General features: G+C 41.5%; 54 protein-coding genes and 1 tRNA gene (2 of these 55 cut by a window edge). 22 read left to right on the top strand and 33 right to left on the bottom strand.

Annotated features, from left to right (window positions below; translation table 11 throughout):
• From EV695_RS11505 to EV695_RS11520, 4 genes are all read right to left on the bottom strand, one after another.
• A protein-coding gene (locus tag EV695_RS11505) for an alpha/beta hydrolase family protein (protein ID WP_131906058.1) crosses the window boundary here: on the bottom strand, positions 1 to 222 show its start. The gene continues 936 nt to the left of window position 1, outside the view; only the first 222 of its 1,158 coding nucleotides appear in the window; the start codon lies at positions 220 to 222; its stop codon lies beyond the left edge, outside the window.
• 109 nt (positions 223 to 331) lie between these two features.
• Positions 332 to 559, bottom strand: coding sequence for a DUF1653 domain-containing protein (locus tag EV695_RS11510; protein ID WP_131906059.1), 228 nt, complete (start codon positions 557 to 559; stop codon positions 332 to 334).
• Positions 560 to 659: 100 nt separating this feature from the next.
• A complete protein-coding gene (locus EV695_RS11515; protein ID WP_165874693.1) occupies positions 660 to 1,847 on the bottom strand; it encodes a vWA domain-containing protein in 1,188 nt (395 codons plus the stop codon).
• 121 nt (positions 1,848 to 1,968) lie between these two features.
• On the bottom strand, positions 1,969 to 2,562 hold the full coding sequence (locus EV695_RS11520) for a TetR/AcrR family transcriptional regulator (protein ID WP_131906061.1): 594 nt from the start codon (positions 2,560 to 2,562) through the stop codon (positions 1,969 to 1,971).
• A gap of 101 nt (positions 2,563 to 2,663) precedes the next feature.
• Between EV695_RS11520 and EV695_RS11525 the strand changes: the two genes are divergently transcribed.
• Positions 2,664 to 3,089: an MAPEG family protein gene (locus tag EV695_RS11525; protein ID WP_131906062.1), complete on the top strand. Its 426-nt coding sequence runs from the start codon at positions 2,664 to 2,666 to the stop codon at positions 3,087 to 3,089.
• 103 nt (positions 3,090 to 3,192) lie between these two features.
• Here the strand turns inward: EV695_RS11525 and EV695_RS11530 are convergent, their stop codons facing one another.
• On the bottom strand, positions 3,193 to 3,444 hold the full coding sequence (locus EV695_RS11530) for a PA3496 family putative envelope integrity protein (RefSeq protein ID WP_131906063.1): 252 nt from the start codon (positions 3,442 to 3,444) through the stop codon (positions 3,193 to 3,195).
• A 269-nt stretch (positions 3,445 to 3,713) separates the two neighbouring features.
• Here EV695_RS11530 and EV695_RS11535 point away from each other — a divergent pair, with 269 nt between their 5' ends.
• Positions 3,714 to 4,514 carry a hypothetical protein gene (locus EV695_RS11535; RefSeq protein WP_131906064.1) on the top strand — a complete coding sequence of 267 codons (801 nt, stop codon included), beginning with the start codon at positions 3,714 to 3,716 and terminating at the stop codon, positions 4,512 to 4,514.
• Positions 4,515 to 4,750: 236 nt separating this feature from the next.
• On the opposite strand, the gene EV695_RS11540 is transcribed toward EV695_RS11535, so the two are convergent.
• The 4 genes from EV695_RS11540 to EV695_RS11555 all read right to left on the bottom strand — a co-directional run bounded on the left by EV695_RS11540 (position 4,751) and on the right by EV695_RS11555 (position 9,228).
• Positions 4,751 to 5,353: a pathogenesis-related family 1 protein gene (locus tag EV695_RS11540; RefSeq protein ID WP_131906065.1), complete on the bottom strand. Its 603-nt coding sequence runs from the start codon at positions 5,351 to 5,353 to the stop codon at positions 4,751 to 4,753.
• Positions 5,354 to 5,474: 121 nt separating this feature from the next.
• Entirely contained in the window at positions 5,475 to 6,152 is a 678-nt protein-coding gene (locus EV695_RS11545; protein WP_131906066.1) for a hypothetical protein, read from the bottom strand.
• Positions 6,153 to 6,346: 194 nt separating this feature from the next.
• Positions 6,347 to 7,048, bottom strand: a complete 702-nt coding sequence (locus tag EV695_RS11550; RefSeq protein ID WP_131906067.1) for a ParA family protein — start codon at positions 7,046 to 7,048, stop codon at positions 6,347 to 6,349.
• Positions 7,049 to 7,392: 344 nt separating this feature from the next.
• Positions 7,393 to 9,228, bottom strand: coding sequence for a TPR end-of-group domain-containing protein (locus EV695_RS11555; RefSeq protein ID WP_131906068.1), 1,836 nt, complete (start codon positions 9,226 to 9,228; stop codon positions 7,393 to 7,395).
• Positions 9,229 to 9,661: 433 nt separating this feature from the next.
• On the opposite strand from EV695_RS11555, the gene EV695_RS11560 reads away from it, so the two are divergent.
• Positions 9,662 to 10,531: a PhzF family phenazine biosynthesis protein gene (locus EV695_RS11560; protein WP_131906069.1), complete on the top strand. Its 870-nt coding sequence runs from the start codon at positions 9,662 to 9,664 to the stop codon at positions 10,529 to 10,531.
• 388 nt (positions 10,532 to 10,919) lie between these two features.
• Here the strand turns inward: EV695_RS11560 and EV695_RS11565 are convergent, their stop codons facing one another.
• The gene (locus EV695_RS11565; RefSeq protein WP_207907055.1) at positions 10,920 to 11,678 is read right to left on the bottom strand and encodes a DsbA family oxidoreductase; all 759 of its coding nucleotides are present in this window, start codon (positions 11,676 to 11,678) and stop codon (positions 10,920 to 10,922) included.
• Positions 11,679 to 12,088: 410 nt separating this feature from the next.
• On the opposite strand from EV695_RS11565, the gene EV695_RS11570 reads away from it, so the two are divergent.
• Positions 12,089 to 12,652: a PhnA domain-containing protein gene (locus EV695_RS11570; RefSeq protein WP_131906070.1), complete on the top strand. Its 564-nt coding sequence runs from the start codon at positions 12,089 to 12,091 to the stop codon at positions 12,650 to 12,652.
• A 751-nt stretch (positions 12,653 to 13,403) separates the two neighbouring features.
• Here the strand turns inward: EV695_RS11570 and EV695_RS11575 are convergent.
• The 5 genes from EV695_RS11575 to EV695_RS11595 all read right to left on the bottom strand — a co-directional run bounded on the left by EV695_RS11575 (position 13,404) and on the right by EV695_RS11595 (position 17,351).
• Positions 13,404 to 13,967, bottom strand: a complete 564-nt coding sequence (locus tag EV695_RS11575) for an ImmA/IrrE family metallo-endopeptidase (RefSeq protein ID WP_131906071.1) — start codon at positions 13,965 to 13,967, stop codon at positions 13,404 to 13,406.
• Between the two features lie 26 nt (positions 13,968 to 13,993).
• A complete protein-coding gene (locus tag EV695_RS11580; RefSeq protein WP_131906072.1) occupies positions 13,994 to 14,344 on the bottom strand; it encodes a helix-turn-helix domain-containing protein in 351 nt (116 codons plus the stop codon).
• 330 nt (positions 14,345 to 14,674) lie between these two features.
• Entirely contained in the window at positions 14,675 to 16,315 is a 1,641-nt protein-coding gene (groL, locus tag EV695_RS11585; RefSeq protein WP_131906073.1) for a chaperonin GroEL, read from the bottom strand.
• A 58-nt stretch (positions 16,316 to 16,373) separates the two neighbouring features.
• Entirely contained in the window at positions 16,374 to 16,664 is a 291-nt protein-coding gene (locus EV695_RS11590; RefSeq protein WP_131906074.1) for a co-chaperone GroES, read from the bottom strand.
• A gap of 144 nt (positions 16,665 to 16,808) precedes the next feature.
• Positions 16,809 to 17,351, bottom strand: a complete 543-nt coding sequence (locus tag EV695_RS11595) for an FxsA family protein (protein WP_131906075.1) — start codon at positions 17,349 to 17,351, stop codon at positions 16,809 to 16,811.
• Between the two features lie 132 nt (positions 17,352 to 17,483).
• On the opposite strand from EV695_RS11595, the gene EV695_RS11600 reads away from it, so the two are divergent.
• From EV695_RS11600 to EV695_RS11670, 15 genes are all read left to right on the top strand, one after another.
• Positions 17,484 to 17,807, top strand: a complete 324-nt coding sequence (locus EV695_RS11600) for an H-NS histone family protein (RefSeq protein WP_131906076.1) — start codon at positions 17,484 to 17,486, stop codon at positions 17,805 to 17,807.
• 856 nt (positions 17,808 to 18,663) lie between these two features.
• Positions 18,664 to 21,123, top strand: coding sequence for a protein-disulfide reductase DsbD (locus tag EV695_RS11605; RefSeq protein ID WP_131906077.1), 2,460 nt, complete (start codon positions 18,664 to 18,666; stop codon positions 21,121 to 21,123).
• A 22-nt stretch (positions 21,124 to 21,145) separates the two neighbouring features.
• Positions 21,146 to 21,730 (top strand): TlpA family protein disulfide reductase, encoded by a 585-nt coding sequence (locus EV695_RS11610; protein ID WP_131906078.1) that lies wholly within the window; start codon positions 21,146 to 21,148, stop codon positions 21,728 to 21,730.
• Positions 21,731 to 21,870: 140 nt separating this feature from the next.
• Positions 21,871 to 21,947 (top strand) — tRNA-Met (locus EV695_RS11615).
• 147 nt (positions 21,948 to 22,094) lie between these two features.
• On the top strand, positions 22,095 to 22,538 hold the full coding sequence (gene rimP / locus EV695_RS11620) for a ribosome maturation factor RimP (RefSeq protein ID WP_131906079.1): 444 nt from the start codon (positions 22,095 to 22,097) through the stop codon (positions 22,536 to 22,538).
• Between the two features lie 17 nt (positions 22,539 to 22,555).
• On the top strand, positions 22,556 to 24,088 hold the full coding sequence (nusA, locus tag EV695_RS11625) for a transcription termination factor NusA (RefSeq protein ID WP_131906080.1): 1,533 nt from the start codon (positions 22,556 to 22,558) through the stop codon (positions 24,086 to 24,088).
• Positions 24,089 to 24,108: 20 nt separating this feature from the next.
• A complete protein-coding gene (infB, locus tag EV695_RS11630) occupies positions 24,109 to 26,922 on the top strand; it encodes a translation initiation factor IF-2 (RefSeq protein WP_131906081.1) in 2,814 nt (937 codons plus the stop codon).
• A gap of 18 nt (positions 26,923 to 26,940) precedes the next feature.
• Positions 26,941 to 27,330, top strand: coding sequence for a 30S ribosome-binding factor RbfA (gene rbfA, locus EV695_RS11635; protein ID WP_131906082.1), 390 nt, complete (start codon positions 26,941 to 26,943; stop codon positions 27,328 to 27,330).
• 2 nt (positions 27,331 to 27,332) lie between these two features.
• Positions 27,333 to 28,265 (top strand): tRNA pseudouridine(55) synthase TruB, encoded by a 933-nt coding sequence (truB, locus tag EV695_RS11640; RefSeq protein ID WP_131906083.1) that lies wholly within the window; start codon positions 27,333 to 27,335, stop codon positions 28,263 to 28,265.
• A 317-nt stretch (positions 28,266 to 28,582) separates the two neighbouring features.
• Positions 28,583 to 28,852 carry a 30S ribosomal protein S15 gene (rpsO, locus tag EV695_RS11645; RefSeq protein WP_131906084.1) on the top strand — a complete coding sequence of 90 codons (270 nt, stop codon included), beginning with the start codon at positions 28,583 to 28,585 and terminating at the stop codon, positions 28,850 to 28,852.
• A 205-nt stretch (positions 28,853 to 29,057) separates the two neighbouring features.
• Positions 29,058 to 31,148, top strand: coding sequence for a polyribonucleotide nucleotidyltransferase (pnp, locus tag EV695_RS11650; protein ID WP_131906085.1), 2,091 nt, complete (start codon positions 29,058 to 29,060; stop codon positions 31,146 to 31,148).
• Between the two features lie 158 nt (positions 31,149 to 31,306).
• Positions 31,307 to 31,849, top strand: a complete 543-nt coding sequence (locus EV695_RS11655; protein ID WP_131906086.1) for an RNA polymerase sigma factor — start codon at positions 31,307 to 31,309, stop codon at positions 31,847 to 31,849.
• The gene (locus EV695_RS11660; RefSeq protein WP_131906087.1) at positions 31,837 to 32,571 is read left to right on the top strand and encodes an anti-sigma factor; all 735 of its coding nucleotides are present in this window, start codon (positions 31,837 to 31,839) and stop codon (positions 32,569 to 32,571) included. The genes EV695_RS11655 and EV695_RS11660 overlap by 13 nt, the downstream gene beginning before the upstream one ends.
• Before the next feature lie 18 nt (positions 32,572 to 32,589).
• A complete protein-coding gene (locus EV695_RS11665; protein ID WP_131906088.1) occupies positions 32,590 to 33,690 on the top strand; it encodes an esterase-like activity of phytase family protein in 1,101 nt (366 codons plus the stop codon).
• Between the two features lie 62 nt (positions 33,691 to 33,752).
• Positions 33,753 to 34,166 carry a rhodanese-like domain-containing protein gene (locus EV695_RS11670; protein WP_131906089.1) on the top strand — a complete coding sequence of 138 codons (414 nt, stop codon included), beginning with the start codon at positions 33,753 to 33,755 and terminating at the stop codon, positions 34,164 to 34,166.
• A gap of 31 nt (positions 34,167 to 34,197) precedes the next feature.
• Here the strand turns inward: EV695_RS11670 and EV695_RS11675 are convergent, their stop codons facing one another.
• From EV695_RS11675 to EV695_RS11740, 14 genes are all read right to left on the bottom strand, one after another.
• On the bottom strand, positions 34,198 to 34,935 hold the full coding sequence (locus EV695_RS11675) for a HesA/MoeB/ThiF family protein (protein ID WP_131906090.1): 738 nt from the start codon (positions 34,933 to 34,935) through the stop codon (positions 34,198 to 34,200).
• A 136-nt stretch (positions 34,936 to 35,071) separates the two neighbouring features.
• A complete protein-coding gene (locus EV695_RS11680; RefSeq protein WP_131906091.1) occupies positions 35,072 to 35,377 on the bottom strand; it encodes a hypothetical protein in 306 nt (101 codons plus the stop codon).
• Positions 35,378 to 35,470: 93 nt separating this feature from the next.
• Positions 35,471 to 35,734, bottom strand: a complete 264-nt coding sequence (locus EV695_RS11685) for a MoaD/ThiS family protein (RefSeq protein ID WP_207907056.1) — start codon at positions 35,732 to 35,734, stop codon at positions 35,471 to 35,473.
• Positions 35,735 to 35,859: 125 nt separating this feature from the next.
• A complete protein-coding gene (locus EV695_RS11690) occupies positions 35,860 to 37,122 on the bottom strand; it encodes an NAD(P)/FAD-dependent oxidoreductase (RefSeq protein WP_131906092.1) in 1,263 nt (420 codons plus the stop codon).
• Positions 37,123 to 37,385: 263 nt separating this feature from the next.
• Positions 37,386 to 39,239: an aldehyde ferredoxin oxidoreductase family protein gene (locus tag EV695_RS11695; protein WP_131906093.1), complete on the bottom strand. Its 1,854-nt coding sequence runs from the start codon at positions 39,237 to 39,239 to the stop codon at positions 37,386 to 37,388.
• Between the two features lie 12 nt (positions 39,240 to 39,251).
• Positions 39,252 to 39,731, bottom strand: coding sequence for a 4Fe-4S dicluster domain-containing protein (locus tag EV695_RS11700; RefSeq protein ID WP_131906094.1), 480 nt, complete (start codon positions 39,729 to 39,731; stop codon positions 39,252 to 39,254).
• Between the two features lie 106 nt (positions 39,732 to 39,837).
• Entirely contained in the window at positions 39,838 to 41,346 is a 1,509-nt protein-coding gene (locus tag EV695_RS11705; protein WP_131906095.1) for a formate dehydrogenase subunit gamma, read from the bottom strand.
• 358 nt (positions 41,347 to 41,704) lie between these two features.
• Positions 41,705 to 42,325, bottom strand: coding sequence for a formate dehydrogenase FDH3 subunit beta (gene fdh3B / locus EV695_RS11710; RefSeq protein WP_131906096.1), 621 nt, complete (start codon positions 42,323 to 42,325; stop codon positions 41,705 to 41,707).
• Positions 42,326 to 42,337: 12 nt separating this feature from the next.
• Entirely contained in the window at positions 42,338 to 45,253 is a 2,916-nt protein-coding gene (locus EV695_RS11715) for a formate dehydrogenase subunit alpha (RefSeq protein WP_131906097.1), read from the bottom strand.
• A gap of 12 nt (positions 45,254 to 45,265) precedes the next feature.
• Positions 45,266 to 45,472 (bottom strand): transcriptional initiation protein Tat, encoded by a 207-nt coding sequence (locus EV695_RS11720; protein ID WP_131906098.1) that lies wholly within the window; start codon positions 45,470 to 45,472, stop codon positions 45,266 to 45,268.
• 55 nt (positions 45,473 to 45,527) lie between these two features.
• On the bottom strand, positions 45,528 to 46,163 hold the full coding sequence (locus EV695_RS11725) for a TorD/DmsD family molecular chaperone (RefSeq protein ID WP_131906099.1): 636 nt from the start codon (positions 46,161 to 46,163) through the stop codon (positions 45,528 to 45,530).
• A 388-nt stretch (positions 46,164 to 46,551) separates the two neighbouring features.
• Complete coding sequence (locus EV695_RS11730) at positions 46,552 to 48,093, bottom strand: 4Fe-4S binding protein (protein ID WP_131906100.1); 1,542 nt, start codon at positions 48,091 to 48,093, stop codon at positions 46,552 to 46,554.
• Complete coding sequence (locus EV695_RS11735; protein WP_131906101.1) at positions 48,090 to 48,824, bottom strand: DUF3306 domain-containing protein; 735 nt, start codon at positions 48,822 to 48,824, stop codon at positions 48,090 to 48,092. The genes EV695_RS11730 and EV695_RS11735 overlap by 4 nt, the downstream gene beginning before the upstream one ends.
• A gap of 3 nt (positions 48,825 to 48,827) precedes the next feature.
• Positions 48,828 to 49,451, bottom strand: a complete 624-nt coding sequence (locus EV695_RS11740) for a DUF3305 domain-containing protein (RefSeq protein WP_131906102.1) — start codon at positions 49,449 to 49,451, stop codon at positions 48,828 to 48,830.
• A gap of 513 nt (positions 49,452 to 49,964) precedes the next feature.
• On the opposite strand from EV695_RS11740, the gene moaA reads away from it, so the two are divergent.
• Genes moaA through EV695_RS11755 form a run of 3 tightly spaced genes read left to right on the top strand, consistent with a single transcriptional unit; the run spans position 49,965 to position 52,827 of the window.
• Positions 49,965 to 51,020, top strand: a complete 1,056-nt coding sequence (moaA, locus tag EV695_RS11745; protein ID WP_131906103.1) for a GTP 3',8-cyclase MoaA — start codon at positions 49,965 to 49,967, stop codon at positions 51,018 to 51,020.
• A 4-nt stretch (positions 51,021 to 51,024) separates the two neighbouring features.
• Positions 51,025 to 51,900 carry a formate dehydrogenase accessory sulfurtransferase FdhD gene (locus EV695_RS11750; RefSeq protein ID WP_131906104.1) on the top strand — a complete coding sequence of 292 codons (876 nt, stop codon included), beginning with the start codon at positions 51,025 to 51,027 and terminating at the stop codon, positions 51,898 to 51,900.
• 9 nt (positions 51,901 to 51,909) lie between these two features.
• Positions 51,910 to 52,827, top strand: coding sequence for a helix-turn-helix transcriptional regulator (locus EV695_RS11755; protein WP_131906105.1), 918 nt, complete (start codon positions 51,910 to 51,912; stop codon positions 52,825 to 52,827).
• Between the two features lie 71 nt (positions 52,828 to 52,898).
• Here the strand turns inward: EV695_RS11755 and lipA are convergent, their stop codons facing one another.
• The 4 genes in view from lipA to aceE are tightly spaced (at most 15 nt apart) and all read right to left on the bottom strand, a layout consistent with a single transcriptional unit that may run on beyond the window.
• The gene (lipA, locus tag EV695_RS11760; RefSeq protein ID WP_207907057.1) at positions 52,899 to 53,861 is read right to left on the bottom strand and encodes a lipoyl synthase; all 963 of its coding nucleotides are present in this window, start codon (positions 53,859 to 53,861) and stop codon (positions 52,899 to 52,901) included.
• Between the two features lie 7 nt (positions 53,862 to 53,868).
• Positions 53,869 to 55,653: a dihydrolipoyl dehydrogenase gene (lpdA, locus tag EV695_RS11765; protein WP_131906106.1), complete on the bottom strand. Its 1,785-nt coding sequence runs from the start codon at positions 55,651 to 55,653 to the stop codon at positions 53,869 to 53,871.
• 14 nt (positions 55,654 to 55,667) lie between these two features.
• On the bottom strand, positions 55,668 to 57,302 hold the full coding sequence (locus EV695_RS11770; protein ID WP_131906107.1) for a dihydrolipoyllysine-residue acetyltransferase: 1,635 nt from the start codon (positions 57,300 to 57,302) through the stop codon (positions 55,668 to 55,670).
• 15 nt (positions 57,303 to 57,317) lie between these two features.
• Positions 57,318 to 57,671: the end of a pyruvate dehydrogenase (acetyl-transferring), homodimeric type gene (gene aceE / locus EV695_RS11775; RefSeq protein ID WP_131906108.1), read on the bottom strand. Its footprint extends 2,331 nt past the window's final position; only the last 354 of its 2,685 coding nucleotides appear in the window; its start codon lies beyond the right edge, outside the window; it ends in the stop codon at positions 57,318 to 57,320.

Genomic DNA, 57,671 nt, shown 5'->3' on the forward strand with positions numbered 1-57,671 from the left:
AATCGCAGTCTGAATATCCGTTATAGAATTGGCCGTTTTACTGCTAATTGATTTAAATTCACCACGGGCTGGATCAGTCGGTATCTCTTGATCATCATCATTTGAACTAGAACTTCCGCCACCACAGGCCACTAAAAACAGACTGGAAACCATGATAAAAATGAGTCTGTTCATTACAGAAAACAAACTACTCTTCGATTCGTTTCTTATTCCCTTAATCACGACCACTCCTTTTAATAATGTGAATAATTAGCCATTTACTATTCATTACAGTATAGGCGTTTTTATCGGTTAAATTTGAAAGATATAACAAAATCAAACAATTAAAAAACTAATCACCCATAAATGTAAAACGTAACACAGTTTCCCCTTGCAACTCTATCTCATCATAAAACATCTCCACGGGCCTTACCCAGGTCTCCAGTTCACCCTCTTCCAGAGGATAGAGTGGTTTATAAATGGCCATCACTTCCATCGTTTCGGAATGCCTTGCAAGGCTTATTACTTCGTATTCACCACCTTTATAGTGTTTATATTTTCCAGGTTTTAGATGCTTCATGTTATAGATGTTTCATATTTAATTGATTTTGATTTCATTATTTTATACTGATGACACCCCCCTACTTTGGGGCACTTTTTTATTTCCTGTTTCTATTGCGTTATTTAATTGATTTCCAGATAGAACCCTTCTCCATTTTCTCTAACGCTTTTTCCTGATGTGCGCGAATTTCTCTGTTTTTATCTAGAAGCCAACGGCCATCTTCTAAATTCTGTTTATAAGCAAGAAGTTTAGTTTGGCTGGCGCATTCCTTATCAATTGCACCCTCGGCAACCAAAGTCTTTAATTTCTTTTGTAGCTCTCTATGTGGATTGGTAATTTCACGAGTCTGGCATTTAATCGCATCAAGCAAGGCATTATTATGGACGCCAACAGTATGTGACAGATTAAAGAATAAACAACGCTCATATTGCAATAAGGACATTTCAGTATCGTGCGCTGCGGTAAGTTGTTTACGCAATGCTTTGGCATCTTTTGCAGGAAAATACTTGCCACCACCCGCTTCAGAAATTTCTTCCAGCTGCTTGCGTGTCTCTTTGCCCACATCAAATCCGATAACATTCACCACCGCACGAACACCCGACTCATGCAACGCTTTTGCAGATGCGACAGGATCACCGCCACAGGTTTCTTTACCATCGGATAATAAATAAACAATCGGAATCGAATCTTTCTTCTTTTTAGGGATTCGCACCTTTTGTAATTCAGCCAAGGTGAAATCCAGCGCATCCCCCATAGGTGTATAACCAACGGGCTTCAAAGCATTGATGCTATTTTTTAGTTTAGATTTTATCGCGCCAGGTCTGTGTAACCATTCGACCGAATCGCACGATTCAGCTTTACCCTTTTTGGTGTTATCGCCTTTGTGCCCATAAACGATCATTCCCACCGGTACATCTTTTTGCAGAGCTCCGAGAAAACGTAACGACTCACGTTTTGCAATCGACATCTTCGATTTACCACCCAGCTTACCCGCCATCGAGCCAGACGCATCCATCAATAACACGACATGAGAAGCTGGCCGTTCCCCACCACTAAACGTCTTGGGTAATGGGCATTCTTTGATTTTAGGCGCTTTGATCTGAATATCACAACGCGAGATATCACCGCTGGTTTCAGCATCGAGTTTCTCGTAAAGCGCTTGAGCATCACAGGTTTCATCGGCATTAAGAGGTACTACAAAAGCAACACTAAATATCAGAGTGCATAAAGTTACTGCCATTTGTTGCCTAGCCGTTTGTTGCTTAGCCATCTGTTGCTTAGCTTTCTGTTTCTTAACGGCTTTCATGAGCTCTCCTGCGGTTTTCATTAAAACATAAGACTACTCACTCAATAATAGTATAAAAAACACACCCCCCTACTTATAGGGGGTTTTATGTATTTTTTATTAACTTTTTATTAACCCTTAATCAAAGCTTTAGTAACTCAAAAACACTTTGACGGCTACTCTTTAAAAGGTCTGAGGTTAACGATTCATCGTTTAAGGCTCTTCCAATGGCTACGCTACCAATCATCATTGCTGTTGCGGCGTAGATATCTTCTTTACTGACTTCGGGCTTTTTCGTGTCTTCTGTCACTTTTGAAATACGTTTATGCATCGCAGTATTGAGCCCTCTGAATACCTTCGTATAGGCCTCTTTTACTTCACTTTCGCCGTTCGCGATATCTGTCACTAAAAATGCCAATGGGCATGGAGAATGTTCCTGATTGATATGTTCCAGACTCAAATAGTCATTTACCAGATACTTAATCCATTGCTGATCATCAAAATCATCTGGTTTCACTCTAGATATTTCAGTGCGTTTAGCACCCGCAACAACTGCTTTTGCGTAGACCGCTTGCTTACTCTCAAAATGTGCGTAAAACGCCCCACGCGTCAGACCTGCATGATTCATTAATTCATCGATAGACACTTGATCAAACCCTTTGGTCGAAAAGAGTGTAATTGCACTACTGAGGATTTTATCGTGACTCGTTTGTTTATGTTGTTTTGATAAAGGCATAAATCGATTCTAATGAAAACTATAATATGTTGTTTAACATATCATAATTAACTTTAAGATGATGAACTCCCAAGAACCTCAACATAACAAGGAAAACCCCGATGACTCAGCAAGCCGCTATGCTATTACCAATGATAGTAATGATCTTTCTAACTTTTGGCGTGATGCTATGGATGCTAAAGCTACGCTATAAAGCGGTATTGAAAGATGGTCTAGATCCACGTTATTTCAGGCTCTATAACCATGTTGAACTCCCTGAGTATCTGCTCAAAGTTACCCAACACTTTCATAATCTATTAGAAATACCGCCGTTGTATTACACCGCGATGATTCTGTTAGTCGCGCTGAATACTAGCGATACATTCTATGTATTATTATCATGGGCATTTCTCCTTTCACGTTTAGCACATAGCTATATTCACACTACCTCGAATAAACTAAAGTGGCGAAAAAATGTATTTATTATCAGCATGTTAATACTAATGATACTCTGGGTCAGAGTAGCAATTACAGTATTATATTTGTAGTACCTTATTTCTAACCACGTATTTGTACGTTTTTTACTTATAGTTTTTTGACTTGTAGTGATTAGAACAAAGACACCCCCTACTTATAGGGGGGGGATTCGCTTCAAAAATCAAAGCCGTTATCCCAATCTTTCATCTTTTCCTTGAATGCTTTACGCTCCATATAATCCTCTACCTGACGACGTGCATGTTTACGTGATTTAGCTTTTTGCTTTTTATTGATTGCTTTTGAATTTTTAAAAATCAGATCAAAACCGTCATCCAAACTCGCGTTTATATCACTCTCTTTATATATATCATCATTTTCAAAATCGTAATCATCGCCGTAGTTTTCATTGTTTTGCTTAATAGACATTTCCTGTACTCCATATTTTTTAACCTCAAGATTTTTATCTCCTAGGCTTTTATCGTTTAAGTAGCTATCGTAATTCTTCAGATAACAGGGACAGGATATTCTGTTAATGTGACAATAAAATTAAATCTATGTGACAGTAATGTTTCAAGATTGATTAAATATCTAAAACGAATAATCTTTTTAAGAGAAAATGTCACCCCCCTACTTATAGAGGTTTTTTTATAAAGGTGTTTCATTCTAAAATACTTAAAACTAAAAGAGCTCGCTCAATGCACGTATTAACAACAGAACAACAAAAATTACTTTCCATTGTTCTGATGGAATATTTCAATGTCCGCGATTGGAAAGATCTGTTTCAACAAACCGATAGCGAAACATATGCGCAACAGCACACGCATTTTTACGATGAAGAGAGTTGGGATAATGGTAGTTACGAAGACAACTTAGAAAAGGATTGTGCCAAAGCTGTGGCATTTATCTTAAATAAAGACGGCGATAATCTGAAAGTGATCTGGGAAATGCCGGGTGTAAAAACCATGAGCCTCAGAAAAGATGAAAACTTCCATGCGGAAATTGAAGCAATTATCGAGGATGCATTAGAAAAAAGTACAGACAAGCAAACTGCAGAGAATCCCGAAAAAGATACGGATTCCTACGCTAACCTTCCTGATGAAAATCAAAACCCCTATGAAACCTTAGATGCTGCTCAAGAACTTTTAGATTCAAATAGCACAGCGCAATCGATACGCTTAATCCATGCGGCTTTAAAAAACTTTCTACAACAAACATGCAAGAAATTAGCAATCACTACGGATGATAATGACTCCATTTCTATTTTGCAGGCTAAGGTTAATGAGCATTTAAAACAACAAAATAGCATCAGCCAAAAAATTGTTAATCTAAATGATTCATCACTCTCAATGTTGCGAACTACAACTCTGCTGACAGAAACGATAGATGATTTAAGTTATCAGAACAAAAATGAAAACCACGTCACTAACTCCGAGGTGAAATATGCGATTAATATAACCCGCTCAGTTATGATTTATATTGATGAGTTAGTGGCTTAAACAAACGAATAAATAGTAATAGGACAATGCAACTGGGTGGTTATATTTTTATAAGTGCTCCCCCCTACTTTGGGGCGTTTTTTACAGGCATCTTATTCTCAAACTTTAATTCGAGAGCAAAGTTAAGCCACAAAAGAGTTTAACGCAGTGGTATCCGACTTAAACATCTGCAATTCGCAACAGATTTCGGACGACATTCCTTATTTAACCTAGCGGGCTTATAACCAAAAAATCTTTTAAAACGGACGTTGTCCTGGATAATTCCCTGGCGGATTATAATTACACACCCAAACCTGTGATTTATTGTCACATACAGAAACTGCACAACCCACAGCCGTGGAATTCTTCCACATCACCTGCGTATAATGTCCACACATTTCACCAGCATTACAGCTATTCGTTTTGTTATTATAATTAGCTTTCTCAGATACCCAGTCACTCACAACTTTAGATGAAGTAATATTCTGGATTTGTTTTTTGCCACTACTCCAATTTAAAGCACTCGCATAATACAAATTCTCGCCATACAACTGTTTAAACTTTCCAGACCTGGGACGATGAACAATGTCACAACTCTTAGTCCGGTTAAGTTCTTCAGCCCATTGCTTCGAATAACGTGCAAGGTCCTCAGACCAAACCAACGCTGGTACACCCTCAGCGGCTCGCGCCCTATTATGAGCGGCCAAAAATTCTTCAGAATTAACTCGCTTTGGGGCGCTCTTCATACCTTTGGCCTTAGAGCTTGCAACACTGCCTGCATCAGAATCCTTCACTTCGCTAGTATTACAAGCAAATAACAACACCGAGCTGGCTACCAATATTACAAAACGTTTTAGCATAATTAACTCACTCCTTTAAAAGCAACTTTATTAATACTTAAAATCAACATATATAGAAATACTATAGACTAAATATCACCCCCCTACTTTGGGGGCGTTTTTTTTATTATTGACTTGTCTATTACTGATTTCTTTTCTTCATTAAAGTGATTGAGAACAATCCTAAAATCAGAAGCAGTAAAGCTAAAGGGTTATTAACAGGGATATTTTCTGCTACTGGAGCAGGTAATGCCGCAGGTGTAAAAGCAACGTTAACTTGAATATCACCTACCGTTGGAGTATTGGTGCTATTTCCTACTAAAATATAATATGTACCTGCTGGCACCAACGCAGTCACCGTTGGATTTATAATGCTTTGTGTGATATCTACCATTGTGTAACCCGGATCACTTGGATCAGGCACACGAACAAATGATCCTTCGCAGGCTAATTCAGTAAGGGGATGAGTGGTTCCAGAATAAATTGCCACATTCACAGCAGTTTGGTTACTCATATCAGTGGGTAATATTAACGCAGGATTTAATGACATAGCATCAGCAGTAAGCTCACCACTTTCACTCAAAGTCACAGAATACCACCAAGTGCCATTATAAAAACCGCTAGAACATTCTAGCTCATCAGCTTCACTGGTAGCGTCATCAGAATCTGCCGCTGAAACGGTATCAGTAAATGGGAAAGCACCGATAATAGTCGCATTGCCTAACTCATCGTTAACGGGAACTGCTGCTGAAATCGAAGTTACAGCCAATAACTGTAAAATAAAGAAAATAAATACAGTTTTAAAAACTTGCTTACTCATATACCCAGCCCTTATTGATTATTGATTAGTGATTTGTGAGTTGCATATTAAGCACAAACAAAGATCTCAAATGTGAATATTTCACAAAACTCTTGAATTTCCATCAAAATAGAAAATTAGATTGGTAGGCACTGAGATTAACTATGTCACCCCCCTACTTTGGGGCGTTTTTTTTAACGGGGTCTATCGTTTAATTAAAAATTACCAGCCTGTTTATTCATATCAGAATGTTCCAAGGCTTTAGTATCAAGCCAGTTGAGTAACTCAGCCCACTGCTCCTGATCTTTTACATTACGGCTTTTGTTGAGTTCGTGTACGCCTAATCCCTGGTCATGTGCAAAGACATAATTCTGTGCATCATTCAGGCTGGCGACAAAGGGAATCCCTAATCGGTCTAAAAATTTATGAAGTTTGCGATAGGCAACCGTATTGGTCTTCACTCTATTTGCGATAATACCAATATTACTCATTTTTAATCCGTTCTGTTTCGCTCCACCTTGAATCAATAATTTCTCAATGAAGTGAGCGCAGGCATGGATATCAATCGGCGATGGTAAAACCGGCATCAAAAGCGTATCAGTATTTTTAACCAATGCCTGTAGCATTGCATCATCTAACGCGACACCCGCGGGTGAATCGATAATAGCAATCTCCGAATCAGCGGGTGCTTGTTGCTCAGAATTAACCGGGGACATTTTATTATCGCTAGCAGCAAACCCGTATATTGACGGCCTACTCTCGCTGCGGCGGCTTAACCAATGCACGCTTGAACCCTGCGGGTCAAAATCAAACAAACAGGTGGAATAGCCCTTAGTCGCATAATATGCGGCTAAATTAGTAGCGATAGTCGTTTTACCGCAACCACCTTTTGAATTCATTAAAGTGATCTTATGCATCTCTCTCGCGCTCAACTGGTATGGTTTATTTAATCACTCAGGTGATTTTTAATTATTATGTCGGTGATAGTCTAAACATCACCTTGGGGTTTGGGTGCTTGGAATTCTATAGGATGTTGTGAAATGAAGAAACACTTTGAGGTAAATACGATCAACATTCAATCATAATCAGGAAATCATTTAAAACGACACCCCCCTACTTTGGCGCACTTTTTTATCAAATGGGGTCTTTATGCTTCAAACACTAAAGCTCTGTAGATCAGATAAAGGCAATGCAATCCAACCTACTACGCTACTTGATAAGGTGAGAACGTAACGTTTTAGGATTACTCAATTACAAAAATTCAGGCTTCAAGCATTTGTGATATTTCAATGAATTTCGGGTGGTCGCGAATCAGGTCCAGATCAGAATCATTTTCTATCCATTCTTTTGAAACGTATCCTGCGCCAATGGCGAATTCAAAGTGTTTGATGGCATCTTCAATATTACCCATTAATGCGCTGAGACAAGCGGCATTGTAATATACAGATGGCTCGTCCGGATCGATCGTCATTGACTTTTCCATCCATTTTACAGCCTCATCCTTTTCGCCAGCCCTGATGAGCACTTGTGCCCCAAGATACAGCGCACGCGAATCACCAGGGTTTAATGCAAGGTGATTATTCACCACCTTGATGCAACGCTTAATTTCTTTATCACGTTTTTCTGTTTCGTTTAAATCATCATAAGCGGCGACTAAAAAAACCGACGATTCATAGTCATCAGGTCGTGTTTTAGATGCTGCTTCAAACAAATGGACGGCTTTCGATAGTTTGCCTTGTGCGCGACTGGCACGTGCATACTGATAATTGGCAACAAATAGATTAGGGTTGATTTGCAGCGCTTTTTCAAATTCCTGTTCCGCTTCCTGATAATCACCATTCTGCGACAATGCGATCCCGCGTGAAGAATGTGATTCTGCCAGATCGGGGTCGAGCTGGAGGGCTTTCTGGCTTAAATCGAGTGCTTTTTGTAGCGTCGATTTTTTCCTCTCAAAATACATATAATACTGCGCATAACTATCTGCAAGACCCGAGTAAGCCAAGGCATAGCTCTTATCAATATCAATCGCCTGAGTAAACAATTGAATCGCGTAATTAGTGGTATTCCTGTGAATGCGATGTAAATAAGATCGACCTTTGATGTAATGATCGTAAGCCTTAACATTCTGGGTTTTGGCTTTTTCTATTTTGCGACGATCCTTGGTACTGAGCTCAATTTCCAGAGATTCAACGATACTTTTTGAAATTTCATTTTGAATCGCAAATACATCTTCTAGCTCACGGTCATAACGGTCTGACCAAAGATGAAAACCATCCGCCACATTAATCAGCTGTGCCGTGATACGCAATTGATTGCCTGCTTTCCTGACACTACCTTCGACGATGGTATCTACGCTCAATTGCAAACCGATATCACGAATATCCTGATTCTTGTCTTTGTAGGCAAAACTTGAAGTTCGTGCAACCACCCGAATATCTTTCAATTGGGTAAGGTCATTGAGGATATCTTCCGTAATGCCATCGCAAAAATATTCCTGCTCGGGATCATTGCTCATATTCACAAACGGAAGCACCGCAACAGACGGTCTCATGTCTTTTGTATAAGATTGTGACTGGGCTGGCCTGTTCAGCTCAGGCAGACTGAGATCGCACCTAGCCTTGTATACTTTGATTGGCTCAACGACATTTTTAAATGATTTCTCGCCGAGATACTCAACCTCAATGCCTGTTTTGTTTTTGATATCATTGTAGACCGCACCAGAGATATTGATACTGCCTTTTTCAGCCAGATCCTGCAGTCGTGACGCCACATTTACGCCATCGCCAAGGACAGCACTGTTTTCAAAAATGACTTCGCCTTGGTGGATGCCGACACGCAGCCCGATACCGGCATTTATTGCTTCTCTCTGGATTTCGCACGCGCAGCGAACCGCATCGGTAGGGGTAGAGAAACTGGAAAGAATTCCATCTCCCATTTCATTGAGCCATTCTCCACGGTACTTATTGACAAAAGAACGATGAAATTCCCGGTTTTTATCCAGAATTTTTATAGCATTATCTTCATCGGCACCCATAAGAGAGGTAAACCCGACAATGTCGGTGAACATAATTGCAGCTAGTCTTCGAATTTTGGCCATATGCTAATTATCTAAATGAAAACAAAGATGTTATTCCTAATATAAACGAATATTGTTTTAATTGTTGTTAAATCGATTATATGCGGAAATTGCCAGTACCCTTATTAAGAAACCTCTGATCAAGTCCAATAATACTTAATTATATATGCAAAGCGGATTAGTTGAAGCACTAACAATAAACATTGTGGATAAAACAAAACCTTAGAATTGAATCATTCATTGGTTGATAGTCTTACTATCCAAATCAGGCTAATAGATGATTAATAGGTCACTCCCCTACTTTTAGGCACTTTTTCTATTTATGTTAACACTAACCTACTTATTTCCATCTTATATCTGAATATCTGATAGTGGATCTTGGATATAGTGATTAGCTAAACTCGTAATATAATAATAAGGTTCGTAGAAATAAATTAATCAAACGAGTCTTAGTATGAGTTTAATCAGAATTGCAGCATTTTCAGATGGTGATATCGGAGGCAACCCAGCTGGTGTCCATATCAGTGATGAACACCCTTCAACTGCGGAAATGCAAAAAATTGCAGCTGAAGTGGGTTACTCCGAAACTGTTTTCGCCAAACCACTATCAAAAGATAGTTCTGAAGGCTGGCGAGTTCGTTATTTTTCACCTGAATCTGAAGTACCCTTTTGTGGACATGCAACCATCGCACTCGGTGCGGCATTAGCAATGCAACATGGCGCAGGTGTATATCCGCTACAACTCAATGAAACCAATATCACTGTCGAAGGGTTCGCGGACGGTGACACTAATTCCGTTGTAGACACTTATTCAGCCGCATTGCAATCGCCAAATACACGTTCTGAACCCGCTGATCCAGCAATGATAAATGAAGCTTTAGCATTATTTGGTTACACCCAAGAAGACCTTGATTCAAAGATACCACCGGCATTTGCCAATGGCGGGGCAAACCATTTAATTATCGGATTAAATTCCAGAGAAGCGTTAAGTGCAATGGATTATGATTTGGATGCTGGACGAAGCTTTATGAACAAAGCAGGTTTAGTGACGGTAATGTTTGCGTATGCAGAAACACCTCAAATATTTCATACACGAAATCCATTTGCATCAGGTGGTGTCTTTGAAGATCCCGCCACAGGTGCAGCAACCGCAGCGTTTGCAGGTTACTTACGAGATTTAGAGTGGCCAAACTATATTGAAAACAAGGGCGAAATTAATATTATCCAAGGTGAAGATATGGGCGCTCGTTCCTTAATTCACGCCGAGTTTACAGAACAGATTGGATCTTCCATTCGAGTATCGGGTGCAACCAGAATAATTTAGATCAAATTCACACCCCCCTACTTTTATGTGGTTTTTCACTCAATAATAATGAAAACCACACCCTTCGGGCCGTCGTCGCAGAACTCCAACGTTGTCTATCAAGTAAATCCATGTACTTGACCTCATTTGAGGCAGTTCCGTTTAACTCACTGTTCTAATTCATTCCCGATGAATTAGTCGACTGCGTTCGGCTAGGGTGGTTTTTGTTGTTTATTATCATTTTTCTAATATTGGTAGTTGTAGCCTAGATAAGCGATAGCGTCATCTGGGTTTCGAGAGTTTATAATCAATAGTAAAGGTTTAATTAAGTGTCAATAATCATGCGTTAGATGGCGCAAGCTTATCTAACCTACGTATGCGGGTTAACGCGTTAAGGAGACTTACTTTTCTACTTCTTCTCATTGAGTAAGGCTACCAACAAGGCTTTATAAGCTTCAACCGGATTAGCTCCTCGACGAGCTACCCGCTTATCAAAAACCATCGTTGGAATACTGTGAACGCCTAAATCTTTCCAATATTTTTCATCATTTTTAACACGCTTTATTGCTTCAGCATCATCAAGCCTTGCTATTCCTTCTTCTGCATCTAATCCCACTTCTTTCAGAATTGAAGATAAAACTTCCCTATTACCAATATTTTTTTTCTCGCTAAAATAGGATTCCTGCAGTCTTACTTTCAGTTCCGTTTGCTTATTAAAGGCTTTCGCATAATCAAGTAAAACATGAGCATGAAACGTATTAGGTTTTTTCATTTCATCGTAGTAATTAAATGTAAAACCAGAATCTTTACCTGTTTTTGCAACCGATTTTCTTGTTTGTTTTAGCTTTTCGGGAGAGAGTCTATATTTGTTCATTAAATATTGATCTGCATTAATTCCTTCTTGCGGCATATCAGGGTTAAGCTGAAACGGATGCCAATGAATATCGACTTTATCCTGAACTTCTAACTCATCAATAGCCTGGCTAAGTCTCTTATAGCCAACCGCACACCAAGGGCACACAACATCAGAGACAATATCAATTCTTATTTTATCTTCAGATTTAATCTCAACTACATTTTCTGTTTGAGCCGCCAAGGCATTAGCACTGATAAAACTTATTTTTAAAATCATTATTAATATCAGTCGTTTATTTATTTTTCTTAACATTTATATTTCCCTGTAAATTCGCTGTATTCAATACCCTATAAAGCTTCATAGACTTCATAAAACATCTATGACCCAATTGTATGCTTAGTATAAGCGGTTCAGATTGAATACTTTTAATCTTTACAAAATCTTTACATAAGTGCCACTTGAAATGGTCTAGATACAAAAGAAGTTGAAGCAACGTGCTGAGTCTTCTCGCCACCTGAAAATAACTTCTTATAGGTCACCCCCCTACTTTGGGGCGTTTTTTTTACTATTAATTTTATTCGTGTTGTCGAATCGCGTTCCTTATCTGACCTAATGCGCTTGTACACACTTTTTAATCGAGTAAGCAATTATTATCATCTCGATTACTGAAGAAATATGTAAAATATTCTAGAATCATTTTTTCTGTGATCTACGAGTTAAACATGTCAATTGACCCTCTTTTACTAAAACGTGCCCATTCCAAATGCGAATTCTGTGGCTCTGATGAAGAGTTAGCTACTTATGACATCCCACCAATTACGTTAAAGAGCCTGGATAAATCTCTGTTAGTTTGCTCAACCTGTTTAGATCAAATCGAACACCCTGAAAAAATGCAGCCAAATCACTGGCGTTGTTTGAATGACACTATGTGGTCTGAAATACCCGCGATTCAAGCGATGAGTTGGCGCATGCTAGACCGCCTTAGAGATGAAGGCTGGCCAAATGATTTATTAGAAATGCTCTATATCGAAGATGATGTAAAGAAATGGGCAATGGCTGGTCTTAGAGCAGTCGATGGACCGACCCTAGACAGCAATGGAGTGGCATTTGCCCTAGGCGACTCCGCCATTATGATCAAAGATGTTTTTATCACTGGCGCTAATTTCACCGCGAAACGAGGAATGGTCGTAAAGAATATCGCATTAACAGATACCAATCGAAGCATCGAAGGAAACCTCAACGGCACACGAGTCGTTCTAGGCGCTAAAACGCTAAAGAAAGTATAAACCACTACACCCCCCTACTTTGGGGCACTTTTTCTAGTTAAATATGTAGCCTAGATAAGCGATAGCGTCATCTGGGTTTCGAGAGTTAAGTATTAAGAGCATTAGAGGTTAACCAAGTGCCAATAATCATGCGTTAGATGGCGCAAGCTTATCTAACCTACGTATGCGGGTTAGCGCGTTGGGGATTCAGGCGATATCTGATCGTTTTGACAGATAACTTAGTTAGGTAAAAGTCACCCCCCTACTTATGGGCACTTTTTTATTAAATGGAGTTTTAATTCAAAAATGACCTGTAGCTCGGATAAACGTAGTGCCATCCGACATGAGCATGTTCAATTGGAAAGAAATGTGGGATGACGTTCCTTATCCGACCTAGCCCTGGTTACCGCGTTTTGACATCAATTATTCACGTGAAATAATGTAAACAAACATAACTTTTTTGATCAAAATAAAGGAGCCTAACAATAGACTCCTTTATTTCTACTTATCGAAATAAGCTTAGCTGACCAGGATATGTTCTGCAGTGTTCACACACTCGTTCCCATCTACCTAATCGAAACCTTAGATACGAAGAAACATGTACAGCCCTGGGAAATCTACAAATTTTCATTGCAAAGTCCTCTTCTCGTAGAACGAATTAGACAAACCAACCGTACATGCTATATACTTTAAAGCGCCAACTAAGAAAGTAATATGTTTGGAATGGTGGATTTTGGTACGTTCTGTTTACCTTTTCACTTTCCTATTCTCTTTACTTCCTATAAATGCCCCTTTTATGAAGGGGCATTTTTATAAGTCCCTCTCTTCCTAATGCGTCTCGTGCTATTTTCGAAGAAGCTCCTGAGACCCCAAACTTTTGTTCTATTTCATACATAGATATCTCTGAACTTATTTCCCTGATGTCTATCAATAACTCTTGAGCAAACTTATTAGCCTGCCACTCAGAATCTTCAAAAGTTTTATGATCCCGTGTTGAGCTTCTAGCATATGCAGTTTCTTTTCTATGCAGCATAAAATGTCCCATTTCATGAGCAATGGTAAAACGACCGAAACCATCACCTTTCACTGCTTTATCATATACATCTTCCCTTATTTTTATTAAGCCTTTTTTAGGGTAAGAAAGTCCATACTCATTAGCCATTTCCTCAACTGCCACTATTTCCAACTCAATAATCCCTTTCTGATGTAAAAGTTCAACTACCTTAACAATAGGAAAGTAACTCTTTTTTATTTTTAGTACATCCTTGAAACCTTGAGATATAGCTCTTATATTCTTAGTAGTTCTAGGTTTTACTTTAAAGCCTTTATTAGCCATATAACTTCCTTATCGATTCAACTTCCTTATCGATTCAATATTTCCCAAAAATCAGACTTATCATCCTCTGATAAATCACCTATTTTCCTTGCAAAAGCACCGACTAAAGCTCTCTCATCATCAACAGAATTACTGAGATCTATCTTGACTGAGACAGGTGAATCTAATGCAGCCTGCTTTAGCTCTTCAATCTTTTCGTTACTAAGAGAAAAGTACTCAGTTACCTTATAAATCAAATCATCAGTGATTTTCTTTTTTCCATTTTCAACGGAAGAAAGATAAGCACTAGAAAAACCTATACTTTGAGCCATTTCACCTAAAACTACATCTTTATCAATTCTTAACTTACGAAGCATTTTTCCAAATAAAGTAATCATTATTATCTCCTTGCTACTCTCCCCTCATTTTTGCTGTCTTTGAACAAACAACAAAACTCATCTTATTATTATGGTTATATATTAACACCTAAATATAGGTCTGTCAATAAACCTATTATTGGTTAATAAACTAAAAAAGACTAAAAAAAAGGGACACAAATTGCGTCCCTTTTTAGGTAGATACTAAAATGTATCCGACAGATATTTCAAGCAGGATTTTTGCTCAAGATCAAGGCGGGGATTTGACTACAAGACCGAAGCGTACTTGAGTACGTGAGGGTTTGTAGTCAAATGCCCAACGCAGAGATTGAGCAAAAAGACTATTGAAATTTACATCATGCCGCCCATTCCACCCATTCCACCCATATCCGGCATACCGCCGCCAGCTCCGCCTTCTTCTGGCTTATCCGCTACCATTGCTTCGGTAGTGATGATTAGGCCAGATACAGATGCTGCGTTTTGTAGCGCTGTACGAGTTACTTTAGTTGGATCCAGGATACCCATTTCGATCATGTCGCCGTACTCGCTAGTACGTGCATTGTAGCCGAAGCTTCCTGCGCCGTTCTTTACTGCGTTAAGTACTACTGAAGACTCGTCACCTGCGTTTTGACAGATTTGACGTAGTGGCTCTTCCATTGCACGAAGTAGGATTTTGATACCCATGTCTTGGTCGTGGTTGTCGCCTGAAAGGTCAGAGATGTCTTGAAGTGCGCGAACTAATGCAACTCCGCCACCTGGTACCACACCTTCTTCTACTGCTGCGCGTGTTGCGTGAAGTGCATCTTCTACGCGAGCTTTCTTTTCTTTCATTTCAACTTCTGTTGCTGCGCCAACTTTGATTACTGCAACGCCGCCAGCTAGTTTAGCTACACGCTCTTGAAGTTTCTCACGATCGTAGTCTGATGTTGTTGTTTCCATCTGTGCGCGGATTTGGTCAACACGCGCTTTGATGTCTTCGCCTGTTCCTGATCCGTCTACGATTGTTGTGTTTTCTTTGTCTACTACGATACGCTTAGCAGAACCTAGATCTTCAACTGTGATGCCTTCTAGTGATAGGCCAACTTCTTCTGAGATTACTTTGCCGCCGGTTAGGATTGCAAGGTCTTCTAGCATTGCTTTACGACGATCGCCGAAACCAGGTGCTTTAACAGCTGTTACTTTTACGATGCCGCGCATATTGTTTACAACTAATGTTGCTAATGCTTCGCCTTCGATGTCTTCTGCTACGATAAGTAGTGGACGACCTGCTTTTGCAGCGCCTTCTAGTGTAGGAAGTAAGTCACGGATGTTTGTGATTTTCTTGTCATGTAGAAGAACTAATGGCTCTTCTAACTCAGCAGACATGTTTTGCTGGTTTGTCACGAAGTAAGGAGATAGGTAACCGCGATCGAACTGCATACCTTCTACAACGTCTAGTTCGTTTTCTAGTGCTGTGCCTTCTTCTACTGTGATTACGCCTTCTTTGCCAACTTTGTCCATTGACTCAGCGATGATGCCACCGATGTTTTCATCAGAGTTTGCAGAGATTGTTCCAACCTGTGCGATTGCATCGTTGTCTGCACATGGTTTTGACATTTCTTGTAGCTTTGCTACTGCTGCCTTAGTTGCCTGGTCGATACCACGCTTAAGGTCCATTGGGTTCATGCCTGCAGCTACTGACTTCATGCCTTCGCGAACGATTGCTTGTGCCAATACTGTTGCTGTAGTTGTTCCGTCACCAGCGATGTCAGATGTTTGTGAAGATACTTCTTTCACCATCTGTGCGCCCATGTTTTCGAATTTGTCTTCTAATTCGATTTCTTTTGCTACTGATACACCATCTTTAGTGATCGTTGGAGCACCAAATGATTTATCTAATACTACGTTACGGCCTTTAGGACCTAGCGTTACTTTTACTGCGTTAGCTAGAACGTTTACACCTTCAACCATACGTGAACGTGCGTCATCTCCAAATCGTACTTCTTTAGCCATTTTTATTTACCTCTAAATTTGTTTTTTAATCAATGAAAGTTTTTAGCGTTGTGAGTGATTACTCTACTACTGCTAAAATGTCTTCTTCTTTCATCATTAGTAAGTCTTCACCTTCAACTTTCACAGCTTGACCTGAGTATTGGCCGAATAGGACTTTGTCGCCTATTTTTACGTCCATTGCGCGTACGTCACCAGAATCTGTGATTCTGCCGTTGCCTGCTGCAATGATTTCGCCTGTGTTTGGTTTTTCTCCGCTTGCGCTATCTGGAATGATAATTCCACCAGCTGACACTTTTTCTTCTTCAGTCGGACGTACTAGAACTCGGTCGTGTAGAGGACGAATCGCCATGTGTAACTCCTTATAATGTAAATTTTAATTAAATTTATGTAATGTTTAATTTGGCTCATCAAGAGTGGATTAGCACTCTCGATCAGGGACTGCTAATGATAGGGTCAGATTTTAGTATTTCAAGTGAATTTTTTATTTAATTGCTCAAAGATCGCTATCTGACTTATTTTTATTGCTGATTACTATGGTTTCCTGGTGGACTTCTCCGTCTTTTACGACGGTGTATTCACCTTCTACGATATCGGCATCAGCGCCATCTGAGTTGAACGGGGAACCAGCTTGCCCATTGAAGCCTGCACCGAATCCACCCATACCCCCGGTTACTTTCATTGCTGATCGTTTGATTATATTACTCGCAATATATTGACGACTAAATGGCAACAAACATAAGAAACCAATGGTGTCAGTGACAAAACCCGGTGTCATTAAGAGTGCACCACCAACCGCGAGGATGATGCCTTCGACCATTTCCTGTGCAGGAATTTTACCTTGAGACATGTTCTGCTGAAATCGTGCTAGTGTGGATAAACCCTGTTGGCGCAGCAGCCCTGCACCAATTACAGCGGTTAATACCACCAGTATGATGGTTGGTAGTGCGCCGATAACTTCGCCGACTTTTATTAGAAAGTAGATCTCTGTGATGGGGATGATCAAAAATAGAACGGCAAAGATGGCGGTCGAACGCATAGATATACTCCACAATATTGAAGGGTAATTTTAATTAATACATTTGTTTCAATATAGTTATAAAAGGTGTTACTTCAATAGTAATATCATTTTAACCTTTTCGGGCCTTTTAAGAGCGTTTGGACATAAGTTATGAAAACCATTGATTTGAGTGAGTTAAATCTTGAAGAACTGATTTTTCTTCATGGCGAATTACCCAAATATATTAACAAGGCGAGAAAGGCTGAAAAGCTTGCATTAAAGGAACAAATGGAAGCGATGGCGGCTGAGGCCGGCTTTAGTCTGGATGAAATCGTGAATAATAAAAACAAAACCCAGATAGGATTTGTGAAAGCAAAATACAGAAACCCGGATGATTTCAATAAAACCTGGAGTGGCCGTGGCAAAAAACCCAAATGGGTTCAGGATTACATTGGAGATAAGGGCACTCTGGACGATTTATTGATTATTCTTTGATATATGATTTTCTAATCGTTTTTTAGCGACGATTCCTTACGGAATCTACGATGGACTTTAGTGAGCTTACCGTTTTGTTTTTTAAAACGAGTAACTCAATTATTTGACTTGTCATTTCTGGCTTTTGGTAAGCGTTAAACTGATAAACCATCGAACTCCAAAATTAGTCGGCCTTGAATTTGATCATTGTACATCGACGATTCCTTACGGAATCTACGATGGACTTTAGTGAGCTTATCGTTTTGTTGTTAAAACGAGTAACTCAATTATTTGACTTGTCATTTCTGGCTTTTGGTAAGCGTTAAACTGATAAACCATCGAACTCCAAATTAGTCAGCCTTGAATTTGATCATTGTACATCGACGATTCCTTACGGAATCTACGATGGACTTTTCTGGCTTTTGGTAAGCCTAGAAAAGCCACCCCCCTACTTTGAGCCGTTTTTTTTAGCTTGTTTTCTATTTAACTTGCATACAGCTTACTTACGTTATTATGAGCTTACTTACATTAATTATTAGTAACGTTGGGCTTTTTGATTTTATTGATGATTATGATTGGCGTTATAATGCAGGTTTTCCTTAAGTGGTGTTACTAGTTCGCATACTTTTCTTGCATCCATGACTCTGTTATAAAACGTATTAAGCTGTGATTTTTGCCTGTACGTATTGCACGTACTGTTGATTTGCAAACGATTTGAGACAGCTACTGCTAGAGAACCGGACTTTTTAAACGTTATACATAAACGACGCAGATAAAGTTGAGATAACGGTTATTGACCCTTTTAAACAATAAATTAGATTTTACGAGAGCGCGTAACGCCTTCGAAAGAGTCTTAAATAAATAAGATAACGCTTTTATGTTAAAGAAACTTTTACATAGTGCATTTTCCCTAAAGTCACTAACATCACTTATTTTGCTGTTTGTATCATTGAATACATTTGCAGCAAACCCTGACGATTTATTACCGCCAGATGAAGCCTTCAGCCCTTCATTATCGAGCAGTTCACCAGAGAGTTTAACCGCTACCTGGAATATCGCTGATGGTTATTATATGTACCGCAAGCGTTTCTCCTTCGAAAGTGAAACACCGGGCATCACACTAGGCGAAGCCACATTCCCTAAGGGTAAGATTAAAGACGACCCGGGTTTTGGCAAAGTAGAAACGTATCGCAACAAAATCGCTGTGCAAATTCCGTTGATTCGAGATGCTTCTGTCTCATCGGCTACGGAACTGTCGTTAAAAACCAAGTCTCAAGGTTGTGCAGATATAGGGGTGTGTTACCCACCGCAAAAGAAAACACTAACGCTGAAACTTGCCACGTTACCTGCACCTGCAATGGACCCCATTGCCGCAGCCAAAAAACCTGGCGCACTTTCATTAACCGCGCCTGCGAATGATGTTTTTACGCCGACGGCCTCTTCTTCTATTGCACCTATTCCTCTTTCTGACAAAGCACCCGCAGCAGGTTTAAGCCTTGCTGATGAGTTAGGCATTACCGGACTTGATGCGCCCAATGAACCACTCCATCCCGATGAGGCGTTTGGTTTTGATCTGACTGCTGTCGACAAACAAACACTCAATGCCCGCTGGGATATCCTGGAAGGCCATTACCTTTATCAGCATAAATTCAAGTTTGAAATTATTGATCCTGCGTTTGGGGTGAGCTTACAAAAAGTATCGCTCCCTAAAGGAAAGGAAGAGCACGATCAGTATTTCGGCGATATCGTTATCTACAATAAACCAATCGATGTAAAACTACCTTTTACAGGCGAAACGGATGAAATAACCGTAAAGTCGAGCTACCAAGGCTGTTCTAAGTTGACTGGCATTTGTTACCCGCCTCAACATAAAACGCAAAAGGTAAGCCTTACGAATGCGCCTGCGGCTATTGCCTCTACAGATACATCGGCCAAGTCTAATGCAGGCGATAACAATTCGACAGCTACTGCAAATACTGTTGAAGCAACAAATGCAGTTGCAGCGACAACCAAAGTTTCTGCACAGGATGGATTTGTCAATAAACTACTGACTGATAGTTTTCTGGTGGTTTTGTTTACCTTCTTCCTTGCGGGTCTGGCACTGACGTTTACTCCGTGCGTATTCCCGATGATCCCTATTCTATCTGGCATTATTGCTGGACAAGGTAGCGATAACAGCACGCGTAAATCTTTCTTCTTATCGCTTTCTTATGTATTAGCAATGGCTTCAACCTATGCCATTGTCGGCGTAATTGCGGCATTGAGTGGGGAAAATCTTCAGGTTGCCTTACAAAACCCCTGGGTGATTGGTGCATTCGCAGGTTTGTTTGTTTTGCTATCGCTCGCCATGTTTGGCTTCTACGAATTACAAATGCCTGCGAGTATTCAGAGCAAATTAACCAATATCAGTAATAGCCAATCCGGTGGCAGTATGTTGAATGCTGGCATTATGGGCTTGTTATCTGCCTTGATTGTTGGCCCTTGTGTCACCGCCCCACTTATAGGCGCTTTAATTTATATCGCACAAACTAAAGATGTGGTGCTGGGTGGTTTGTCATTATTTGCACTCGGCCTCGGCATGGGTGTACCCCTTCTGATTATTGGTACTTCAGCAGGTAAGATTTTACCTAGAGCTGGCGCCTGGATGGATAAGGTAAAAGCTGGCTTCGGCATTATGATGCTAGCTCTCGCTATCTGGATGCTTGAGCGTATTCTTCCGATGACTGCGATTGTATTGCTTTCTGGCATTCTAGCGATCTTCACCGGTATTTACATGGGTGGCCTCGATGCACTGAATGAGACGAGTACCGGCTGGAAACGTTTCTTTAAAGCGTCTGGTTTGGTCACACTGCTCTATGGCGCAATGCTATTAATTGGCGCAGCGAGCGGCAATGGTAGTTTAATCCATCCTTTAAAAGGCAGCTTTGCAAGTGGTGGCTCATCCGTTGCAGCGGTTGAACAAAAGCTCGTCTTTAGACAAATTAAAGGCGTAGAAGGTCTTGACCAAGCATTAGCGCTAGCAAAACAGCAAGGGCAAACAGTGATGCTGGACTTCTATGCTGACTGGTGTATTTCTTGTAAAGAAATGGAGCACGGCACATTTACCGATTTAAACGTGATTAATTCATTAAAAGAAACCGTATTGCTGCAAGCCGATGTCACACCGAATGATGACTTAGATAAAGCATTGTTGAAGAAATTCGGACTATTCGGACCTCCGGGTATTTTATTCTTCGATAAAAACAGTAAAGAAAACCTACCATTCAGAATTGTTGGAGAGATGAAGGCTGATCCTTTTAATAATCATGTACAAGAATTTTTAAAGACAGTTAAATAAATCCCCCATTCAAAGAGCAAGTATGAAAAAACTACCCATTATCGTCGCAATATTTTTATTCCTAGGTTTTGCCAGTGCCTATGCCGTCAAAAATGATGTGCATAAAAAGATATTTGGTGATGATTCATCCATTGTATTCCTGATTGAAAAGACATTAGGACATAACCCACCTGCGTTAGCGAAAGACATGGTCGGTAAAAACGCACCTGCTTTTACATTAACCAGCGAAAGCGGTCCGGTAAGTCTGGCTGATTACAAAGGTCAATTAGTGCTGCTTAACTTCTGGGCGTCATGGTGTCCGCCCTGTCGTGCGGAAATGCCGGGATTTATCAAGACGCAGGAAAAGTATAAGGACAAACCTTTTACTTTTTTAGGTGTTGCCATAGAAGATAAAGAAGATGTTTTATCTTACGCCAAAGAAATTGGGGTTAATTATCCCATCACCTATGGCACAGAAGACGCCTATAACGTTGTCAGTAGTTATGGCAACCCTGATGGTGCACTACCCTATAGTATTCTGATTAGTCCAGAGCAAAAAATCCTGCATGTTTTTTCTGGTTATTTAAGCGAAGATAAACTCGAAGAATTAATTGCTCAGAATTTGTAATTTAGATTTATTTTTTACTAAAAATGACGCCTGACAACCGATCTATCAACGGTTTCTGAATTAGATTAAATTAAATAAGAGTTTCTTAAAATTATTGCTTGATATTACAAATAAGTATCCCTATAATTTCCCTCCTCTGATGCGGGGTGGAGCAGTCTGGCAGCTCGTCGGGCTCATAACCCGAAGGTCGTAGGTTCGAATCCTGCCCCCGCTACCAAATTCAGGAAAGTAACTATTTCGACGTTATTTTCATAATAAAAAAGCCCCGTTTTAACGGGGCTTTTTTATTATTTACACTACTAGAAAACTCAAGAAAACCGAACCAAGTAAGCTCGCGCCGACAAGGGAAACATAAGGAAGCATTGTGCAAACTGCATTAAACAATTTAGTCAAAAATACAGTTGAAGGACTAGACTTCATACTTTGGGGATACGAATATCGCCCTCACAGTGAAAGCGCACTTCTTCGAGTATTTATTGAAAAAGAAGGCGGCATTAGCGTAGATGATTGCGCAACTGTCAGCAGACAACTTGGTGCTGTACTTGATGTTGAGAATATTATTCCAGTAGCTTATATTTTGGAGATATCTTCTCCGGGCATGGATAGAGTTTTGTTTACTGCTGATCAGTACCAAGACTATATTGGTGATTCTTTAAAAATCAGAACCAGAACACCAATTGAAGATAGAAGAAATTTTAAAGGCTCATTAGTCAGCGCTAATGAGGACTTTGTAACAATCAAAGTAGACAATACAGAATTTGAAATTCCGTTTGAATCCATTGATAGAGCCAGATTGGTTCTGGACTAAAGGTTGAAAAAGAAACTATGAGCAAAGAAATACTATACGTTGTTGATGCTGTATCAAACGAAAAAAATCTAGAAGCAGAAGATATTTTTGAGGCGGTAGAAATTGCAATCGCAACTGCCACGCGCAAGAAGTATGGAGCAGAACAAGATTTCCGTGTAGATATTGATCGCGAAACAGGTGATTACGATACCTTCCGTCGCTGGCAGATTATGGATGATGAAGATCCAGAATTCGAATCACCAGAAAGACACATATTAAAAAGCTACGCAGATGATAGAAAGCTTGGCTTAGAAATTGGCGAATTCCTTGAAGAGCCAGTTGAATCAATTGAATTTGGACGCATAACTGCACAAATCGCTAAGCAAGTGATCATGCAGAAAGTTCGTCACGCAGAACGCCAAAAAGTTGCTGATGCATTCCAGGAAAGCGTTGGAAAATTGGTACTTGGTACAGTTAAGCGTGTTGATAGACGCGGCATCGTATTAGACCTTGGTGAAAATAGTGAAGCTATTATCCCTCGTGAAATGATGATTCCTCGTGAGATGGCTCGAATGGGCGATCGTATGCGCGGCATTCTTCAGGAAATTGACGAAGAAGGACGCGGTGGACCAAAGCTGATCGTTAGTCGTATTGATGATGACTTCCTGGTTGAGCTTGTAAAATTAGAAGTCCCGGAGATTGGCCAGGAGCTAATCGATATCATGGGTGCTGCTCGTGATCCGGGATCTCGTTCGAAGATTGCAGTTAGAGCTAATGTACCAAATCTTGACCCAGTAGGTGCTTGTGTTGGTATGAGAGGGTCTAGAATACAGACTGTAACGAATGAAATGAACAATGAGCGTGTAGACATTATCCCTTGGGATGATGATATTGCACGTTTCGTAATCAACGCTATGCAGCCAGCTGAAGTTTTATCGATTGTTATCGACGAAGACAAGAAAAGCATGGATATCGGTGTTGACGAAGAAATGCTTGCTCAAGCCATTGGTAAAGGCGGACAAAACGTACGTCTGGCAAGTAAACTAACAGGCTGGACACTCAATGTTATGAGTGAAGAAGAAGCCGAAAGTAAAAGTAAAAGCGAACAAAGCATCATGGTTTCTCTGTTTGCAGAAAAACTTGATGTAGATGAAGAAGTGGCTAGCATACTTGTTGATGAAGGCTTCTCAAGTCTTGATGAAGTTGCTTATGTGCCGATGGAAGAATTCTTGAAGATTGAAGAATTTGATGAAGAAATTATCGAAGAGCTAAGAAGTAGAGCACGTAACGCCCTACTCGCGCTAGCGATAACAGGAGAAGGTGGAAAACCTGCTCAGGATCTTCTAGAAATGAAAGGCATGAATAATGCACTCGCGCAACTACTCGCCAGCAAAGGCATCTGTACGATGGAAGACCTTGCGGAACAAGCAACTGACGAGTTAGTTGAAATTGAAGGTATAGATGAAGAGCAAGCTGCTAAGTTAATCATGACCGCACGTGCACCATGGTTTGCCGAAGCTGAAGCGGAAGAAAAGTCAGACAAATCTGATGAATCTGCTTCAAATGTGTAAACCAAATAGAGGGTTAATAAATGTCAGACATAATAGTAAAACAACTCGCCGAACTCATTGGCGCTCCAGTCGAAAGTTTATTACGACAACTTAACGACGCAGGAATCAGTGTTTCAGGCGCTGAAGACAGCATTACGGATGCGCAAAAGTTAAAGCTACTTGAATTTATTCGCACAGGTCAAGCGACTACAACTGAAGCTGCACCTAAGAAAGCGGGTGGAAAAATATCACTTAAAAGACGTTCTAGCAGCGAGATCAACGTATCTGGTGCTCAAGGTAAGACTAACGTCTCTGTAGAGGTAAGACGCAAGAAAAACTTTAGTCGATCAGCAACTGAGACAAGCAATGAAAGCGAAACCTCTAGCGCTGATATCGATGATTTAAATGCATCCGCGAATCGCACTAATGATCTGGCTGAACAGCTTTCTAACGAGAGAAAAGCTCGCGAAGACGCAATAGACAAGTCTAAAGCAGAACGTCAGGCGACCAGCGAACGCAAAGCGGAAGAAAAAATAGAGCGCGACACAGCGAAAGAAACTGCGGAAACTACAGCAGAAGCACCTCAGGAAGAAGTTACTGAGACTGCCGTTGAACCTGAAGTAACAACCGAGACTGTAGCAGAAGAGAGTACACCTACTGCTACAGAAGAAACGGCACCAGCGGAAACACCCGTTGCTGAAAAGACTGAAGAAGCTCCTGCAGAAGTTGCTCCTGTTAAGAAGAAACTTGAACTTCCAACAGATCCAAGAGAAAGACGTGAATTCCTTGCGAAACGCGCAAGAGATGAAGCTGCGGCGAAATTTAAGAAGCGCCCTTCTCGTCCGAAGCCAGTTCCTAAGCCTACACCAGCAAAACCTGCGGCTGCTCCTGCACCCGCTCCTTCACCTACTGCTAACGCAAATAAAGGTAAGAAGAAGCCGTTCCAGGGTCGTGGTGGAACACCAGGTGGACAGCTACATGTTAAAGAGGGTCTAAGCGGTCGTCGCAAGAAGAAAGGCAAACGCACCAGAAGTGTAAAAATTGAGCAATCAACAGAGCATGGATTCGTTGCACCAACAGAACCTGTAGTGCGTAGCATAGAAATCCCAGAAACTATCGTTGTATCTGAACTTGCTCAAATGTTATCTGTTAAAGGTGGTGACGTTATAAGAGCGATGATGGATATGGGCGTAATGGCTACTATCAATCAAGTGGTTGATCAGGACACCGCGATACTGATTGTTGAAGAAATGGGTCATGAAGCTAAAGCAGCAACCTCAGAAGAAGAGAAATCATCGACTGAAAACTTGCTTGAAGATACTAGCCAGTATGAAACATTCTCACGCGCTCCTGTTGTTACAATTATGGGACACGTTGACCATGGTAAAACATCGTTACTTGATTATATTCGTGAAAGTCGCGTTGCATCAGGCGAAGCAGGTGGAATTACCCAGCATATTGGTGCTTATCAAGTAGCAACAGCGAATGGCGTTATCTCTTTCTTAGATACACCGGGTCACGCGGCGTTTACACAAATGCGTGCACGTGGTGCGAAAGCGACTGATATTGTTATTTTGGTTGTTGCAGCTGACGATGGCGTTATGCCTCAGACTGAAGAAGCGATTAAACACACTCGCGAAGCGGGAGTACCATTAATTGTTGCTATCAACAAGATAGACAAAGAGTCAGCAGACCCAGAAAGAGTTAAAAGCGAACTTGCAAAGTTTGAAGTTGTTGCTGAAGAATGGGGTGGAGAAGACGTATTTGCTAATGTATCTGCTAAAACAGGTGAAGGCATCGATGGTCTTTTAGAATCTATTCTTTTAGTGGCCGAAGTAAGAGAACTTAAAGCACGTAAAGACGGCCCAGCTAAAGGCACTATTATTGAGTCTAGCGTGGTAAAAGGACGTGGTGCTGTTGCAACTGTTCTGGTACAGGAAGGCACACTTAAGAAAGGCGATGTAGTACTAGCGGGTTCTGAATTTGGACGTGTTCGTGCAATGACAGATGACCTTGGCAAGCCTATTACAGAAGCTGGCCCATCAACTCCGATTGAAATTCTTGGTTTATCAGGAACACCATCTGCAGGCGATGATTTAGTTGTACTAAAGAATGAGCGTAAAGCACGTGAGCTTGCAACGAAACGTCACGAGAAAGAACGTGAAACACGTTTTGCTGCTCAACAAGCGGCTAAACTGGACGCGATGTTCGAGAAAATGCAGGATGGCGAGAAGAGTACGCTTAATGTATTACTTAAAGCAGACGTTCAAGGCTCTCTGGAAGCAATCAAGAGCTCTTTAAATGCCCTATCTACCGATGAAGTTGTAGTAAATATCATCTCTTCAGGTGTGGGTGGATTGAGTGAAACTGACATCAGCCTGGCGCAATCTTCAGAAGCCGTTATTATCGGCTTTAATGTACGTGCCGATGCATCTGCAAGAAGATTCGCACAAGAGTCTGACACTGAAATTCGTTACTACAGCATCATCTACGAACTAATTGATGATGTTCGTGATGCAATGAGTGGACTACTTAAGCCTGAACTACGAGAAGAGCTTGTTGGTATTGCAGAAGTTAAGGACGTATTTACAGGTTCTGGCTTTGGTAATATCGCTGGTTGTTTGGTTATCGAAGGCAAGATCAAGAAAGACCTACCGATTCGCGTATTACGTAAAGACGTGGTTATCTATGAAGGTTACCTCGAGTCACTTCGTCGCCATCAAGATGATGTGAAAGAAGTTGCGATGGGTACTGAATGTGGTATCGGCGTTAAAAACTACGATGACGTTCAGCCGGGCGATCAAATCGAAGTATTTACACGTACTGAAATTGAAAGGAAACTAGAGTCTAGCTAAGTCGCTAGAGAAACCGATATGCCTTACGATTATTCACGCACCGACCGTATTGGTGAGCAAATCAAACGAGAGCTTTCCATGCTAATTCGCAATGAGATCAAAGATCCACGCGTTAGCATGGTGAGCATTCTTGATGTTGAAATCACCAAAGACCTTTCTAAAGCCAAAGTTTATTTTGATGCATTGAATCAAGAAGAACACGAAGCTTGCGAAAAGGGATTAAACAATGCTGCAGGTTTTCTTCGCAGAGAATTAGGTCACGCGATTAAACTGCGTAACACCCCTTCCCTGACGTTCATCTATGATGATACGGAACAGAAGGCAAACGACCTCTCTGTTTTGATAGACAAAGCCGTTTCATCTGATCAAAAGTCATCTGACAAAAAATCATCAGATAAAGAAGACTAACCTTGGCTAGACGCAAAGGTAATGACGTCGATGGCATTCTGCTACTCGACAAACCTCTTGGTAGAAGCTCTAACAACGCACTGCAAAAAGTACGTTATCTTTTTCAGGCTAAAAAAGCCGGACACACAGGAAGCCTCGATCCTTTAGCGACTGGCGTATTACCGGTATGTTTTGGCCAGGCCAGCAAAGTCACCCCCTATCTTTTAGATGCAGATAAAAGCTATCGCTGTACCGCTCAACTGGGAGTCACCACAACCACTGGTGATAAAGAAGGCGACGTTTTACAAGAACGCGAAGTCACTGGCTTTAATGAACAAGATGTAGAAGCGGTTCTAGCAACCTTCCGAGGCGCAATCGAACAAGTTCCACCAATGTATTCTGCGTTAAAGCATAACGGTCAGCCATTATATAAATTGGCACGACAAGGAATTGACATCAAACGCAAACCACGTGATGTAACCATTCACGAACTCGTGTTAATCGATAAAACTGAAGATTCCATCACTCTGGATGTAAGATGCAGCAAAGGCACCTATATCCGCACACTGGCACAAGATATTGGCGAAGCGCTTGGTTTTGGCGCGCATTTAAGCATGCTTCGAAGAACTCATGTATCACCCTTTAATTGTGACAAGCTTTATACCATTGAAGATATAGAACAACTCGCAGAAACAGGGAAACTCGAAGAAGCTCTATTACCCATCGACACGGCTCTTCAGGAATTACCTAGCTTAAACCTTAGCGAAGAAGAAACCAAACTACTGCGCAATGGCATTAAGGTAAAAAAAGCAGATACACCTGATTCCGACATGATTAGACTCTATAACCAGAACAACACATTCATCGGCATTGGCAGACAGTCAAAAAATGATAATGACGAGATTCAAATAGCTCCTCGCAGAATGATGAACACACACGAACCTTTATCTGAGTAGTTTTAAGTAGTTAAGTAGCCAAGTAGTAGTCAAAACAATAGACTAATTAATCAGTCTAAAACAGCGTAAATAAGCCCTTTAAGTCACCCCCCTACTTATAGCCCTTTTTTACACAAAGAATTAAGCAGAAGTAAGAAATTAAAAGGCTTACTTTGGTGCTTAGCGCGTGTTACAATGCGCCGTTTTTAGGGTAGTCAATATACAATTGAGGCTTGTTTCACTGAGCTAATAGGATTTTGACTACTTTTTTCAACCCAATCTACCCTGATATATTCATAAAATATACTTTGTAGGTACTTATCTGGAACTTAGGAACTATGTCTCTGAACGCAGAAACTAAAGCGAAAATCGTTGCTGAATATCGCTTGTCAGACACTGACACCGGGTCTTCGGAGGTGCAGGTTGCGCTTTTAACAGCGAATATCAAGCATCTTACGGAGCACTTTAAAATTCACAAGCATGATCATCACTCACGTCGTGGTCTATTGAGAATGGTTAACTCTCGTCGTAGCTTGCTTGATTATTTAAATCGAAAAGATTCAGCTCGTTATCAAGACCTTATTAAACGTCTCGGTATTCGTCGCTAGATTTAGAATACTTTAAACACCGCATCCGTGCGGTGTTTTTATTTCTGTATCATGACTTAAGGCTGTTTACAAAAGTTAATACCCACCCCCCTACTTTGAGGCATTAATTTTTATAAACATCCTTCGTGATACTAATCGATACTAAAGTCTCAACAAATATTTAAAACGCAAGAACACACAAGATTATATAAAAGGAACAAAAAACATGTTTGATGTTGTAACTACAACTTTCCCATACGGTGAACATACTGTTGAATTAGAAATGGGCGAAATCGCTCGCCAAGCTCACGCTGCTGTAAAAGTAGATATGGGTGGAACGGTAGTATTTGTATCAGTAGTTGGAAGAAAAGAAGCAAAGCCTGGACAGGACTTCTTCCCACTAACGGTTAACTATCAAGAAAAAACATACGCTGCCGGTAAAATACCAGGTGGTTTCTTCCGTCGTGAAGGACGCCCAAGTGAAGGCGAAACATTATTAGCACGTTTGATTGACCGTCCTATTCGCCCATTATTCCCTAACGGATACATGAACGAAGTTCAGGTTATCATCACTGTTGTATCTTTAAACCCAGAGATCCTACCTGACGTTCCTGCAATGCTAGGTACATCTGCTGCACTTGCGGCTTCAGGCATCCCATTTGCTGGCCCGATTGGTGCTGCACAAATTGGTTATAAAGATGGCGAATACATCTTGAACCCTAGTGTTGCTCAACTGGAAGAATCAGACCTAGACCTTATGGTTGCAGGTACTGAGCATGCTGTACTTATGGTTGAATCTGAAGCGAAAGAGCTTTCAGAAGAAGTTATGTTAGGTGCTGTTGTATACGGACACGAGCAAATGCAACCAGCTATTGCTGCAATCAAAGAGTTTGCTGCTGAAGTTGGTAACGAAACATGGGAATGGACAGCTGCAGAAAAAGATACTGCACTGGCTAAATCTGTTGCAGATATCTGTGAAGCAGACCTTAAAGATGCTTTTTCAACCGCTGATAAGATGGATCGTCAGGACAAAGTTGCAGCAGCTAAAGCTAAATTAATGGAAACGCTAGCAACAGGTGAAGAAGACGCACCGAGTGATAGCGACATTGGCAATGCATTCAAAGATCTTGAGAAAAGCATAGTACGTAGCCGCATCATCGCTGGTGAGCCACGTATCGATGGACGTGATAGCTCAACTGTTCGTGGTATCGAATCACGTGTAGGTGTTTTACCACGTACTCACGGTTCTGCGTTATTCACACGTGGTGAGACTCAGGCATTAGTAGTAACTACATTGGGTACAACACGTGACGCTCAAATCGTTGATGCATTACAAGGTTCTTACAAAGATGCATTCATGCTTCACTACAACTTCCCTCCTTACTCTGTAGGTGAGACTGGTCGTACTGGTAGCCCGGGTCGTCGTGAGATTGGTCACGGTCGTTTAGCTAAGCGCGGTGTTCTAGCGGTTATGCCTGATCAGGAATCTTTCCCATACACTATTCGCGTCGTTTCTGAAATTACAGAATCAAACGGTTCAAGCTCAATGGCTTCTGTTTGTGGTACGTCACTGTCTTTGATGGACGCTGGTGTTCCAATTAAAGCTCCAGTTGCTGGTATCGCAATGGGTCTTGTTAAAGAAGGCGAGAAATTTGCTGTACTAACAGACATCCTGGGCGACGAAGATCACTTAGGTGATATGGACTTTAAAGTAGCGGGTACTAAAGACGGTATCAACGCACTTCAAATGGACATCAAGATTGACGGCATCACTAAAGAGATTATGGAAATCGCACTTGAGCAAGCTCAAACTGCACGTTTACATATCCTTGATGAGATGAACAAAGTTATCGATAAGTCTCGTGACGATATTTCTGACTTTGCTCCACGTTACGTAACAATGAAAATTAACCCTGATAAGATTCGTGAAGTTATCGGTAAAGGCGGCGAGACTATTCGCGGCATTACAGAGCAAACTGGCGCACAGGTTGATATCGATGATACCGGCGCGATCAAAATCTCTGCTGTTGACGGCGCTGCTGCTAACGCTGCGAAGAAAATTATCGAAGATATTACTGCTGAAGCTGAAGTGGGCACTATCTACAACGGTAAAGTTGCAAAAATCATGGAATTTGGTGCTTTTGTAACAATCCTACCGGGTAAAGATGGTCTTGTTCACATTTCACAGATCAGTAATGACCGTGTTGAAAAAGTAAGCGATCACCTAAAAGAAGGCGATGAAGTACGCGTTAAGCTACTTGAAATTGACCGTCAGGGTCGTATGCGTCTAAGCATGAAAGAAGTAGATGCTGAGTGATTTATTAGCTAAGTATTACTTCTCTAATTGTAATTGATTTTACAATCTGACAAAAAAGGCTCCTTCTGGAGCCTTTTTTGCATCTAAAATAAAAACCGTGCGTATATGATAACAAGCACGAGATTAGTGCAACTCACAACAACAAAAGAATTTAGACAATGGAAGATATTTACGCTGAATTACTGCAGAAGACTGCAGCTGGAGATCAGTTAGCTTTTAAACAGCTATATGAAAAGTGCTCGCCAAAGTTGATGAGCCTTTGCTTACGTTTAATGCAAACTGAAGCTTTAGCTGAAGATGTTTTACAGGAAGGATTTATTAAAATCTGGGACAAGGCAGACACCTACACCCCGGGTAAAGGTAAAGCAATGACCTGGATGTCTACAGTTATTAGAAACAAAGGATTAGATAAATTAAGAAGTCTCAAAACCAGACCGGTTGAAACTGAAGCCCAGTTTGAAGGTTTAGAGTTTACGTCTTCTGATTTAACACCAGATTCAATGGAAGATATGAGTCAGGAAATGCAAGGTTTGATGGCTTGTCTGGATACCTTGAAACCTTCACAGCGAGAATGTATTTTATTGTCTTATTATTACGGACACACGCACCAGGAACTGTCAGAGAAACTTGGCAAACCCCTGGGTACAATTAAAGCCTGGATACGCAGAGGCTTAGAGGATATTAGACCATGCCTAAATTAGATCACAACACTCAGGGAGCTAAACGCTACCAAAACCCTGAAGTTTTTGAACAACTAGCAATTGAATATGCAGTTGGTTCAATGCAAGGGCGTGCAAGAAAACGCTTTGAAGTATTGATGGAAACTCATTTCTATCTGAAAGCGACAGTTGAAGCTTATGAGAATAAATTTGCTAATCTTGTAGAGCTATTACCTGATGCAAAAGCACCTGATAGTGTATGGGCTGGTATCGAAGCACACATCAAAGAGAGCGCGCCACAGGAAGAGAAAGCACCCTGGTGGAAAGCCAACTTCTTTAAACAAGGCTTCGCGATGATGGCTATGGCATTGATTGTAACGGCAGTGATGCTTTATAACCCGATGTCTAATCACAACCCTATTTCGTACAGTGCGATGCTAGAGTCGGACACTAATGGTCCAATGGCTTTCACCAAAATTGAAAAGTCAGACATGATGATAAAAGTCGATATCATGAAAGACGTCAAAATAGCGGATGATATGGTTTTGACCTTATGGTGCCAACCGAAAAAAGGTGGAGAACCCATGAAAATGGGGACTATTTCCAATAAAGGAAAAACCAATATCAAAATCAGTGAAAAGCAATGGCACCACATGAAAGATATTGGTTCACTCGCGATTAGCGTAGATCATAAGGATAAAACGTCAGAGAAAAATCCTGCCGGAAAATTCATTCTTAAAGGACAGTTGAGTTCTTCTAGCTAGTCAATATATGATCGCTCAATGCGAACATATACTAAACTAAAACCCAGGTTTCAAAAAAATCAGAATGACTCTCAGAATGAGAAACAAAAGCCACTGAAAAACTCAATTCAGTGGCTTATTTCTTTCTTCATAGGATTTAGCTCACTATTGCTATTTTCTTGTAGCTCAGGACAAACAAACCCCAATAGCTACCCAATTGCGATTACACCTAAGCATATTGATACTGATTTTATGCAATTGAAGCTCAATGGTAGTATCGCTTTAAAACCCTCTACATTTAACACTATTCCAGTTCAGGAACTTTCAGGTATCGCCTGGGATAACGACGAAAAACTGCTGTACGCTGTTTCTGATGAGGGGTATTTCTATCACATCAAAGTATCGCTAAAGAACAACCAGCTTGACGCTATGCAGGTGGTATATGCAGCCAGACTGACTGACAGCGAAGGAATTCCATTAAAGGGAAAACACAGGGACTCTGAAGGCCTCTCAACGCTTAACACCAATAATGGCAAACCAGGTGATACCCAACTAATCATCTCGTTTGAAAACAAACCAAGAATTGAGAAATTCTCTACCAAAGGTAGAATGATCTCAACGATTAAACTCCCCAAAAAAATTCGTAAAAAGAATAAATTCAGTCATAAAAACAAAGCACTTGAAAGCGTCACCTATCACCCTAAATACGGCGTAATTACTGCCGCGGAATACCCAATCAAAAACCGGGATGACAGCATACAAACTGTATTTTCCAGCAAGGGAAAAGAATGGAACTTTGAACGCTCGAAAGCGCCGAATAGCGCTATCACTGGTCTCGAGGTATTAGCCAATGGCGATTTACTCGTACTAGAAAGAGCTTATAAAAACCCGATCACACCTGTTGTTATCAACTTGAGACGCTTGCAACTCGACCAATGCAATACAGATCGACTGTGTAAAACACAAGCAATTGCCAGATTTGATGCCGCTGATGATTGGTCGATTGATAACTTCGAAGGTTTAGCACACTATAAAGATAATCAGTATTTTATGATCTCTGATGATAACAACAACATTTTTCAAAAGACCATTCTTGTTTTCTTTGAAGTTATTGACGCTGAAGAAAGCAATAAGAAATAGCGCTATATGATAAATAGCATGATAATAATCGAATATTATTTAACTAACCCATTACACACTTTATGAATACAAAAACGCTAGGACACTTAAGCTCACTCGAAGCTGCTGCTCTTTTAAAAGAGAACCACGAAGCTAAATTAATAGATATCAGAACTTCTATGGAGTTTTTATTTATCGGACATCCCAAAGAAAGCATTCACGTTGCCTGGATGGATGATCCTGATTGGGAGATAAACCCGAATTTTTACAAAGAAGTTAATCAGATTCAAAAAGCCAGCACCAACAACAACTGCCCTATTATTTTGATTTGTCGAAGTGGTAATCGTTCAGAAAAAGCGGGCTTAGAACTCATCGAAGCAGGAATGGAAAACATCTATCACGTCACCGACGGTTTTGAAGGCGAGCTCGATGAAAACAATCAACGTGGCACATTAGATGGCTGGCGTTTTAATGGCTTACCGTGGGAGCAATGTTAATTCTTGGCGGGCACACGAGGCTTAAGCAAAACTAAGCACATACTGCGCAGTTTGGATTTTTTGGAATGGTAACTTTTTGCCATTCCATGCTTAATGCGTCGAACAATAATAATTTACCATTCACATTCTCCTCTTCTCCAATCAAAATTAGGATCGCTTGCAGCGCCTGCATGGTGCCGATCACACCAACCACTGGCGCCAGTACTCCCTCCATCGCACAGGTCTCAGTACTCTCAAAATCAGGCTTGTACAAGCACTGATAACACGGCCCGCCAGACCCTGGAATATAACTGGTAATTTGTCCTTCCATGCGAATAGCTGCCCCTGAAACAAGCGGTGTTGACTGTTTTACACACGCTCTATTGACTGCAAAACGTGTCGGGAAATTATCGGTACAATCTAAAACGATATCGGCTTGTTGAATATAGCTTTCTAATTCCTCATCATCTAACTGCCAATCCAGAGCTTCAACCACACAATCGGGATTCAATTCTGAGATGGTACGTTTAGCTGAAAACGCTTTAAGCTCGCCAATATCCTGAGTTCGATGAATAATCTGACGTTGCAAATTAGAATCTTCAACCTGATCAAAATCACTGACTATCAGCTTACCTATTCCTGCAGCTGCTAAATACATCGCTGCGGGTGAACCCAAGCCTCCCATACCAATAATCAATACGGTTGAATCTAATAATTTTTGCTGCCCTGCTTCGCCAATTTTATTTAATCGGATTTGACGGGCATAACGGCTTTTTTCTTTATTGTTCATAGGATTATATAAAGCTATTTTGAGTGTTGAGAAATGAGTGTTTCGTCATCATTTAATCTAGATTAGATGATGAGACGAATAAAAGCCACCCCCCTACTTTGAGGGCTTTTTTTAGAGGATTTATGACAGTCCTATTTTAACCGCCACCTTTGTGGAAGTATTTGAAGAAGCGCTTCAGGAATTTGGCTTGCTGCTCTTCACTGGTCTCTCTAAAACTAAAACCCACATTGAGAACTGGTAGACTTAACATCGCAATCACTCTGGGTGGCGCTTGCTCAATATCTATCGATACATCCAGCAAGCCGTCTTTGGTATTAATGGTCCATTGAGTTGCAGACACGTCATTACAAAGAAAATTATCTTCTTCAGTAATAAATTGACCTCGTAAGGTCTTGGTAAATTCTGGCACAGAAAAGGCCATCTCGTACTGTTTCTTATCCAACTATTAACCCCAACCTTAAACCCAATTTGCGATACTCATGTAAATATTCACATCTGATTACAAACAATATCCTAACGATAAATAGATAGATCACTAACCACCAGCAACGGGTGGCCATATTGATAAAACATCATCCGCTTCTAAAATGTGCGCACTTCGGTCTTCGCAAACAAAAACGCCATTCACCAAAACAATATGCGCAAGCTCTAAGGGAATATTATATTCATCGATTACATCTTGCACAGATGTTCCCTGAGGCACTTTGATTTCGCGCTTATGTCGAGATGTACCTGGTGGCAATAAACGCATCAGAGACGCAAATAATTCCAGATGCATTTTGATTTTAGGTTTATCCATAGAATAATGCTTATCTTAAAAAAGGCCTGTAAGTGGGGGGGTGTCTTTTCATAGTTATATATTACTTAACAGTAAGATTCATTCAACATTACTTAATATAATACTTAAAACATTGAATTTATTCATTAAACAACGTTATCAAGTTCCTGGGTACACGATAGATATGCTTCCATCAATCGGGTCGGGTCTTTTAATAAACGACTTTTCCACACACCCAGATGCGTTTTGCTCTCAATTAATCCACGAATAACACCGATATGCTGGGTAACACCCAGTGTGCTGGCTCCCACCAGTACATCTTCTTCAATTCCCGAACCAAACCTGAGATTCATGTATTTATAGGCTTCGGCATTATAGATATCAACACTGTCTCCACCTTCAACACCCATCCATAAACCAAAAGAATGAGAGATCAATCCCAACGTATCGAGAACATTCATGTTTACCGAACCATTATGCTCCACCAAATGACCCGCCATGTTTAATGCCGCTATACGACCATGATCGGTTGCTGTAGGTTGAATCGCCTGCACCTCGTAATTTCCAGTAGAAAAATCCTTACCCTGAGCGACATCTCCAGCAGCATAAACATTGGCAACATTGGTTTGCATATTGGTGTTGACCACAATCCCGTGATCCACTTCTATGCCAGAACCTTTAAGAAATTCAGTATTGGGTTTTACACCTGTGGCACTAATAACCGTACATGCCCGGATAGATTCCCCATTATCTAACTCAACGATCATCACGTCATCTTCTTCCCTGATAGAATTGACGCGTGTTGATGTGCGGATATTGACGCCTTTCTCGATACACCATTTTTCAAGGAGCCCACCAGCTTTATCATCGAGCATGCGCGGAACCATACGATCGCCCATCTCAATAACGGTCAGGTTTACGCCCATTTTGGCTAATGACTCAAGAATGATACAACCGATAAATCCAGCACCCATTAGCACTACTTCCAAGCAACTATGCGAACGCTCGGCAATTTGTCTGGCATCTTCTATCGTCCAGCAATTGTGTACATTAGGAAGGTCAGCACCTTCAATAGGTGGAAGTAATGGCTTGGAACCCGCAGCGATTAACAATTTATCATAGGGTATTTCTGTGCCGTCATCCGTAGTCAATACTTTCAGATCAGTATCAACGTTTTCAACGGCATGACCGAGGTATTGAATATTATGAGTATCGTAAAAGTCGTCAGAACGAAGATGTGTACCTGCTTCGTCAATATCTTTCATCAAAAAATAAGGAATAGCCATTCTCGAATACGGAGGTATGGGCTCGTTTCCTATCAAAATAATGGTTGAATCTGGATCTTGTTTTCGTAACGTCTCTGCGGCTACAACACCACACGGACCCGCGCCAATTATGACATGTCGCATAGATACTCCTGGAATCTGAGATTGCTTGTTAATGTGATCTGGTTAAGGTGAAAGTCACTTAAACCACATTGAAACTAAATTAAAACGTAAGCGAGTAATTGAATATTTAGCTAGAAAGAGCCTGGAATGTTCCAGGCTCTTATGTATCAACCAATAAGACGTTAATGTTGTCACCAATAATAACGCCTTAGCCAATAGATAAAGCTCTCGGCAATAAATGAAGCCCTAGCCACTAAAAGTCGAAAGTACTTTATAAAAGTAATTTACGCCAAGCTTAAGCGTTCAAGTGTTTCAGCAGTAGGAACACCATCTGGAGTCCAACCACGAACCTCATAATAAATAGGTAGCATTTCACCTAATCTATTCACTTGCCCTTTAGTTGGGCCAGATTTTATTGCCTCTTTGAGCAAGCGTTTAGGCAAGGTGTCGTCATCACTGGTGAAGCCAGCTGCGTTGTTGTATTGACGCTCCATATTCCAGATACGTTCTCCGGCTTCCAGACATTTATCAACACTCCAGTCACCTTCACAAGCCGCGTCAATTTGAGGCGCTATATTTTCCATACCCCATGCAAATGTGGTGAAAACACAAATACCCGCCGAATCAACAAGAGCTGTCGCATCCTGGAAAGCTTTTACTAACTCAGGTTTACCGTCAGATTCCGTTTGCTCTGTCTTAACTGGAATACCGAGTATTTCAGATGCGATTGTATAACCACGTAAATGACATGCTCCACGATTAGATGTCGCATAAGCAAGACCAATACCTTGAATACCACGAGGGTCGTAAGCCGGGAATTCCTGTCCTTTAACAGACATTGATAATTCAGGCGCACCGTATTTTTCGCACATACGCTTAGAGCCCAACCCTAGAATTTTCCCAAAGTGTGTTCCTGCTGCAACTGCTTCGATTGAAGCAACCAATGCTTCAGCAGAACCAAACCGGAGTTCAATCCCATCTGTATCTTCAGTTGTCATTTTGCCGTCTTCAAATAACTCCATAGCCGCCGCTACAGTACAGCCGAAACTAATTGGGTCGAGGCCATCTTCATTACAGACGAAGTTCACATAAGTCAGTGCATCGATATCATCAACGCCCGTATCAGCGCCTAAAGACCATGCTGCTTCGTATTCAAGTCCACCAGAAGCGCCATGATATTGAGGCTTATCTTTCACAGAGAAGTGTGTTTTATCTACCGTAGAAATACGACCACAAGCAATCGTACAGCCAAAGCATGCACCATTCGTTGTCAAATTTGGTTTACCATCACTGGCTCTTGGCTCGTGCATTGCTTCACCAGAGATATTTTCAGCGCCTTCAAAACCAACATCACGCATATTTCTCGCCGGTAACCCACCCACACCATTGATAACATTCATCAATACCTGTGTTCCGTATGCAGGGAGACCTTCTCCCGTAACTGCATTTTCTGCAAGTACCTGCTTCCCATCGTTTACAGCTTCAAAGAATGCTTTAGGGTCATTAATTCCCTTAACACCTTTTGTGCCTCTTACAGCAACAGCTTTCAAATTCTTTGATGCCATTACTGTGCCCACACCAGAGCGGCCAGCTGCACGATGCAAATCATTTATAACTGCAGAATATAAACAGCCTTCTTCAGCAGGTCGGCCTACTACGGCAATTTTCAAATTAGGATCTTGATGCTTCTCATGAAGCATCTCATCAGCTTCCCATGCAGACTTACCCCATAGGTCGTCAGCGGCGCGAAGTTCTGTTAAGTCATTTTCGATATATAAATAAACAGGTGTTGGTGATTTACCTTCAAAGATAATCATATCCCAACCCGCGTTTTTAAATTCATTACCAATGAATCCGCCAGAGTTAGAACATGCAATCGCCCCTGTTAAAGGACTTTTTGTAATGACTGAATAGCGACCACCTGTTGAAGCCATTGTTCCTGTTAGTGGCCCTGTAGCCATGATAAATAAGTTTTCAGGGCTTAATGGATCAACGTTTGGATCTGTTTCTTCGACCAGATATTTTGTTGCTAGACCTCGCTGGCCTAAATATTTAGTTGCCCACTCCATATTAAGTGGTTCGGGTGTACACGTCCCTTCAGTGAGGTTGACGCGTAATACATTTCTTGTCCAAGACATATTATTTAACCTCTATGCTGATGTGTTTGCGCTAGGAAGACTTTTTTCTGCAAATGCCTTCATACGATCATATCCAGTCGCGTTAGCGTCGATATATGTAATTGCTTCAGTCGGACAGGCTTTCGCACATTCAGGATCGCCACCACAGAGGTCGCACTTGGCAACTTTGCCTGTTTCCTGCACGTAGTTGATCGTGCCAAAGGGACATGAAATAGTACAAACTTTACAACCCACACATTTATCATCGATAACAATTTTTGCGCCGGTCGACATATCCATAGTAATTGCATCAACAGGACAAGCTCTTAAACACCAGGCTTCATCACATTGAGTACATGTGTATGGTGCAAAACGTCCTTCTTCATGGAAAGTAAATACTTTGATGACTGATCGGGAGGGATTAAATTCACCTAGCTTTTCGTACGAGCATGCCATTTCACACTGCAGGCATCCAGTACATTTAGCCGGATCAAGATGTAGCGACTTTTGCATTCATATCTCCTTTAAATGGTTATTTTATTTATTTATTAGATTTAAAATCCTTATACACAACTATAGTTAAGTTTCTAACGTTTTTTCTGATTTTCCTGAAAAGCTCCTAAGAGCCTTCCAAAATATCATTCTGCAGTTTACTCAATTCATCCCATGAACCCTTGGCAGCAAGCTCAGCTTGTGCAGGCCAGCTTTTAGGCTCATGCATTTTGTATCTTGATCCCGCAGCATTTAAGATTTCTTTGAGCGCATCACGGTTTGAGTTCTGAATGTCCTCATAGCGGGTTAAACCTGCTGCATACAATACTTCCTCAATCTTTGGTCCTATACCCTCTATCTTTTTTAGATTATCAAAACCTTCAGATGATATCGTTTTAACCTTTGGTGCATTATCTTTAGCTAAGTTGTCTTTAGCTAGGTTATCTTTTGCTCCGCCATCTTTTACCTTCTCTGCACCGTCGGAGGAATCAGAGAGATTACTAACGCCTGCAGCCACAGTTGTTGCTGCAACTCCAGCCGACGCTGAAACGACTGAATCACCAGCATTTTGAGATGTATTTACCATAGAATCAGATGCCTGCTTATTCATAGCAGTAGCATTTGAGTCATTCGTTTCTAGAACACCATCATTCTTTAGTTCTTGATACCATAAGTCATGATGTTCTTTAGCCCAGTTTTCATCACAATAACCGGTTTGCATCGCTTCATAAGCACCTTCCATTGCGAAAGTACCCATATATATATGACCGAAAGATGCTGCTAATAAGCCAATCGCAGCAATAGCATGAATGACTTGAGATAATTTAATATCTTCTTGTGATATGCCGAAGAAAGGAAAGCCCATCACTATGCCACTTACGACAACCACTATACCCACAATCATCGCGATCCAGTACCAGGCCTTTTCACCACCATTATAGCGCCCTGCACTTGCATGACCGCCAAACAATCCGCCACCTTTTGCAAACCATTTAATGTCAGTCCAGTTAGCAAAGTTACCCTTGATAAAAGTGAACAACATAATAATTAACAAAACGGCAAACACCGGACCAATGTAGTTATGTACGGTTCTGCCCAGTATGGCGACTGCTCCAAAAGCATCTTTGCCTATAACCGGAATCAAACCGAATCTTCCCAGAGTAAGAAGTACTCCTGTTAGACCTAGAATCAAGAAGGAGATTGCAACTGACCAATGGACAAGACGTTGAAAACCTGAAAATCGACGGATTTTATTGCCAGAGCGACCTGCTTTTATTTTTATTTTTCCACGAATTAATCTAAACAGAGTAATAGCCAGTAATACACCACCTAAGGCATAAGCACTGTAAGGAATTAGTTTAGTGCGACGGAATTCACGCCACTCCTGACCACTTACATTAATTAAAGTGTCGGCAGTCGGCCCTTTTACCTGGGTAGTACCCGTGATATCAACGTTTCTTTGTCTTACTGCTCGCCACAAATCTGTAGCAGGACTTTTAACATCAACCTGTGGATTAAAGGTTGGGTTGTTGATTGCAGCATTTGCTGCCTCATCTGCAATAACAGTAGAAGTGACTGTTACATTCAATAACAGAAACACTAAACTTAATAGCAATGCCCTAGTGGCCATCCCCATGATAATCTCCTAAGAGCCTCTCTCCTCAAGACGTATAAGTACTGCCAACGCCAACAGATCAGAAATCCAGGCGAATCATAGTGGAATATCAAACCTTTTAAACAAACAACACAGTTACCAAACATGGAATCTGAGCTTATCACTAAGCCCAATAAGGGTATGTCTCAAGTACCCTTTCCGCTCGCTGTTTATTTAAAGGTAATCAACATTCTTCAAAGTGCGTCCAGGATATGGTGTCCCAGAGACTTACAGAACTTAATTGGTCTTGATCAGAGGTACCCTAATATACTTGTAAAAAACATACCCCCCCTCCTCCAATCAAAGGGGGCGTACAAATATCCTAACTAGGAGTTAGACTTTATTTTGTGGCTTTACCAGAAAAGTCTGGGTTAAAACCGTTTTGCTGAATATTACCGCTTGAAGCAAGATTAGACATACTTCTACTAATCACACGCTTACGGTAAATATCTGAAACCATATTGGCATCACCCGCTAACAATGCTTTAGTCGAACACATCTCTGCACAAAGTGGTAATTTGCCTTCAGCAAGTCGATTTGAACCGTACTTCTTATGTTCATCAACACTTCCAGCTTTTTCAGGACCACCTGCACAGAAAGTACATTTATCCATCTTACCGCGAGAAGCAAATGCACCAGCAGTTGGGAACTGTGGAGCCCCAAATGGACATGCATAAGAGCAATAGCCACAACCGATACAAATATCTTTATCGTGAAGCACGATACCGTTATCAGTAGTGTAGAAACAATCTACAGGACAAACTGCCGCACATGGAGCATCGGTACAGTGCATACAAGCCACAGAGAGTGAACGCTCACCTGGCTCACCATCTTTAACTGTTACAACACGACGGCGATTTATACCCCATGGAACTTCATTTTCGTTTTTACATGCGGTAACACAAGCGTTACATTCGATACAACGTTCTGAATCACAATAGAATTTTACATTAGCACCCATTATGTGTACCTCCTAAGCTTTAGTTATTTTACACAGGCTACATTTAGTTTCCTGCATCTGTGTGACTGAATCATAACCATAGGTCATGGCGGTATTTAAGGCTTCACCCAATACAACAGGGTCTGCGCCTTTTGGATACTTCTCTCGTAAATCTTTTCCCTGAAAATGCCCACCAAAGTGATATGGAGCTGAAGCTACACCAGAAGCAACTCGACGAGTAACCATCGCTTTTACTTTGATTTTTGCCCCTTCAGGAGTCTCGATCCAAACCATATTGCCATCTCTGATACCAATATTATTTGCATCTCTTGGATTGATTTCTACGAACATATCTTGCTGTAGTTCAGCCAACCATTTATTTGATCTCGTTTCATCACCACCACCTTCATACTCAACCAATCTGAATGAAGAAAGTATCAAAGGAAAATCTTTTGAGTAATCCTTCGCTTGAATAGATGAATAACGTGTTGGCAAACGCCAGAATGACTTACGATCTTCATACGTAGGATAGTTAGCCACCAAATCATGACGACTTGTATATAGAGGCTCTCGATGAATGGGTATTGGATCAGGGAATGTCCATACTTTAACGCGAGCCTTAGCATTACCAAACGGAGCACAACCATGTTTAATAGCAACACGTTGTATGCCGCCGGACAAATCGGTTTTCCAGTTTTTACCTTCAGCTGCAGTTTTCTCAGGATCAGTTAAGTCATCCCACCAGCCAAGCTTCTTAAGCATATCGCCTGTAAATTCAGGATAACCGTCTTTAATTTCAGATCCGGCTGAGTGGAATCCTTCAGCAAGAAGATTAACACCTTCACGCTCCACACCAAATCTTGCACGGAATGTTAAGCCACCTTCAGCAACCGAAGTACTACCATCATATAAATTAGGCGTACCAGGATGTTTCATCTCAGGCGTACCCCAGCAAGGCCAAGGTAAACCGTAGAATTCACCATCACAAGCGCCACCTTCAGCTTTTAAACTAGTGAAATCAAAGTCACCCCAGTTCTCTTGTTGTTTCTTCAAACGCTCTGGGCTTTGACCTGTATATCCGATAGTCCACATGCCGCGATTAATCTCACGTAACGTGTCTTCAACACTTGGCTCATCATTTTCAACTTTAATGTTTTTAAACATCTGATCTGCAAAGCCAAGCTTCGTAGCTAACTTATGCATAATGATGTGATCAGGCAAAGACTCAAACAGCGGATCAATAACCTTATCTCTCCACTGGAAAGAACGGTTTGATGCAGTAACAGAACCGTAAGTTTCCATTTGCGTAGCAGCTGGTAATAAGTAAACACCATCTTTACGATCATGCATTACAGCAGAAACCGTGGGGTATGGATCAACTATAACCATCATATCAAGACCTTCCATGGCCTTTTTCATCTCTGTTCCACGAGTCTGACTGTTTGGAGCGTGACCCCAGAAGAACATAGCTTTTAAGTTATCTTTTTGAGCAATATTGTCTTTATCTTCCAAGACACCATCAATCCAACGTGATACTGGAATACCTTTGGTATTCATTACATGCAGATCTGCATCACCTTTCTTTTCATAACTACCATCATCGAATTGTCCCTTGATCCAATCGTAATCAAGATCCCAGACTTTCGCCCAATGTTTCCATGAACCAGCAGACAGACCATAATAACCAGGTAACGTATCAGCAAGTACACCTAAATCTGTAGCTCCCTGAACATTATCATGACCACGGAAGATGTTTGCTCCACCACCTGACACACCCATGTTTCCTAGTGCTAGCTGGAAGGTACAATAAGCGCGAGTATTGTTATTACCAATCGTGTGTTGCGTTCCACCCATACACCAGATAAATGTACCTGGACGATGATCAGCCATCGCTTTAGCAGCAGCTTTTACACGGTGTTCTTTAACGCCTGTAACACGCTCAACTTCTGCAGGGTCCCATTTAGCAACTTCCTGCATGACTTCTTCCATTCCGTATACACGTTGACGGATAAAGCCTTTGTCTTCCCAGCCATTTTTGAAGATGTGGTACAACATACCCCAAATGATCGGTACATCAGTACCAGGACGAATCTGTAAAAAGTGATCAGCATGTGCAGCTGTACGTGTAAAACGAGGATCAATTACAATCACAGGGGCATTATTTTCTTCTTTTGCCTTCAGGATATGTAACATTGAAACCGGATGAGCTTCTGATGGGTTAGAACCAATCAAAAGAATTGATTTAGAATTATGGATATCATTGTAGGAGTTGGTCATCGCACCATAACCCCACGTATTAGCAACACCCGCAACTGTCGTTGAGTGACAGATTCGAGCTTGATGGTCTACGTTATTCGTACCCCACATTGCTGCCATTTTTCTAAACAAGTAAGCTTGTTCGTTGTTGTGCTTTGCAGAACCCAGCCAGTAAACCGAGTCAGGACCAGATTCTTTACGGATACTGATTAACTTATCACCAATTTCATTGATCGCCTGATCCCATGAAACTTTCTTCCATTTACCATCTACAAGTTTAGTAGGGTATTTTAGACGACGTTCACCGTGACCGTGTTCACGGATAGCAGCACCTTTAGCACAATGGGCACCTTTATTGAAAGGGTGATCTAATGCAGGTTCTTGACCAGTCCATACACCATTTTGTACTTCAGCAATAACACCACAACCAACCGAACAGTGAGTACATACTGTCTTTACACGCTTGATAGCAGCACCAGGAACAGTATCTGCTGAAGCTTCGGCTTTTCTCATCATTCCTGGAGAAAGTGCAGTACCAAGAGCCGCTCCACCAGCCATCAAACTGGAAGTGCGTAAAAATTGACGACGCGATATCGCTTTACCTGATGCGCCTTTTGATGCTCCCGTCTTTTCTATTAAAGAGCTATCAATAACTGCATCAGAAACGTAATCAGACTTCTTTGTGAGTTTCATTCCACTATCTCCTTATAGTGCAGCTGATTTATAATAATCAGCGATATGTTGAGTTAGCCGATAACCTTCTTCTTGTTTTTCCTTTTCGACCACGGGCAATTCTTGAGCTGCCATAGCTGCACCAGGAACAGCTACTGCAGTGATTGCACCAGCTCCTAATACGACACCACTACTTATAAATTGACGACGACTGATTTTTGCTTCTGCATATTTTTTCATTTTTTCTCAACCCCTCCCGGGCTAAACCAGCAAACTAGACCTATAACCCAAACGTTTAAACCACGTTCAAATATAGTTTTTCAAAATTGATTAAAGCTGTACCAAATCGTCCTACTGCACGATAAAAAACAGCTGAATCGGCTACGGACAAATCATTGAAGAATCGTCCCATCCAAGGCTCAATATGTTTTTCAAAAAAGATTACTTGGGTATCATCTTTTCCAATACTTTTGTTTTGATCAGACTGTGCACTTTCTGTGATTAGCAACGCCATCATTTCGCACAAAGCAGCAACATGATCTTCCGGCTCTACAATACTTTCATCACGCTCGTAACCCAGTGCCTTTAGATCATCTCTTAAAATACTTAATGGTTGCTCCATTAAAAAACCAGTTAAATACCAAGAGCCGTAAGGAACCAACTCACCTCTACCTAGACCAACAAACAATACATGATATTCATCATCCACTGCTGACACATCCGAAGACTGAGCCGCTAAACCTAGAGAAGACATCGACAGCAATAATTCATCTTGCTCTACATTTTCCAGATTAACTTTTGCAAACTCTGATACGTGCTCTAAAACTTCTTGAGCCGGAACACCCCTCAGAAGTGCAGCCAATATGCTATATGCAGATGCTCTGTATTGTTGCTCTGCCTGAATACTCCCCTCATCGCTTTGCGCAGTCATAGTTTGTACTTCCGAAGAAGCGATCTGCTGCAAATTATTATCGACTTGTTGAGAGCGGGTTTGTTGAAACATCTTTCCTTCAGACATAAATTCCTTATATTGATTTTATATTGCAATGAACGTGCCACCTTTTAAGAGAATAAAATAACCAAAACGGAGTAATTCAACCAAGACTTTTACAGAACTGCTCCCGAAATACCCAGAATGTGACCCAAAGTACAAAATGTACCGGTTAAAATAACCTGATTTTTCTGGCTAGCCACATATAAATAACTAAGATATACGAACAAATAAGACAAACTAATATGCTCAATGCTCTTAAATAAAAAAACAATCAAAACTTAAGATGGCTATCCTCCTAATAGTCACCTCAGTTAATCTGTTTTATCTAAAAATCAGTATTTGGATCTTCCATCATATCCACAACTCTACAGTCATCACACATTTTTAAACGACTTCTTGATCGTTCATCAGCGAACATTGAATGACCAGCCAGCTTTACCATAATAGTCGCGATACCGGATGACGTTGCAAATGGTTTGCCACATTTAGTGCAGCAGAAAGGCTCATCCTGATGCAAGACCCGTGATTTCATACGAACCGCTCTATCAAACAAGAATCGCGGCGTAATTGATATCGCATCTTCAGGACAAGTATTCACACACACATTACATTGCAAACATTTTTCCTCAATCAAACTGACTTGAGGCATCTCTCTTCCATCTTGCAATGCATTTCCTGGACAGGCGCTGACACAGGACATACATAAAGTACATTTACTCTGATCAATTAACGCTTCACCAAAGATAGACCCTTCCGGCAATGAAACTATCGGCTCAACTTTATCAGCCTGTGAAACCAAATGATCCAGCGCCATATAGAATGACTGACGCTTTTCTCCAACCGGTGCATGAGTGGCCGTTGCGATTAATGGTAAACTTTTAATACTCATTAATTCATTTTGATCAGACACTATGGACACACAGTTTTCAGGGTAAGACATACCCTCCAAAATATTATGCGCCATACCCAAATGCAGATTCAAAGCACTCTTTGATGTTTCGGGTATACCGTCCAAATCAAACAGACGAACTGACCTCGCTCCCCAAGCCAATGCAGAAAACCACATCTCTGGACCAACACTAGCAACCTCTTCTACAGTTACGACCAAAGCAGCTGGTAACATTTGCTCCACTCTTTCTTGCTCGTCTTCTGTGGCAAAAACAAGATCAGGTCTTTCATCCGTTTGTTTTAAATAGGTTACTATTAACGTTCTTATATGCGCCAACAAATCCTTTGGTTTTGGAAATGCATAAGTCAGAGCACTTGATGGACAAACGGTGGTACAAATACCACCACCTTGACAACGAAAAGGATCAACCTTAATTTTCTCTACTAAAGAAGTAATCGCTTCCGCAGGACATGCATCAATACATCGTGTACAACCTGCTTTTCCTGATCGGCCATGTGCACACAAACTTTCGTTGTAATCAAAGTAGCGGGGCTTCTCAAACGTACCCACCATTTCACGCAACTCAGCCTTTGCGCTTTCTATATCAGACAAATCATTCGCCGATGTGATATACCCCGGTGGTTTTAAACCCATCGTTAATAAAGGCTGTGGAGTAAGATCAAGGATGAGATCCGCTTTTATCGTTTGGCCACTCACTTTAATTAAAAATTGACCCAGAGCACCTTCAATAGCTATTTCATCAGTTGGTGAACGCCCTTGAAACTCAATAATTTCACTAGTTAGCGGATCAGGTAAATCACCAATTTTATGCGCAACCTCAGAAGCTGCGATAATCACCACATGACCACGCGACTTATACTCAACTACGGACGTAGGTTGTGGATTTAATTTTTCAACGGCCGCGTATGCCGCCTGTTTTGCTTGTATCTTACTTTCTGAGACAAATAAATCTGTCATGCAACATCCTCGTTGTTTCTGTTATCAGCCTTATCAGCTTCATCATTATAGTTTGTGTTTTGTGTGCTTGACGCTTCTACGACACTATCATCATTTATTAAATCATCATTGTTTAGCAAAGAGTCATCAGTGGTATCACTTGCGAGCTCAGGATTTTGCGTTTCAGCATCATCAAGTGCGTCATCAAACTCACTGACGCTATCATCATCTTGACTACCAACATCTTCAGCATCAGCATTCGCGTATTCTGCTTCAGCCAGTTGTTCAGCTTTTTCTTGTTCTTCTTTAGCCAGCGCTCTTTTAGCCTCTACCTCAACCATATGTTTCATATCTGAAGTAATTGTAGTTGGATCTAGTTTTTCAAAGAACGTGTAATCACCATCATAATCATCCAAACCATCACGAACATTATAAACTTTGCTTTTAAATAACTTACGTAGCGCCATGGTGCGCAGACCTTCGCTGACACCTGTAGACATAAAGCCTGAATAATCCGAGCTTTCATCTAATGTTTCAATATCTGGCATATCTTCATCGGTCAAAGCATTCAGTTGTGCTTTCTTTTCTGCCCGAAGTACTTCGGGATCAACGACCTCTTCTGCCGCATTAGAATCAACACTATCTTCCTGAATTTCACCAGACGCTATTTTTTTATCTTTAGCCGCTTCTTCAGCAACTAGCTGTTTACGACGCGACCAACGAGATCCAAAACTTTCTTTTTCATTTGGCATACATTAATTACCTGACTTATCTTGCTGTTTACCTGGTTGCTGCCCTTCTCTGCTATCTACTTTCCAATCGGTACGCTTACGCTTTATGCGCTTCTCTGCCACATAATTTTCTACTACATAGGCTTCTGCCCAACGATATAATTCAGGAGGAATCGGAACAGCATAAATCGTGGCCTCTCCCTCGAGATAGGCATGCGCCTCATCAAAACTTAGCGAAACCAAAAATGGAATGGGGATACCGGTATCATTACCTTCTGCATCTTCTTCTCGTGCAATGATGAAACACCCTGGCTCCGGGGACATTAGATTATGATAGTAACTCTCACACTCATCATTATATAAACGAATTTTCATACCGCTATAAATGAGTTGTTTGACCTCCCCTTGTTCGACCACTTTAATCTGATCTTTAGCCTCTGAGGACTCACCTGCATCAACATCTTGCTCGGACAAAGCCACGATTCCGACCGCATCCCATACTTCATCAATCCATTTATTTTGAGAAGGACGACTCTCCATAATTACGGATACCGTAAAGCTATTTTTTAGCTTTTCAGAATCAGTCGTGGATATATCTGCTTGAGAGTTTTCAGGCTTGTTATTCGTACTGGTATCTGATTTATTCATAGATAAGATTGTAGTTTAGTTTTGTCTATCGTTCTGCGTTGAATTTTAGCTCAACTAGTTAATTAGCAAGTAACATGCCATTCGATACATTTTACACGTATTAATATTATTTAAAGTCACCCCCCTACTTACAGGCACTTTTTTAATATAAAGCAGTGATATTCAACGAATACAATAACCAACATTGATAACAACTTGGTAAATAGCCAACGGTATAATTTGTACCATTCATCCGAACATTGAAGACATTAAACACCGAACCACCCAACAAATAATTGCGCGAGGCTTACTCTTCCATCATTTAGAAATAATGGTACGAAAATTGCTACAACTGGTAAAACAAGTCCTATAAGCTATAGTTAATAAATCAGTAACGACCACTAAACACGAATGCGCACAACAACTGACAGAATAACGAGCAAAACCAGAAGTTGAGTAGCCAAGCAAGTAACAAAGAGAGCTATACACAGAGCGCAATATATTTAAACAAAGCAAAAAAACACACAGGCCACAATGACAGATAACTCCAAACAAAATGCGACAGAATCACAGCAAGTGACACAGAATAATACCGACACTAAGCCTCAGCTGGTAGATCGATTTGGTCGTCAGGTGACTTATGTCCGTCTATCCGTGACTGATCGCTGCGATCTACGTTGTGTTTACTGCATGTCCGAAGATATGACCTTTGTGCCTCGTGAACAATTACTCACACTTGAAGAAATGAGTCGAATTGGTAAAGCCTTTGTAGAGCTTGGCGTAAACAAGATTCGTATTTCAGGCGGAGAACCTCTGACACGTCGAAATATACTCACTGTGTTCGAATCTCTGGGAGAGCTTGACGGACTCAAAGACCTGACTATCACCACCAATGCCACGCTACTCGAAAAATACGCTCAGCCTTTAAAGGATGCAGGCGTTACTCGTATCAATGTCAGCCTTGATACCTTAAACGAAGCACGCTTCAAAAAAATCACACGCATCGGCAAGCTTGAAAAAACCATGTCTGGCATTGATGCAGCATTAAAAGTCGGCTTCCAAAAAGTAAAACTCAACAGCGTCATCATGAAAGATTACAACGATGATGAGATTAATGCGCTGGTTGAATTTGTTCGCGAACGTGGCATGGACATTAGCTTTATCGAAGAAATGCCACTGGGTGAAATTGGCGACCATGATCGTGCCGAGACCTATTTCTCAAGCGACAAAATACTGAGCAAGTTACAAGAAAGCTACGAACTCACAGCGACTGATGAAACAACTGGAGGTCCTGCCAAGTACTTCCGTTTTAATGACTCTGACAGCCGAGTCGGATTTATCTCTCCACATAGCCATAATTTCTGTGACGACTGTAATCGTGTTCGCGTTACGGCAGAAGGCATGCTGTTATTATGCCTTGGTCAGGAACATTCAATGGATCTACGCAAAATTGTCAGAGCCAACCCAAATGATGACGAAGCGTTGCGCTCAGCCATTATCGATTCCATGCAACTAAAACCGAAAGGGCATGATTTCAACCTCAACGGACAACCTATTATCATGCGCCACATGAGTGCTACGGGAGGCTAAGCTCTTGTCTCCAACACCCTCATCCGATAGATCCACACAAAAACCCGAACTCACAGACGAAGGTCTAGGCGCTGCTTTTGCAGTAAATGGGATCAATGAGTTTGGCGAAACCATAGAAGGTCACATTGCTGCCGAACGTGCCCTCACCATCTATCTCAACAAACGCGAAATAGTCACACTCATGACTTTAGGTACACAGCCTGAATTATTGGTGCTGGGCTGGTTACGCAATCAACGCCTGGTAAAGAATGCCAGCGACATTCGAGCGATTCAGGTTGATTGGGAAACGGAATCCGTTGCGGTTACCACACACGATGCCATTGATGGTATAGACGAAAAACTGAGCAAAAAAACTGTAACCACAGGCTGCGGACAAGGCACAGTCTACGGCGACATGATGGATGGTTTGAGCCAGATTCAATTACCCAAAGTTTCACTACGCCAATCCAGAATTTACGAGTTACTAGCAACACTCAATAAACATAACGAAATCTACAAAAAAGCCGGCGCGGTTCATGGCTGTGCTTTGTGTCAAGATACCGAGAATCAACGATTTGTCGAAGATGTCGGGCGTCACAATGCAGTAGACGCGATCGCAGGTTATATGTGGTTACACGATATTAGCGGCGGCGACAAAATCTTTTACACCACCGGCAGACTCACTTCAGAGATGGTTATTAAAGTGGCGCAAATGGGCATTCCTGTTTTATTGTCTCGCTCTGGCGCAACGCAAATGGGTTATGAAATTGCCAAACAACTCGGTGTGGTACTAATATCTCGCGCAAAGGGAAAACATTTTCTCGTCTATAACGGCGCTGAAAATATTGAGTTTGACGCAATACCAAATAAAATTACTTCCAAATCAAACACTGCTTCATGAGCTAAACCAATGAGTAAACCCAGTTCACTAGACCTCAATACCCCGTTTCTTAGCGTAAAGCAGGTTTCAGAATATCTCCAACTAAACGAAAAAAAGGTTTATTCACTGGCTAACGAAGGCCATATACCTGCAACCAAAGTGACGGGTAAATGGATGTTCCCCAGGGAACTCATCGATCGCTGGATGCTAGACTCGTCTCATAGTGGTTTATTGAAAGACCGATTGATTATCGCTGGCAGCGATGATCCATTACTGTATCGCGTGGTCAATACCTATGCCGCACAAATGGGCTCTCATGCTCTGGTTAGTTATTCACCAACCGGAACGGGCATTGGCTTAAAACTTTTACAATCACAACGCATCGATGTTTGCGGCATGCACTGGGGCCCAACGGCAGAAAGCAGAATGCGTCACCCTGCGCTTTTACAACAACACGCACAATATAAAAACTGGGTATTAATCAGAGCCTTTCAGCGTGAACAAGGTCTAATAGTCAGCCCTAAACTTTTACAGCTATCCGAAAGTCCTGATGCTTTTTTTGACACACAATATCGCTGGGCGATGCGCCAAAAAGGCTCAGGTGCACAACGTTTCTTACTGGAAATTCTCAGCCATTATCACAAAACCACTGATCTTCTAAATTGCGAAGTAGAAGCTAATTCAGAACGCGAAGCCGCAGCCGCAATTGCGATGGATATGGCAGACATCGCACCTGGCGCACGCTCGGTTGCGACAGAGTTCGGTTTAGGGTTTATCAGTTTAGGCTGGGAATCTTTTGATTTAGCGCTACCCAGAAATATCTGGTTCAGGCATTTGTTTCAAGAATTTATCAATGAATTGAAATCATTACCTAGCCAGCAAATGGCCGAGGCACTAACAGGGTACGATTTAACGTCCTGCGGTGAATTGGTTTGGGGAGATGATTAAAAACAGGGAGATGACGTGACTTATAGATCATATAGGTCACCCCCCTACTTTGAGGCACTTTTTTGGTGTTCTTAAGTACCAGTATTGCCAATCACTGTTTTAGCTTGCAGGTCCGCATGGTAAGAAGAACGCACCAATGGACCACTTGCAACATGCTTGAACCCGAGGTCTTCCGCATAGATTCTTATTTCTTCAAACTCATCCGGCGAATAATAACGCTCTACCGGTAGATGAGAATCAGAAGGTGCGAGGTATTGACCCACTGTAAGCATTCGGCAACCGTGATCATACAAATCCTTCGACGTTTCCTTTATCTCATCCATGGTTTCACCCAAGCCCACCATTAGTCCCGATTTAGTTGGGATGTTTTGATGACGTTCTCCGAACTTTTTGAGCAAATCCAGAGACCACTGATAATCAGCACCAGGTCGCGCTTGTTTATACAATCTCGGTACGGTTTCAATATTGTGATTGAAGACATCAGGCGGCTCTACGGACATTTCTGCAATCGCAATATCCATTCGCCCCCTAAAATCAGGCGTAAGCACTTCAACACTAATACCCGGCTGTGCTTCACGCGCAGCGCGAACACAATCGGCGAAATGTTTGGCACCACCATCTCTTAAATCATCACGATCTACCGAAGTGATTACCACATACTTGAGACCCATCTGCTGAATCGCTTCCGCTAAGTGACGCGGCTCATCTTCATCAACCGGCAACGGACGACCATGCCCTACTTCACAGAATGGACAACGGCGCGTACACACCTGACCCAGAATCATAAAAGTTGCCGTACCATTGCCAAAACATTCCGGCAGATTTGGACAAGAGGCTTCTTCACACACCGTATACAGCTTTTTATTGCGTAACATCCCGCGCACATGTGCCGCTTGAGAGGCCGATGGCAATTTAATTTTCAACCACGCAGGTTTCTTCAACGGCTCATCTTTGGGAACTACTTTAATTGGAATGCGGGCAACTTTATCTGCCCGCCGTAATGGAACTCCGGGTTCTGGTTTTGTATATGACATAATCTTATTACTTCTTCTTTTTTGGCGCGTAAAGGTCTGTAATCGTCCCTTCAAACATTTCCGCCGCCATTGCTACAGTCTCAGACAATGTAGGATGTGGATGCACAGTCAAACCGATATCCGCAGCATTTGAACCCATTTCTATCGCATGAGCTACTTCTGCGATTAATTCACCTGCATTAATCCCAACAATTCCAGCACCTATAACTCGCTCATTCTTTTCATCAAAAATAAGTTTAGTCATGCCTTCTTCACGCCCCATTGATAATGCACGACCACTGGCCGCCCATGGGAAAACGCCTTTACCGTATTTGAGACCTTGTGCTTTCGCTTCTTCTTCAGTAACACCTACCCACGCAATTTCTGGATCTGTATATGCTACCGATGGAATGACTCTGGCATCGAAATGACTTGGTAAACCTGACGCCGCTTCAGCTGCTGTCTTGCCTTCATGAACCGCTTTATGCGCGAGCATAGGCTGACCAATAATATCTCCAATTGCAAAAATATGTGGTTGAGTGGTGCGCATTTGACTATCCACGACCTGCACAAAACCGCTTTTATCAACAGCAACACCAGCGTTCTCAGCACCAATTAATTTCCCATTTGGTGTACGACCCACAGCAACTAAAACACGATCATAAACTTGAGGTTTTTCAGGCGCCTGCTTGCCTTCAAAAGTCACTTTCATGCCTGACTTAGTTGCTTCAACTGCAGTCACTCGGGTTTCCATCAAAATGGCTTCATACTTCTTTTTGATGCGATTGGTATAGGGCTTAACGATATCTTTATCAGCACCTGCAACCAGATTTGGTAGCATTTCAACAACTGTGATTTTAGAGCCTAGTGCCGAATAAACCGTCGCCATTTCAAGACCAATAATTCCACCACCAATAACCAACATACGCTTTGGCACATCAGCAAGTTCCAGTGCGCCCGTTGAATCAATGACGCGCGGATCTTCTGGAATAAACGGTAAATGAACCGCCTCAGAACCTGCCGCTATAACAGCTTTATCGAATTTAACGACAGTCTTTTTGCCGTCTTCAGCAGTGACTTCAACATGATTCGGATCGAGGAATTTACCTACCCCGCTTACAACCTGTACTTTACGTTGCTTGGCTAAACCACTTAGTCCTCCTGTCAAACGACTGACGATTTTCTCTTTCCATGTTCGTAATTTATCGATATCGACTTTAGGCTTTTTGAAATCAATACCGATCTCATTAACCTCTTCAGACTCATCGAGTACTTTGGCTGCATGCAACAATGCTTTAGAAGGAATACACCCCACATTCAGACAGACACCACCCAATGTTGACCAGCGCTCAATTAATACCGTTTGCATACCTAAATCGGCGGCACGAAAAGCCGCGGTGTAACCACCCGGACCTGCACCCAACACCAACATTTCACACGTCACATCTGCACCACCTGAATGGCTAGAAGCGCTTGGTGCGCTAACAGCCGCAGGCGCTGGTGCCGCTTGTTGTGTGGAAGTGTCTTTTGCAGGAGCTGGAGCAGACTCTGGTTCAGTTGCTGCTGCCCCTTCTTCTACTTCCATAAGACAAACAACAGAACCTTCGCCGGCTTTATCGCCAACCTTTAACTTCATCTCTTTGATCGTGCCTGCATGCGAAGATGGCACATCCATTGAAGCTTTGTCAGACTCTAACGTTAACAATGCATCTTCTTCGGCGACAACATCTCCAGGACCAACTAAAACTTCAATCACATCTACTTCATCAAAGTCGCCAATATCAGGGACTTTTATTTCAATTACATTACTCATTTAAAACTCCCTGTTTAAAGCATTAAGTTGCGAACATCAGACAATACGAAAGATAGGTGACTAGCGAAACGTGCCGCATAAGCACCATCAATCACTCTATGATCGTATGAAACAGCTAGCGGCTGAATTAAACGATCAACAATTTCACCGTCTTTACGCACCAAACGTTCCTGAGATCGAGTGATACCGAGAATCGCAACCTCTGGAGCATTTACGATCGGAGTAAAATTCGTTCCACCGATACCGCCTAGGCTAGAAATTGAGAAACAACCACCTGACATATCAGCCGCTTTCAATTTACCATCACGTGCTTTAACCGAGATTTCTCCCAGCTCGCGCGCCAGTTCAAACATACCTTTGCGATCAACATCTTTAATCACAGGAACGACTAAGCCATCAGGTGTATCGACTGCAACGCCGATATTGTAGAACTTACGCATGATTAAATTCTCACCAGCATCATCCATCGCTGAATTGAATTTAGGGAATTCTTTTAAACCGGACGCAACCGCTTTCAACATGAATACAAGCGGCGTGAAGTTGAAGCCCATTTCTTTGGCTTTGCCTTTGATTGTGCCGCGGTAAGCCTCCAACTCGGTAATATCAGCTTCGTCAAAATGCGTCACTTGCGGAACATTCAACCAGGCTTTATGTAGATGCTTAGCAGAAAGCTTTCCAATTCGAGACATTGGAACCGTTTCAATTTCACCAAATTTAGACCAGTCTGGTTGAGTAATTAAAGGAATACCCATTTCTCCACCAGCGGCTTTAGTCGGTGCGGTACTTGATGAGCTTGAAGCAGCTGCAGCAGCTGGTTGACCACCATTTGCACTGAAGCTATTGAGGTCATCTTCCGTAATTCTACCTTGACGACCAGTGCCCGTAACCTGTGTTAAATCAACCCCTTGTTCACGTGCTTTGCGACGTATTGATGGGCTGGCGTGAGCTCGACGGAATGCTTCAGAATCTTTTACATTAGAAGCCGCAGGAACTCGTGCAGGTGCTTTTGCCGCACCACTACTGCTTACATCAGGTACTGGATTTGAATCTGCGGCGGCTTTTGTGCCACCTTTCGTTTCGAGCAGCATGATTAAACTGCCTTGTGAAACCTTATCACCCACTGCAATTTTCAGCTGTTTGACCACACCCGCTTTTGGCGCTGGGATATCCATCGAAGCTTTATCAGATTCAAGAGTAATAAGAGAGTCTTCTTCTTGAACGGTATCACCCTCTGCAACCAACACTTCAATTACATCGACACTGTCAAAATCACCAATATCAGGCACTAGAATCTCTTCTAATCCGCCACCGCCATATCCACTTCCACCCGCACTTGGCGCGGCACTTGATGCTGCAGACCCGCCTCCCACTTTAGGTTGTGCATTATCTACAGCTACGTTTACACTTGATTCATCTGAATCTTCCAGAATCAGAATCAAACTACCTTCAGCCACCTTATCTCCAACGGCTACTTTAATCTCTTTGACCACACCACCTGCCGTGGCAGGTATATCCATAGAGGCTTTATCAGACTCCAGTGTAATAAGCTCATCATCAATTGAGATGGTATCGCCAACGTTTACTAATACTTCAATGACATCGACTTCAGAGAAATCACCGATATCAGGTACTAACATTTCTTTACTCATTATTATTTCTCCGAATTATGCGTGTAGCGGATTAGTTTTATCAGGATCGATGCCATACTTTTTGATAGCTTCTAACACTGTTTTATTTGTAATACCTTTCGCTTTTTGATCAGCTAATGCTTTCAGCGCGGTAATTGCCACATAACGGCTATCGACCTCAAAGTGCTCACGTAATGCTTCGCGACTATCAGAGCGACCAAAGCCATCGGTACCAAGTACATGGTAATCATTCGCAATGAATGGTCGAATTTGCTCTGCATACATTTTCATGTAATCCGTAGCCGCAATCACTGGACCTTTGGCTCCATCGAGACATGTTTCAACCCAGCTTTTACGTGGTTTCTTATCCGGATGTAGCAAATTCCAGCG

Origin of the sequence: Cocleimonas flava (genome assembly GCF_004339015.1) — a bacterium.
In the GTDB taxonomy this organism is placed as follows: Bacteria; Pseudomonadota; Gammaproteobacteria; order Thiotrichales; family Thiotrichaceae; genus Cocleimonas; species Cocleimonas flava.

Bases quoted from the DNA above. Each gene is read 5' to 3' on its own strand.
- EV695_RS11510 (WP_131906059.1), bottom strand. From the start codon at position 559: ATGAAGCATCTAAAACCTGGAAAATATAAACACTATAAAGGTGGTGAA.
- EV695_RS11515 (WP_165874693.1), bottom strand. From the start codon at position 1,847: ATGAAAGCCGTTAAGAAACAGAAAGCTAAGCAACAGATGGCTAAGCAA.
- EV695_RS11520 (WP_131906061.1), bottom strand. From the start codon at position 2,562: ATGCCTTTATCAAAACAACATAAACAAACGAGTCACGATAAAATCCTC.
- EV695_RS11525 (WP_131906062.1), top strand. From the start codon at position 2,664: ATGACTCAGCAAGCCGCTATGCTATTACCAATGATAGTAATGATCTTT.
- EV695_RS11530 (WP_131906063.1), bottom strand. From the start codon at position 3,444: ATGTCTATTAAGCAAAACAATGAAAACTACGGCGATGATTACGATTTT.
- EV695_RS11535 (WP_131906064.1), top strand. From the start codon at position 3,714: ATGCACGTATTAACAACAGAACAACAAAAATTACTTTCCATTGTTCTG.
- EV695_RS11540 (WP_131906065.1), bottom strand. From the start codon at position 5,353: ATGCTAAAACGTTTTGTAATATTGGTAGCCAGCTCGGTGTTGTTATTT.
- EV695_RS11545 (WP_131906066.1), bottom strand. From the start codon at position 6,152: ATGAGTAAGCAAGTTTTTAAAACTGTATTTATTTTCTTTATTTTACAG.
- EV695_RS11550 (WP_131906067.1), bottom strand. From the start codon at position 7,048: ATGCATAAGATCACTTTAATGAATTCAAAAGGTGGTTGCGGTAAAACG.
- EV695_RS11555 (WP_131906068.1), bottom strand. From the start codon at position 9,228: ATGGCCAAAATTCGAAGACTAGCTGCAATTATGTTCACCGACATTGTC.
- EV695_RS11560 (WP_131906069.1), top strand. From the start codon at position 9,662: ATGAGTTTAATCAGAATTGCAGCATTTTCAGATGGTGATATCGGAGGC.
- EV695_RS11565 (WP_207907055.1), bottom strand. From the start codon at position 11,678: ATGTTAAGAAAAATAAATAAACGACTGATATTAATAATGATTTTAAAA.
- EV695_RS11570 (WP_131906070.1), top strand. From the start codon at position 12,089: ATGTCAATTGACCCTCTTTTACTAAAACGTGCCCATTCCAAATGCGAA.
- EV695_RS11575 (WP_131906071.1), bottom strand. From the start codon at position 13,967: ATGGCTAATAAAGGCTTTAAAGTAAAACCTAGAACTACTAAGAATATA.
- EV695_RS11580 (WP_131906072.1), bottom strand. From the start codon at position 14,344: ATGATTACTTTATTTGGAAAAATGCTTCGTAAGTTAAGAATTGATAAA.
- groL (WP_131906073.1), bottom strand. From the start codon at position 16,315: ATGGCTAAAGAAGTACGATTTGGAGATGACGCACGTTCACGTATGGTT.
- EV695_RS11590 (WP_131906074.1), bottom strand. From the start codon at position 16,664: ATGGCGATTCGTCCTCTACACGACCGAGTTCTAGTACGTCCGACTGAA.
- EV695_RS11595 (WP_131906075.1), bottom strand. From the start codon at position 17,351: ATGCGTTCGACCGCCATCTTTGCCGTTCTATTTTTGATCATCCCCATC.
- EV695_RS11600 (WP_131906076.1), top strand. From the start codon at position 17,484: ATGAAAACCATTGATTTGAGTGAGTTAAATCTTGAAGAACTGATTTTT.
- EV695_RS11605 (WP_131906077.1), top strand. From the start codon at position 18,664: ATGTTAAAGAAACTTTTACATAGTGCATTTTCCCTAAAGTCACTAACA.
- EV695_RS11610 (WP_131906078.1), top strand. From the start codon at position 21,146: ATGAAAAAACTACCCATTATCGTCGCAATATTTTTATTCCTAGGTTTT.
- nusA (WP_131906080.1), top strand. From the start codon at position 22,556: ATGAGCAAAGAAATACTATACGTTGTTGATGCTGTATCAAACGAAAAA.
- infB (WP_131906081.1), top strand. From the start codon at position 24,109: ATGTCAGACATAATAGTAAAACAACTCGCCGAACTCATTGGCGCTCCA.
- rbfA (WP_131906082.1), top strand. From the start codon at position 26,941: ATGCCTTACGATTATTCACGCACCGACCGTATTGGTGAGCAAATCAAA.
- rpsO (WP_131906084.1), top strand. From the start codon at position 28,583: ATGTCTCTGAACGCAGAAACTAAAGCGAAAATCGTTGCTGAATATCGC.
- pnp (WP_131906085.1), top strand. From the start codon at position 29,058: ATGTTTGATGTTGTAACTACAACTTTCCCATACGGTGAACATACTGTT.
- EV695_RS11655 (WP_131906086.1), top strand. From the start codon at position 31,307: ATGGAAGATATTTACGCTGAATTACTGCAGAAGACTGCAGCTGGAGAT.
- EV695_RS11660 (WP_131906087.1), top strand. From the start codon at position 31,837: ATGCCTAAATTAGATCACAACACTCAGGGAGCTAAACGCTACCAAAAC.
- EV695_RS11665 (WP_131906088.1), top strand. From the start codon at position 32,590: ATGCGAACATATACTAAACTAAAACCCAGGTTTCAAAAAAATCAGAAT.
- EV695_RS11670 (WP_131906089.1), top strand. From the start codon at position 33,753: ATGAATACAAAAACGCTAGGACACTTAAGCTCACTCGAAGCTGCTGCT.
- EV695_RS11675 (WP_131906090.1), bottom strand. From the start codon at position 34,935: ATGAACAATAAAGAAAAAAGCCGTTATGCCCGTCAAATCCGATTAAAT.
- EV695_RS11685 (WP_207907056.1), bottom strand. From the start codon at position 35,734: ATGGATAAACCTAAAATCAAAATGCATCTGGAATTATTTGCGTCTCTG.
- EV695_RS11690 (WP_131906092.1), bottom strand. From the start codon at position 37,122: ATGCGACATGTCATAATTGGCGCGGGTCCGTGTGGTGTTGTAGCCGCA.
- EV695_RS11695 (WP_131906093.1), bottom strand. From the start codon at position 39,239: ATGTCTTGGACAAGAAATGTATTACGCGTCAACCTCACTGAAGGGACG.
- EV695_RS11700 (WP_131906094.1), bottom strand. From the start codon at position 39,731: ATGCAAAAGTCGCTACATCTTGATCCGGCTAAATGTACTGGATGCCTG.
- EV695_RS11705 (WP_131906095.1), bottom strand. From the start codon at position 41,346: ATGGGGATGGCCACTAGGGCATTGCTATTAAGTTTAGTGTTTCTGTTA.
- fdh3B (WP_131906096.1), bottom strand. From the start codon at position 42,325: ATGGGTGCTAATGTAAAATTCTATTGTGATTCAGAACGTTGTATCGAA.
- EV695_RS11715 (WP_131906097.1), bottom strand. From the start codon at position 45,253: ATGAAACTCACAAAGAAGTCTGATTACGTTTCTGATGCAGTTATTGAT.
- EV695_RS11720 (WP_131906098.1), bottom strand. From the start codon at position 45,472: ATGAAAAAATATGCAGAAGCAAAAATCAGTCGTCGTCAATTTATAAGT.
- EV695_RS11725 (WP_131906099.1), bottom strand. From the start codon at position 46,163: ATGACTGCGCAAAGCGATGAGGGGAGTATTCAGGCAGAGCAACAATAC.
- EV695_RS11730 (WP_131906100.1), bottom strand. From the start codon at position 48,093: ATGACAGATTTATTTGTCTCAGAAAGTAAGATACAAGCAAAACAGGCG.
- EV695_RS11735 (WP_131906101.1), bottom strand. From the start codon at position 48,824: ATGCCAAATGAAAAAGAAAGTTTTGGATCTCGTTGGTCGCGTCGTAAA.
- EV695_RS11740 (WP_131906102.1), bottom strand. From the start codon at position 49,451: ATGAATAAATCAGATACCAGTACGAATAACAAGCCTGAAAACTCTCAA.
- moaA (WP_131906103.1), top strand. From the start codon at position 49,965: ATGACAGATAACTCCAAACAAAATGCGACAGAATCACAGCAAGTGACA.
- EV695_RS11755 (WP_131906105.1), top strand. From the start codon at position 51,910: ATGAGTAAACCCAGTTCACTAGACCTCAATACCCCGTTTCTTAGCGTA.
- lipA (WP_207907057.1), bottom strand. From the start codon at position 53,861: ATGTCATATACAAAACCAGAACCCGGAGTTCCATTACGGCGGGCAGAT.
- lpdA (WP_131906106.1), bottom strand. From the start codon at position 55,653: ATGAGTAATGTAATTGAAATAAAAGTCCCTGATATTGGCGACTTTGAT.
- EV695_RS11770 (WP_131906107.1), bottom strand. From the start codon at position 57,302: ATGAGTAAAGAAATGTTAGTACCTGATATCGGTGATTTCTCTGAAGTC.